The sequence below is a fragment of the Micromonospora sp. NBC_01699 genome, assembly GCF_036250065.1.
Taxonomy (GTDB): Bacteria; Actinomycetota; Actinomycetes; order Mycobacteriales; family Micromonosporaceae; genus Micromonospora_G.
The window spans coordinates 1266439-1324109 of record NZ_CP109199.1 but is presented as its reverse complement, the minus strand read 5'-3'; the positions used below and the strand labels follow the sequence as shown (position 1 = coordinate 1324109).

Annotated in this window: 47 protein-coding genes (2 of these 47 only partly in view); 23 read left to right on the top strand and 24 right to left on the bottom strand. The window is 71.8% G+C overall.

All coding sequences use genetic code 11. From position 1 onward, the window contains the following. A protein-coding gene (locus OG792_RS05980) for an ABC transporter ATP-binding protein (protein ID WP_329108116.1) crosses the window boundary here: on the bottom strand, positions 1-849 show its 5' portion. The gene continues 78 nt to the left of window position 1, outside the view; only the first 849 of its 927 coding nucleotides appear in the window; its start codon is at positions 847-849; the stop codon falls past the left edge of the window. Between the two features lie 55 nt (positions 850-904). Here OG792_RS05980 and OG792_RS05975 point away from each other — a divergent pair, with 55 nt between their 5' ends. Both OG792_RS05975 and OG792_RS05970 read left to right on the top strand, forming a co-directional pair. Beyond that, the gene (locus OG792_RS05975; RefSeq protein WP_329108114.1) at positions 905-1966 is read left to right on the top strand and encodes an ATP-binding cassette domain-containing protein; all 1062 of its coding nucleotides are present in this window, start codon (positions 905-907) and stop codon (positions 1964-1966) included. Further along, positions 1963-2967 (top strand): ABC transporter permease subunit, encoded by a 1005-nt coding sequence (locus tag OG792_RS05970; protein ID WP_329108112.1) that lies wholly within the window; start codon positions 1963-1965, stop codon positions 2965-2967. The genes OG792_RS05975 and OG792_RS05970 overlap by 4 nt, the downstream gene beginning before the upstream one ends. 84 nt (positions 2968-3051) lie before the next feature. Here the strand turns inward: OG792_RS05970 and OG792_RS34615 are convergent, their stop codons facing one another. Beyond that, positions 3052-3978 carry a golvesin C-terminal-like domain-containing protein gene (locus tag OG792_RS34615; RefSeq protein ID WP_442932443.1) on the bottom strand — a complete coding sequence of 309 codons (927 nt, stop codon included), beginning with the start codon at positions 3976-3978 and terminating at the stop codon, positions 3052-3054. A gap of 830 nt (positions 3979-4808) precedes the next feature. Beyond that, entirely contained in the window at positions 4809-5984 is a 1176-nt protein-coding gene (locus OG792_RS05960; protein WP_329108109.1) for an ROK family transcriptional regulator, read from the bottom strand. A 178-nt stretch (positions 5985-6162) separates the two neighbouring features. Between OG792_RS05960 and OG792_RS05955 the strand changes: the two genes are divergently transcribed. Both OG792_RS05955 and OG792_RS05950 read left to right on the top strand, forming a co-directional pair. After that, a complete protein-coding gene (locus tag OG792_RS05955) occupies positions 6163-7614 on the top strand; it encodes a glycoside hydrolase family 3 protein (protein WP_329108107.1) in 1452 nt (483 codons plus the stop codon). A 123-nt stretch (positions 7615-7737) separates the two neighbouring features. Further along, positions 7738-8466: a phosphatase PAP2 family protein gene (locus tag OG792_RS05950; RefSeq protein WP_329108106.1), complete on the top strand. Its 729-nt coding sequence runs from the start codon at positions 7738-7740 to the stop codon at positions 8464-8466. Between the two features lie 314 nt (positions 8467-8780). On the opposite strand, the gene OG792_RS05945 is transcribed toward OG792_RS05950, so the two are convergent. Further along, the gene (locus OG792_RS05945) at positions 8781-9782 is read right to left on the bottom strand and encodes an AraC family transcriptional regulator (RefSeq protein WP_329108104.1); all 1002 of its coding nucleotides are present in this window, start codon (positions 9780-9782) and stop codon (positions 8781-8783) included. An 81-nt stretch (positions 9783-9863) separates the two neighbouring features. On the opposite strand from OG792_RS05945, the gene OG792_RS05940 reads away from it, so the two are divergent. After that, the gene (locus OG792_RS05940; protein WP_329108102.1) at positions 9864-10721 is read left to right on the top strand and encodes an NmrA family NAD(P)-binding protein; all 858 of its coding nucleotides are present in this window, start codon (positions 9864-9866) and stop codon (positions 10719-10721) included. Continuing rightward, a complete protein-coding gene (locus OG792_RS05935) occupies positions 10718-11221 on the top strand; it encodes an anthrone oxygenase family protein (RefSeq protein ID WP_329108100.1) in 504 nt (167 codons plus the stop codon). Before OG792_RS05940 ends, OG792_RS05935 begins: the two co-directional genes overlap by 4 nt. A gap of 130 nt (positions 11222-11351) precedes the next feature. On the opposite strand, the gene OG792_RS05930 is transcribed toward OG792_RS05935, so the two are convergent. From OG792_RS05930 to OG792_RS05910, 5 genes are all read right to left on the bottom strand, one after another. Further along, positions 11352-12116, bottom strand: coding sequence for a class I SAM-dependent methyltransferase (locus tag OG792_RS05930; protein WP_329108098.1), 765 nt, complete (start codon positions 12114-12116; stop codon positions 11352-11354). Between the two features lie 328 nt (positions 12117-12444). After that, on the bottom strand, positions 12445-12633 hold the full coding sequence (locus tag OG792_RS05925) for a DUF397 domain-containing protein (protein ID WP_329108096.1): 189 nt from the start codon (positions 12631-12633) through the stop codon (positions 12445-12447). After that, entirely contained in the window at positions 12630-13412 is a 783-nt protein-coding gene (locus tag OG792_RS05920; RefSeq protein WP_329108095.1) for a helix-turn-helix domain-containing protein, read from the bottom strand. Before OG792_RS05920 ends, OG792_RS05925 begins: the two co-directional genes overlap by 4 nt. A gap of 206 nt (positions 13413-13618) precedes the next feature. Beyond that, positions 13619-14866: an alginate lyase family protein gene (locus OG792_RS05915; protein WP_329108093.1), complete on the bottom strand. Its 1248-nt coding sequence runs from the start codon at positions 14864-14866 to the stop codon at positions 13619-13621. A gap of 215 nt (positions 14867-15081) precedes the next feature. After that, positions 15082-15744: a GNAT family N-acetyltransferase gene (locus tag OG792_RS05910; RefSeq protein ID WP_329108091.1), complete on the bottom strand. Its 663-nt coding sequence runs from the start codon at positions 15742-15744 to the stop codon at positions 15082-15084. Positions 15745-15924: 180 nt separating this feature from the next. On the opposite strand from OG792_RS05910, the gene OG792_RS05905 reads away from it, so the two are divergent. After that, complete coding sequence (locus tag OG792_RS05905) at positions 15925-16680, top strand: aminoglycoside adenylyltransferase domain-containing protein (RefSeq protein ID WP_329108088.1); 756 nt, start codon at positions 15925-15927, stop codon at positions 16678-16680. Between the two features lie 113 nt (positions 16681-16793). Here the strand turns inward: OG792_RS05905 and OG792_RS05900 are convergent, their stop codons facing one another. Then, positions 16794-17558, bottom strand: a complete 765-nt coding sequence (locus OG792_RS05900; protein ID WP_329108086.1) for an SDR family NAD(P)-dependent oxidoreductase — start codon at positions 17556-17558, stop codon at positions 16794-16796. Between the two features lie 361 nt (positions 17559-17919). Between OG792_RS05900 and OG792_RS05895 the strand changes: the two genes are divergently transcribed. From OG792_RS05895 to OG792_RS05880, 4 genes are read left to right on the top strand one after another with little or no spacing between them, the layout of a single operon-like run. Next, entirely contained in the window at positions 17920-18405 is a 486-nt protein-coding gene (locus OG792_RS05895) for a formate dehydrogenase subunit gamma (protein ID WP_329108084.1), read from the top strand. 26 nt (positions 18406-18431) lie between these two features. Continuing rightward, positions 18432-20009: a formate dehydrogenase beta subunit gene (locus OG792_RS05890; RefSeq protein ID WP_329108082.1), complete on the top strand. Its 1578-nt coding sequence runs from the start codon at positions 18432-18434 to the stop codon at positions 20007-20009. After that, positions 20006-22822 carry a formate dehydrogenase subunit alpha gene (gene fdhF, locus OG792_RS05885; protein WP_329108080.1) on the top strand — a complete coding sequence of 939 codons (2817 nt, stop codon included), beginning with the start codon at positions 20006-20008 and terminating at the stop codon, positions 22820-22822. Before OG792_RS05890 ends, fdhF begins: the two co-directional genes overlap by 4 nt. Before the next feature lies 1 nt (position 22823). Then, entirely contained in the window at positions 22824-23045 is a 222-nt protein-coding gene (locus tag OG792_RS05880; protein WP_329108078.1) for a formate dehydrogenase subunit delta, read from the top strand. Between the two features lie 67 nt (positions 23046-23112). Here OG792_RS05880 and OG792_RS05875 read toward each other — a convergent pair whose 3' ends face one another. Further along, positions 23113-25323, bottom strand: coding sequence for an MMPL family transporter (locus OG792_RS05875; protein WP_329108076.1), 2211 nt, complete (start codon positions 25321-25323; stop codon positions 23113-23115). Positions 25324-25677: 354 nt separating this feature from the next. On the opposite strand from OG792_RS05875, the gene OG792_RS05870 reads away from it, so the two are divergent. The 6 genes from OG792_RS05870 to OG792_RS05845 all read left to right on the top strand — a co-directional run bounded on the left by OG792_RS05870 (position 25678) and on the right by OG792_RS05845 (position 31037). Beyond that, a complete protein-coding gene (locus OG792_RS05870) occupies positions 25678-26265 on the top strand; it encodes a TetR/AcrR family transcriptional regulator (protein WP_329108074.1) in 588 nt (195 codons plus the stop codon). A gap of 21 nt (positions 26266-26286) precedes the next feature. After that, positions 26287-26724, top strand: a complete 438-nt coding sequence (locus OG792_RS05865) for an SRPBCC family protein (protein ID WP_329108072.1) — start codon at positions 26287-26289, stop codon at positions 26722-26724. A gap of 38 nt (positions 26725-26762) precedes the next feature. After that, positions 26763-28091, top strand: a complete 1329-nt coding sequence (locus tag OG792_RS05860; RefSeq protein ID WP_329108071.1) for a sensor histidine kinase — start codon at positions 26763-26765, stop codon at positions 28089-28091. Continuing rightward, positions 28088-28840 (top strand): response regulator transcription factor, encoded by a 753-nt coding sequence (locus OG792_RS05855; protein WP_329108069.1) that lies wholly within the window; start codon positions 28088-28090, stop codon positions 28838-28840. Before OG792_RS05860 ends, OG792_RS05855 begins: the two co-directional genes overlap by 4 nt. Before the next feature lie 179 nt (positions 28841-29019). Then, a complete protein-coding gene (locus tag OG792_RS05850) occupies positions 29020-29904 on the top strand; it encodes an ABC transporter ATP-binding protein (protein WP_329108067.1) in 885 nt (294 codons plus the stop codon). Next, complete coding sequence (locus OG792_RS05845; protein ID WP_329108065.1) at positions 29901-31037, top strand: ABC transporter permease; 1137 nt, start codon at positions 29901-29903, stop codon at positions 31035-31037. Before OG792_RS05850 ends, OG792_RS05845 begins: the two co-directional genes overlap by 4 nt. A 78-nt stretch (positions 31038-31115) precedes the next feature. Here OG792_RS05845 and OG792_RS05840 read toward each other — a convergent pair whose 3' ends face one another. Both OG792_RS05840 and OG792_RS05835 read right to left on the bottom strand, forming a co-directional pair. Beyond that, positions 31116-31361: a hypothetical protein gene (locus OG792_RS05840; protein ID WP_329108063.1), complete on the bottom strand. Its 246-nt coding sequence runs from the start codon at positions 31359-31361 to the stop codon at positions 31116-31118. A 69-nt stretch (positions 31362-31430) separates the two neighbouring features. Then, positions 31431-34301, bottom strand: coding sequence for an AfsR/SARP family transcriptional regulator (locus tag OG792_RS05835; protein ID WP_329108061.1), 2871 nt, complete (start codon positions 34299-34301; stop codon positions 31431-31433). A 158-nt stretch (positions 34302-34459) separates the two neighbouring features. On the opposite strand from OG792_RS05835, the gene OG792_RS05830 reads away from it, so the two are divergent. Beyond that, on the top strand, positions 34460-35035 hold the full coding sequence (locus tag OG792_RS05830; protein ID WP_329108060.1) for a hypothetical protein: 576 nt from the start codon (positions 34460-34462) through the stop codon (positions 35033-35035). Positions 35036-35131: 96 nt separating this feature from the next. Beyond that, a complete protein-coding gene (locus OG792_RS05825; RefSeq protein ID WP_329108058.1) occupies positions 35132-35521 on the top strand; it encodes a hypothetical protein in 390 nt (129 codons plus the stop codon). Positions 35522-35823: 302 nt separating this feature from the next. Here the strand turns inward: OG792_RS05825 and OG792_RS05820 are convergent, their stop codons facing one another. Beyond that, a complete protein-coding gene (locus OG792_RS05820) occupies positions 35824-36324 on the bottom strand; it encodes a hypothetical protein (protein ID WP_329108056.1) in 501 nt (166 codons plus the stop codon). A gap of 98 nt (positions 36325-36422) precedes the next feature. Here OG792_RS05820 and OG792_RS05815 point away from each other — a divergent pair, with 98 nt between their 5' ends. Next, a complete protein-coding gene (locus OG792_RS05815) occupies positions 36423-37661 on the top strand; it encodes a hypothetical protein (RefSeq protein WP_329108054.1) in 1239 nt (412 codons plus the stop codon). Here the strand turns inward: OG792_RS05815 and OG792_RS05810 are convergent. Then, the gene (locus OG792_RS05810) at positions 37642-38880 is read right to left on the bottom strand and encodes an HEXXH motif domain-containing protein (RefSeq protein WP_329108052.1); all 1239 of its coding nucleotides are present in this window, start codon (positions 38878-38880) and stop codon (positions 37642-37644) included. The two genes, OG792_RS05815 and OG792_RS05810, sit on opposite strands and share 20 nt — an antisense overlap. Positions 38881-39196: 316 nt before the next feature. On the opposite strand from OG792_RS05810, the gene OG792_RS05805 reads away from it, so the two are divergent. Genes OG792_RS05805 through OG792_RS05795 form a run of 3 tightly spaced genes read left to right on the top strand, consistent with a single transcriptional unit; the run spans position 39197 to position 44734 of the window. After that, the gene (locus OG792_RS05805) at positions 39197-39463 is read left to right on the top strand and encodes a hypothetical protein (RefSeq protein WP_329108050.1); all 267 of its coding nucleotides are present in this window, start codon (positions 39197-39199) and stop codon (positions 39461-39463) included. Continuing rightward, on the top strand, positions 39460-43521 hold the full coding sequence (gene fxsT, locus OG792_RS05800) for an FxSxx-COOH system tetratricopeptide repeat protein (protein WP_329108048.1): 4062 nt from the start codon (positions 39460-39462) through the stop codon (positions 43519-43521). The genes OG792_RS05805 and fxsT overlap by 4 nt, the downstream gene beginning before the upstream one ends. A 49-nt stretch (positions 43522-43570) precedes the next feature. Continuing rightward, the gene (locus OG792_RS05795) at positions 43571-44734 is read left to right on the top strand and encodes a hypothetical protein (RefSeq protein WP_329108046.1); all 1164 of its coding nucleotides are present in this window, start codon (positions 43571-43573) and stop codon (positions 44732-44734) included. Here the strand turns inward: OG792_RS05795 and OG792_RS05790 are convergent. The 9 genes from OG792_RS05790 to OG792_RS05750 all read right to left on the bottom strand — a co-directional run. Next, positions 44715-47006 (bottom strand): hypothetical protein, encoded by a 2292-nt coding sequence (locus tag OG792_RS05790; protein ID WP_329108044.1) that lies wholly within the window; start codon positions 47004-47006, stop codon positions 44715-44717. The two genes, OG792_RS05795 and OG792_RS05790, sit on opposite strands and share 20 nt — an antisense overlap. Then, positions 47003-47950: a hypothetical protein gene (locus tag OG792_RS05785; protein WP_329108042.1), complete on the bottom strand. Its 948-nt coding sequence runs from the start codon at positions 47948-47950 to the stop codon at positions 47003-47005. The genes OG792_RS05790 and OG792_RS05785 overlap by 4 nt, the downstream gene beginning before the upstream one ends. Before the next feature lie 32 nt (positions 47951-47982). After that, positions 47983-48810 (bottom strand): hypothetical protein, encoded by an 828-nt coding sequence (locus OG792_RS05780; RefSeq protein ID WP_329108040.1) that lies wholly within the window; start codon positions 48808-48810, stop codon positions 47983-47985. 132 nt (positions 48811-48942) lie between these two features. Then, complete coding sequence (locus OG792_RS05775; protein WP_329108038.1) at positions 48943-49575, bottom strand: hypothetical protein; 633 nt, start codon at positions 49573-49575, stop codon at positions 48943-48945. Positions 49576-49677: 102 nt separating this feature from the next. Then, positions 49678-52914, bottom strand: a complete 3237-nt coding sequence (locus tag OG792_RS05770; protein ID WP_329108036.1) for a CHAT domain-containing protein — start codon at positions 52912-52914, stop codon at positions 49678-49680. A gap of 18 nt (positions 52915-52932) precedes the next feature. Then, positions 52933-53115, bottom strand: coding sequence for a hypothetical protein (locus OG792_RS05765; RefSeq protein WP_329108034.1), 183 nt, complete (start codon positions 53113-53115; stop codon positions 52933-52935). Positions 53116-53127: 12 nt separating this feature from the next. Then, positions 53128-54747, bottom strand: coding sequence for a TRAFAC clade GTPase domain-containing protein (locus tag OG792_RS05760; RefSeq protein ID WP_329108033.1), 1620 nt, complete (start codon positions 54745-54747; stop codon positions 53128-53130). A gap of 3 nt (positions 54748-54750) precedes the next feature. Beyond that, the gene (locus OG792_RS05755; RefSeq protein WP_329108031.1) at positions 54751-57168 is read right to left on the bottom strand and encodes a GTPase-associated protein 1-related protein; all 2418 of its coding nucleotides are present in this window, start codon (positions 57166-57168) and stop codon (positions 54751-54753) included. Beyond that, positions 57165-57671, bottom strand: the final stretch of a protein-coding gene (locus tag OG792_RS05750; protein ID WP_329108029.1) for a hypothetical protein. It continues 705 nt past the right edge of the window; the window shows 507 of its 1212 coding nt (coding positions 706-1212); its start codon lies off the right edge, out of view; it ends in the stop codon at positions 57165-57167. The genes OG792_RS05755 and OG792_RS05750 overlap by 4 nt, the downstream gene beginning before the upstream one ends.

Here is a 57671-nt window from a genome sequence, read left to right as displayed (position 1 = left end):
GGCGGTGATGGTGTCACCGACCAGGCCCTGTGCCACGATGCCGCCCTCGCGCAGCAGCAGCGCGTGGGTGAAGCCCGGCGGGATCTCCTCCACGTGATGGGTGATCAGCACCAGCGCCGGGGCGTCCGGGTCCCGGGCCAGCCGGGCCAACCGGCCGACCAGGTCCTCGCGCCCACCCAGATCCAACCCGGCCGCCGGCTCGTCGAGCAGCAGCAACTCGGGATCGGTCATCAGGGCACGGGCGATCTGCACCCGCTTGCGCTCCCCCTCGGACAGGGTGCCATAGCGCCGGTCGGCCAGCCCGGCGACACCGAACTGGTCCAGCAGCGCCCGCGCCCGCGCCTCGTCCACCGCGTCGTAGCTCTCCCGCCACCGGCCGACCACCGACCAGGCCGCGGTCAGCACCACGTCGCGTACGGACTCCTCGGCCGGGATCCGCTCGGCCAGGCCGGCGGTGGTGAGGCCGATCCGGGTCCGCAACTCGGCCAGGTCGGTCCGGCCGACCCGCTCGCCCAGCACGTGCACCGTGCCGCTGGTCGGGTGCGACCGGCCGCCGGCCAGGTTGAGCAGCGTGGTCTTGCCCGCGCCGTTCGGGCCGAGCACCACCCAGCGCTCGTCCAGTTCCACCCGCCAGCTCAGGTCCCGCAGCAGGTACGCACCGGTGCGGACCACGTTCACCCCGGCGAGATCGATCACCAGGTCGTCGTCGGCCGGACTCGGGGTCGGGCCGGCGGCAGCGGCACCGGCGACGTTGTGAACCAGGTCAGTAGGCACCGGTCCATCCAACCACGCACCCCGCACCGCCCCCCACGGACGGCACCCTCCCCGTAAGGTGGGGCGCCGTGTCATTGATCACGCTGAACGGACCGGAGGTCCACATGGGCGGACGCGGCGAGGGGGTCGCGTGAGCGCGGTCATCGAGATAGCGGGGCTGCGCAAGAGCTTCCGCAACCTGCGGGGCGATGCTCGGGTCGCGCTCGACGGCTTCGACATGCTGGTCGAGGCCGGACAGGTGCACGGCTTTCTGGGACCGAACGGATCGGGCAAGACGACCACCCTGCGTACGCTGCTCGGCCTGGTCCGGGCCGACGCCGGCCGGATGCTGGTGCTCGGCGAACCGGCGCCCGAGCGGCTGCCCGTGGTCGCGCCCCGGTTCGGCGCGATCGTGGAAAGCCCACAGTTCTTCGGCAACTTCACCGGCCGGCGCACGCTGCGGCTGCTCGCCACGGCCGGCGGGGTGGAGCCGATCCGGGTGGACGAGGTGCTCGAACGGGTCGGCCTGCGGGACCGTGCCGAGGACCGGGTCAAGGGTTACTCGCTCGGTATGAAGCAGCGGCTGGCGGTCGCCTCCGCCCTGCTCAAGGGTCCGGAGCTGCTGGTCCTGGACGAGCCGGCGAACGGGCTCGACCCGGCCGGGATCCGGGAGATGCGCGACCTGGTCCGGGATCTGGCCGCGGCCGGGGTCACCGTGCTGGTCTCCAGCCACATCCTGGCCGAGATTCAGCTCATCTGCGACCACGTGACGATCATTTCGCGCGGCCGGCGGGTCACCGCCGGGACCGTCGGCGAGGTGCTGGCCGGCTTCGACCGGGGCGAATATCTGGTACGGGTCGACGACCAGGCCCGCGCCACCGAGCTGGTCACGGCGACCGGGCACGACGTGGTCACGTACCCGGACCACCTGGTGGTGAGCGGGGTGACCGATCCGGCCGCGCTCACCCGCGTCCTGGGCGAGCAGGACCTCTGGGTACGCGAGCTGACCCCGCTCACCCCGGACCTGGAGAGCGTCTTCCTCGAACTCACCGGCACCCTGCCGCATCCCGGGGCGCCGAAGCAGGTGGACGACTCGGTGCTGCCGCAGCGCGCGGACTGGGACCACGACGGTCCGGCGGCGCAGATAGAACTCGGTTCCACCGTGGGCGGCGGGGACGCGGCGGCCACCACCGACGAGGGGACGAAGGCGTGAATCTGGTCCAGGCCGAGCTGGAGCGGCTGGGTGCCCGACGGTTCGTCCAGCTCATGCTGGTGTTGCTGGTGGCCGCGTTCGCGGTGACCGTCGCGACCACCGTCGCCGGCTCGCACCAACCCACGGCCAACGAGTTGGAGCAGGCGCGCGAGGACGTACGGGACCAGGCCGTCGCGAACGAACGCTGGCTGCGTGAATGTCGGGCCAGCCTGGAGGGGACGACGCCGGAGCAGACCGGTGGGAAGAGTGTGGCCGACTGCGAGGTCTTCGCGTCCGGGCCGCCCCGGATCGAGGACCACCTGTCCGGGGTCTTCGTCTTCGAACGGCAGATGCCGGGGCTGATCTACTTCCTGATCACGTTCCTCGCGCTGTTCGGATTCCTGGTCGGGGCGTCGTACATCGGTGCCGACCTGAACTCCGGCGGGATGACGAACCTGCTGCTCTGGCGACCGCAGCGGCTGACCGTACTCGGCACCAAGCTGGGCACCCTGCTCGGCGGCGTACTCGGGGTGTCGATGGTCGCGTCGGCGCTGTATCTGGGCGCGTTCTGGCTGGTCGGCGAGACGCGCGGTTATCCGGGCACGCTGGACGGGGACTTCTGGAACATGATCCTGACCACCACGATCCGGGGTTGGATCCTGACGTTGCTGGTGACCGCGGTGGGCTTCGCCATCGCCGTCCTGGGCCGGCACACCGCCGCCGCCCTGGGCGTGCTCGCCGGGTACACGGTGCTCTGGGAGGGCGGCGCCCGGATCGTCATGCAGATCATCGACGCGCCGCGGCCGGACGTCCTGATGCTCTCCAGTTATGTCGGCGCCTGGATTCTCGGCCAGATCCGCCTCACCGAACAGGACCGCGTCTGCGATCCCGGCCCCGCCGGCTTCTGCCAGGTCTCGGACTACATGTTGCACTGGCCGACGGCGCTGCTGGTGCTGCTGGTCGTGGTGGGTGGCCTCGTGCTCGGCTCGTTCGCCGCCTTCCGTCGGCGGGACCTGGCCTGAGGCCGTCCGCCACGTCTCGGCCGGCGGTTTGCGCTGGATGAGGGTCCCCCGGTCGACGGCCGGGGGACCCCCCTCGTTCCTGGGTCAGAGGCGGGTGACCCGGACGGCGTCGGCGATGACGTAGCCGGTGCCGGAGGCCCAGCGGCTCACCCCTACCTTGTTCGCGTCACCGGCGGCGAGGGTGAAGGCGCCCAGTGAGCGCCACTGCCCGCCGCCGCCGCGTTGGTTGACGACGACGGTCTGGTTGCCGCTCGGCGTGACCACCACGTACGGGGTGGACTCGTTGTAGCCGGGGTCGGCCGGGTACCAGACGTCGACCCGGTAGCTCGCCGTCGCCGGGATGTTGAACCGGTACCAGGCGACGTCGCTCGCGCCGACCGGGTTGGCGTACCGGTAGTCGACACCCTGGCGCTGCGCCGAGTACGTCGACACACCCCAGTTGGCGCTCGCGGTGAACCGGCCCGAGGTGGTGTTGTCGACGGTGGCCGTCCAGCCACCACCGCCGCCGCCACCGGAGCCGGTGACGTACTGCATGTAGGTGGTCCAGTTCCAGTACGGGCCGGGGTCGGTGTGGGTGGCACCGGGGACCTGGTTGTGCCCGATGATGCGCGAGCGGTCCTTCGGGATGCCGTACTTGTCGCACAGGTGCCGGGTCAGCGCGGCCGAGGCCCGGTACATCGCGTCGGTGAACCAGGACGCCTGGTTGACGTACCCCTCGTGCTCGATCCCGATCGACTGGGTGTTGTACGTCCAGTTGCCGGCGTGCCAGGCGACGTCCTTGTCCCGTACGGACTGGGTGACGGCGCCGTCGGAGGAGCGGAACGTGTAGTGCGCGCTGACCCCGGCGGCCGAGTTCTGGAACCAGTTGACGGTGCCGGCGTACGACCCCTGCGCCACGTGGATGATCACGTAGTTGATCGGGTACGACGACTCGCGGCTGGATGCCGTGTAGTTGCCGGAGTACGCCGGCGCCCAGGCGGCCGGGCCGTAGTCGGTGCTGAGCGTGCCCACCCCGCCGGTGCCGGACGCGGGTGCGGGTGCGGGCGAGCCGAGCGGGGCGACGGTGGCGTACTCACCCCGGTGCGGGGCGACCGCCCGCGGCGCGACGGCGAACGCGGCGGGAGTACGCGGGCCGGTGCCGGCCTGGTCGGCGGGGGTGCCGAAGCCGGTGCCGAGCAGGTCGTAGACGGCGTCGGCGTAGAGCCGTGCGACGGCCGGGTCGGTGGCGCCGCCGTACCGGACGAGCGGTAGGTACCAGTGGTTCACGTCGGTACGCTGGGCCGCTCCCAGCCCGGCCGCGTCGGCGTAGGACCGGAGCACGGCCGCCGCGCCGAGGATGTTGGCGGTGGTGTCGGTGCGCAGTACGGCCGGTTCGAGGCCGGTGAGTGTCGCCGCCAGGTCCAGGGTGTGCTGTTTCGGGTTGCTGGTCAGGTGCATGACGCCGTAGCCGCCGGACGCGCTCGGTGCGCCGCCGTGCCCGTCGAGCCGGGTTTCGGCGTAGCCGAGCGCGGCGAGCAGGTCGGCCGGCACCCGGTAGCGAGCCGCCGCCCGCTCGAACGCGCCGGCCAGCGGCGACCGGGCCGCCGGGGCGGCACCGACCACCGATGGACCGTCGGCGGTGGTGTCGGCCGGGGCGGCGGCCAGCGCCGGTTGACCGGCCGGGCCGACGGCCAGGATCAGGGCGGCACCGAGCAGGTAGCTCGCCCGCCGTAAGGGGAACCGTACAGTCACCGTCACTCCTCCCCAAGGTATCGATGACCCTTGATGAGGATCACCGGTTGACGGAACGCTATAGCTTGACGTTCGTCAATGTCGAGGGAGGTACGATAACCAGCGGGTAACTAGCCGACGGTCGAGCCGAACACCTCGTCCCGGACCGCGTCGAGGGCCGTCCGCAGGGCACCGCGCAACACCGGTTCGTCGGTCAGCTCGGTCACCACGACCCGGGGCGTGACCAGCGTGATCGCGGCGACCTCGTGCTGCACCCGCTCGGCCAGCGCGCTGCCGCCGGCCTGGCCGACCTCGCCGGCCAGCACCACCAGCGGCGGGTCGAGCACGACACAGGTGCTGGCCACCCCGAGCGCCAGCCGGCGGGCCAGTTCGTCGAGCAGTTGACCGCCCTCGGTTCCGGCGGCGATCGCGGCCCGTACGGCGTCCGCGGCCGTCGCCGCCCGGAAGCCGTGCTCGCGCGCCACGACCCGGACCGCGTCGGCGGCGGCGAGCTGTTGGAACGCGGGCTTGGCCCGGCGGGAGACGTCCCTCGGGATGGGTGCGCCGGGCACCGGCAGGTAGCCGATCTCGCCGGCCGCGCCACTGCTGCCGTGGTGCAGCCGGCCGCCCAGCACGATGGCCAGACCGACACCGACACCGACCCAGACCAGGACGAAGTCGTCCACGCCCCGGGCGGCACCGGACTGCGCCTCGGCGAGGGCGGCGAGGTTGACGTCGTTCTCGAACACGACGGGGGTGTGCAGGTCCTCCCGGAGCGCGGCAAGCAGGCCCCGGTGCCAGCGGGGCAGGTTGAACGCGAAGGTGATGTCCCCGGTGGCCGGGTCGACCAGACCGGGCGTGCCCAGCACCACCCGCCGTACGCTGCTCAGTGACGCCCCGGCGCTGCTCGCCGCCTGGACCACCGCGTTGTGTACGACGCCGACCGGGTCGTCGGTGTCGCGGGTGGACTGTTCCACCCGGCCGATCACCCTGCCGGTGATGTCGGCGCAGGCGGCGACCACCCGGTCCGGGCCGACGTCCACCCCGATGACGTGCGCGCTGCCCGGCTCGACCGCGTAGAGCTGGGCGTTCGGCCCGCGCCCACCGGCCTGCTCGCCGACCCGGATAACCAGCCCGCGCTCCTCCAGCCGCTCCACCAACTGGGAGGCGGTCACCTTGGACAGCCCGGTCAGCTCGCCGAGCTGTGCCCTGGTCAGCGGCCCCTGCGAGAGCAGCAGTTCGAGCGCGGCGCGATCGTTGAGCGCGCGCAGCAGGCGGGGCGTGCCGGGTAGCCGGGTGGAAGCCATGCAGGTCCCCTAATTATTAGTAAAGTTTGTTATTAGATGGGCTAGCCTTTACCGAGTAGCCGTAGCGTAACGGCCAGTCGGTGCTCCGGCGGTAAGCCGACAGGGCACCGGTTGGTCACGAGATGGCCCCTTCTGGTGCGACACTCGGACCAGTGGGCGGCCGCGAAGGGGAGACAACGTGGGGACTGATCCAGGACTCCGCCGGTTGGCACTGCGTACGCTGCTCGCCGCCTTTCCCGGCGACTCGCCGCCGGACTGGGCGCTCGGCCTGGTCGCCGACGGGCTCGCCGGCCACACCCTGTTCGGTCGCAACGTCACCGACCCGGCCCAGGTCGCGGCCAGCACCGCCGCCCTGCGCGCGGTCCGCCCGGACGTCCTGATCGCGATCGACGAGGAGGGCGGCGACGTCACCCGGCTGGCCCACGCCACCGGCAGCCCGTACCCGGGCAACGCCGCGCTCGGCGCGGTCAACGACGTCGGCCTCACCCGGCGGGTCTACCAGGCCATCGGAGCCGAGCTCGCCGCCCTCGGGATCAACGTCAACCTCGCCCCGACGGTGGACGTGAACAGCGCCGACGACAACCCGATCATCGGCACCCGGTCGTTCGGCGCCGACCCGGTCCGGGTCGCCGCGCACTCCGCCGCCGCCGTCGCCGGCCTCCAGTCGGCCGGGGTCGCCGCCTGCGCCAAGCACTTCCCCGGCCACGGCGCCACCATCGCCGACTCGCACTACGAGCTGCCGACCGTCGACGTACCGCTGGACCTGCTCCGGGTCCGCGACCTGCCACCGTTCGCCGCCGTGATCGCCGCCGACACCAAGGCGATCATGACCGCGCACATCCGGGTGCCGGTGCTGACCGGCGACGGGCCGGCCACCTTCAGCCGGGCCGTCCTGGTCGACCTGCTCCGCGGCGAATACGGCTTCACCGGTGCGGTGATCACCGACGCGCTGGAGATGAAGGGCGCGGCACTGGCCGCCGGTGGCATCGGCCCGGCCGCGGTGCGCGCCCTGGACGCCGGCGCCGACCTGCTCTGCATCGGCGCCGACGTGGACGCCGCCCTGGTCGAGGAGGTGGCCGCCGAGATCGTCGCCGCGCTGCGCGACGGCCGGCTGAGCACCGAGCGGGTCGAGCAGGCCGCCGGCCGCGCCGACGCGCTCGCCGTCTGGACCCGGGCCGCCGCGACCGCCGAGATCACCGTCGACAACCTGGGGTACGCCGCCGCGAAGCGCGCGGTACGGGTCGAGGGCGTGCTCACCGCCCTGGACGATCCGCTCGTGGTGCAGCTCGTCTCCTCCTCCACGATCGCCGAGGGACGGGTCCCGTGGGGCCTCGGACCGCACCTGGACGGCACCGAGCAGTTGCCGCTGGTGGCCGCCGAGACCGACCCGGAGACCCTGGCGAAGCTGGCCGACGGGCGGCCGATCGTGCTGGTCGGACGGCATGTGCACCGGCTGTCGGGCGCGGCCGAGCTAATCGAGGCGCTGGCGGTCGACCATCCGGTGACCGTGGTGGAGATGGGCTGGCCGTCGACCTGGCGACCGGCGGGCGTACGCGCCTTCGTCACCACGTACGGCGCCAGCCACGCCAACGGCTGGGCGGCCGCCGACACCCTCGGCCTGGCCGGCTGACGCCCTCCGCTCCCCCGCTCCCCCATACCGACGATCGTCCCGTCGGCGCGCTGACGATCGTCGGGTCGACGCACCGACGACCAGTACAGGACACGGCCACCCATTGTTCATAGGGTGTTCACCATGAGAGAGCGGGCGCGGTCGTACGGGTCGGTGGCGGTCCGGCGCTGGGGCGGCGCGTTGGCGCTGGTGGCGGGCGGGGTCGGACTGGTCGGCTGGCTCGCGCCGGGCGGGCTCGGTGACCCGGCGGTGCTCCGGGTCACCGAGGGCGTCTCGGCGGCCGGCTACCGAACCGTCGTCGAGGCGATGGCCGGCACCCCCGACTGGCTGCACCGGCTGGTCGAACTGACCACCGACGCGGCCCTGCTGATCCTGCTGGCCCTGGTCGCCGGGATCGGCTGGCTCGGCCGACAACGCGACCCGCTGCTGTTGGCCGGCGCGGTGCTGGTCCTCGTCGCCACCGGCGCCGCGTACGCGCTGAGCGAGGCGTCGAAGCTGGTGGTGGACCAGGAGCGGCCGTGCCGGGCACTGGCCGGGGTCGAGCCGATCAGCCACTGCCCCGAGGTCGGTGACTGGTCGTTCCCGAGCAACCATGCCACCATCGCCGCCGCACTCGGGGTGGGGCTGGCGATGGTCGTACCCCGGCTGGCCCGGTTCACCCTGCCCCTGGCCGGGGCGACCGCACTGCTGCGGGTGGTGGCCGGGGTGCACTATCCACACGACATCGTCGCCGGGCTGACCCTGGGCGGGGTGCTGGCAACCGCCACGGTGCTGGTCGCGCTCGACCCGACCGTACGACTGCTGCACCTGTTGCGACTGGCCCCACCAACAACACCGGGGCGCCATAGGTGAACCGGAATACACAATTGCCCGTCAAGTCCCCCGAACGGACATTTTGGACGGCTCTCCCGCAGGCTTGAAAGCCCCACCCCAGCTTCGTAGCGTTACCCCCAGGTCACCCCGCAGGTTGCCGCCCCACCCATCCCCCGGCACCACACCACAATCTCGACCTGGGGAAGGACGCGGACCGTGGGCCACCCGGCCCACGGTCCGCACCACACCCCCCCCGCTCCCCCTCCCCCTCCCCCCGCGCCCCCCTCCCCCCACCCCCGTCCGCGATCTAGGGCAAATGGTGGCGATCAGAGATCAACAAGCACGTATATGCCCTAGATCGACGGGGAGGCCGGGGAGGCCGAGGAGGCCGAGGAGGCCGAGGAGGCCGGGGAGGGGGCGGTGTGGGGGGAGACGCGGTGTTGGGTGGGGGTGAGGCCGTGTACTCGTTTGAAGGCTGAGCTGAGGGCGAAGGGGCTGCCGTAGCCGACGCGACGGGCCACGGCGGCGATCGTCGCGTCCGGCTCGCGCAACAGGTCGGCAGCGAGCGCCAGCCGCAGGTTGGTCAGGTACGCCATCGGCGGCTCGCCGACCAGGTCGGTGAAGCGGCGGGCCAGCGCCGCGCGGGACATCCCGGTCCGCGTCGCCAGGTCCGCCACCGTCCACGGCTGCTCCGGGCGGTCGTGCAGCAGCCGCAGCGCCTCGCCCACGACCGGGTCACCGTGCGCCCGATACCAGGCCGGCGCCGCCGCCTCCGGCCGGGAAAACCAGGCCCGGAGTACGGCGATCAGCAGCAGGTCCAGCAGCCGGTCGAGGACCACCTCCTGGCCCGGTTCGTCCCTGGTCATCTCCTGCGCGAGCAGTCCCACCAGCGGGCTGTCCCACGCCTCGTGCGGCAGCACCAGCAGCGGCGGCAGCACCCGCAGCAGTCGCCCGCTGACCTCACCCTCCAGCTGGTACGTCCCGCTGAGCAGCACCGCCGCACCGTCGAGGTGTTCACCCCAGGTGCGTACGCCGAGGTCCATCACCTCGCACAACTCGTCCCCGGCCGGCGTGGTGCTGCGCTCGCCCGGATGGATCACCGCCTGCGGCGGGGTCAACGGGTCGTCCGCCACCGTGTACGGCTCCGGCCCACGCACGATCGCCACGTCACCGGGGCGCAGCCGCCGGGGCTCGCCCCGGTCCGGCAGCACCCAGCCATCGCCGCGCACCATCGACACCAGGGTGAGCGGGGCGCGGTCCTCGATCCGTACCGACCAGGGTGGGTCGAACACGGAACGGATCAGAAATGCCCCGCGTGCCCTGGGCCCGTCCAGCAGCCCCGCCAGTACGTCCACGCGCTCCAGCGTAGACGCCGGCACATGCGGGCGAGCGTCTCGACGATTCCCGCCGGCAGCCGGCCGGACTTGACTGGTGGCATGACAGAGAACGTGCACAACAGGCCGATCCTGGTGCTCGGCGGCACCGGCAAGACCGGTCGGCGGGTGGTGACCCGCCTCACCGCCACGAACCGGGCGGTACGGGTCGGCTCGCGTACCGGTGACCCGCCGTTCGAGTGGACCGACGAGCGCACCTGGGCTGGCGTACTGGCCGGGGTGGAGTCGGTGTACCTGGTGTACTACCCCGATCTGGCCGCGCCGGACGCGGTCGACACGATCCGGGCCTTCACCGGCCGGGCGGTTGCCGCCGGGGTACGGCGACTGGTCCTGCTCTCCGGCCGGGGCGAGCCGGCGGCGCAGCTCAGCGAGCAGGTGGTGCGGGAGTCCGGGCTGTCCTGGACGATTCTGCGGGCAAGCTGGTTCAACCAGAACTTCAGCGAGGATTTCCTGACCGACTTCGTCCGTGACGGCGCGGTGCTGCTGCCGGCGGGCGAGGTGGCCGAGCCGTTCGTCGACGCCGAGGACATCGCCGAGATCGCCGCCGAGGCGCTGACCGGTGACCGGCACGCGGGTCGGCTCTACGAACTGACCGGTCCACGGCTGCTCACCTTCGCCGAGGCGACCGCCGAGATCGCCGACGCGGCCGGGCGGCAGATCCACTACCGGTCGGTCCCGCCCGAGGGGTACGCCGCCGAGATGGCCCGGTACGACGTACCGGCCGAGTTCGTGGAGGTGCTGGTAGACCTGTTCGGTCAGGTGCTCGACGGGCGCAACGCGTACCTGGCCGACGGGGTGCGCCGTGCCCTGGGCCGGGAGCCCCGCGACTTCGCCGAGTACGCGAAGGAGGCCGCCGCCACCGGGGCCTGGTCCGAGCGGGCGGCGGCGCAACCGTCATGACCGGCACCCTGGCGGCCTGGTCGGCGGCGGTGACGCTGGCGGTGACCGGGGCGATCACCGGCCTGTACTACGCGTACTCGGTGTCGGTGATGCCCGGCCTGAACGCGATCGGCGGGGGCTCCGCGATCCGGGCCATGAACAGCATCAACGTGAAGATCCAGAATCCGCTCTTCTTCGTCACGTTCTTCGGCCCGGTGGTCACGGCGACGCTGACCGGCGTGCTGCTGCTGGTGCTCGGGCATCGGCCGGCGGCGGTGCTGTTCCTGCTCGCCGCGGCCGTCTACCTGTTCGGCGCGTTCCTGCTGACCGTGGCGGTCAACGTGCCGCTGAACGATTTGCTCGCCGCGACGGCGGTGCCGGCCGATCCGGCGGAGGCGGCACGGGTCTGGGCGGACTACTCGTCCCGCTGGACCGGCTGGAACACGGTACGCGCCGCCGCCAGCCTGGTCAGCCTGCTCCTGATCGGCCTCGGCATCTACCAGTGGCACCGCCAGCGGTAGCCCAGGAAACGGGGGAAACGGGGGAAACGGGGGAAACGGGGGAAACGGGGGAAACGGGGGAAACGGGGGAAACGGGGGAAACGGGGGAACGGGGGAAACGGGGGAACGGGGGGTGTCCGGCGGGTCCGGGTCAGTGGGGCTTGCGGGCCTCGACCAGGATCCGCCGGGCGTACGCGACGAACGGGCCGTCCGCCTCGATCCGCCGGTGCAGCGCGGCGAGCTCGTCACGGTAGCGCTCGACGGTGAAGCCGGGCACGATCCAGATCACCTTGCGCAGGAAGTGGACCACCGCGCCGATGTCGTGGAAAACCGTACGCAGGGCTTCTTCGCGCAGGTCAAGCAGCTCCAGGCCGGCGGCCCCGGCCTCGGCGGCGATCCACGCCGTGCCCCGGCGGGGGTTGGCCGGCAGCGGGCCGGCGATGACCTCGGCGAGTTCGCCGACGGTGCCGGGGCCGATCTGCTGGGAGAGGAGGGTGCCGCCGGGGCGCAGCAGCCGGGCCACCTCCGGCCAGTGGGTGTCCACCGGGTGCCGACTGGCCACCAGGTCGAAGGCGCCGGTGCGGAACGGCAGCTCGGACCGGTCGGCGGCGGCAACCACGCGCCCCCCGAGCGGGGCCAGGTTGCGCCGGGCGACATCGACGTTCGGCGGCCAGGACTCGGTCGCCACCAGCAGCGGCGGCGGCTCGGGAATGGTGGCGAGCACCTCACCACCGCCAGTTTGCAGATCGACGGCGGCCGTTGCCCGGGACATCCGGTCGCCGAGCAACCGGGAGTAGCCCCAGGAGGGGCGTTCCTCGGTGGCCCGGCCAACGAACCAGGAGAAGTCCCAGCCGTCCACCGGCACTGCGACGCCCTCGGCGACAAGCTCGTCGAAGGTCGGTGGGGTCGCGCTCATCCGGGCAGTCTCGACCGCGCCGGCCCGCGCCGCAACGGAAAATCCCTTCCGGGTACGGCGGTCGCCACTTCACGCCACGGGCGGGGGACGTGCACCTCGCCGCACTCGCGCTCCAGCCGCTGTCTCGCGTACCTCCGGTGGGCGCGCCCGTGATCGCGAAGAGTTTGGCTCGCTATGACCGGCCAAACTCTCCCTGATCACGAAAGGCAACGCGATCACGAGAGGTAGACAGCACGGGCGCGACAGGATCTGCGATACAGAATCCGGAGTGGATAAAAAGAAGCCCCCGGCCGCGAGGTGGGGGCTTCTTTCGCTTCGGTCGGTCGCGTCAGACCTGCTTGGCCAGGGTGACGAAGCCGCGCCACGCCGCTGATCCGAAGGCGAGCACGGGGCCAGACTGGTCCTTGCTGTCCCGGACGAGGACGCGACCGGACAGGTTGTCGGCAACCTCCACGCAGTCCCCACCGGACTGGTTGCTGCGGCTGGACTTCCGCCAGTTCGGGGATTCGGTCGTCATCTCTCATCCACCAACTTCAGGATCAGGTCTCTCGACTGATCGCACGGGAGTGCGACCGCCGCTATAGCCTGCCACGTCCGATCGAGGCCGTCTACGCGAGTTGGCTCGTCGATGACTCGGCCTTCGTAGAAGTCCTCCAGGTAGCCAACCATCCCTCCGCCGAGCATCGTGCCCAGGGCGAACGACCCTGACCGGCCTACATACAGTCCGGCCGCATCGGGAACCACGTGGACGAAGAGGTTGGCGCGGTCGCTCGCGTCGGCCAGGTACTTCAACTGATCCTTGGCGATCTCGGGCCGCCCGCACCGCAGCGCGGATTCATCCAGTATGAAGACGCAGAACGGCGGCTGATCTCGGTCGAGGATGGCGCTCTGTCGCTCCATCCGGTAGGCAACCCTCGACGCAACCTCGTCAGCGGTCAGTGTTCCCGATGCGGCGAACACCGCATGTGCGTACGCCTCGGTTTGAAGCAGACCTGGAATCAGGGTGGCCTGGAAGTAACGGAGCATGGACGCGGAGTCTTCAACCTCCCGCCACGGCCGGAACCAGGTCGGTGTCGGGCGGCGGTTTTTTCGGGCCTCGATCGATGCCTTTTGGATCTCGTCGCCGGTGCCGAAGTACGCGTCCAGGGTCGCGGCCGTGTCGGGCTTCGGGACCAGCCGGTTCGTCTCGAAGGCCGCGATCAAGGAATCGCTGACCTGGATCGCTTCGGCCACCTGATCCTGGGTGACCGCGCGCTCTGCGCGTAGCCGCTTGAATCGCGCCGGAAGATCACTCACACCTATTCCCCTTGTGGAAGGCCGCAGCTCTCGGAAGAAGGCACACCCGGGACTATCCATCCTTGGCGCCCTGCGAATAGCTTCCGTCACTGCGCGTCATCGGTCCAGGGTGGAGGCGGGACCGATCGGCGTTTCGGCCGGTATGCGGTGCGCCGGCACACCCGTGGGCGCGGGTGTGCCGGCGACTTCTCCGTGGTGCCGTACGGTCAGTTGGGGTTGCCCGCGTGGGTCAGGGTTTCCCAGGCGACGAAGAGGTTGTTGGTGCCGGCCGGGCGCTGCTGTTCGGTGAGCCGCTGGGTGTTGGTCATCGCGATGCCCATCCGGTTGTTCAGCGCGTTGAAGCCGACCTCGGTGATCGGGCCGAGGCCCTTGGTCAGGCTGCCGCCGCAGAGCCAGCTCGGGATGGCCTCGCCGAGCTGGTACTTGGCGTGGAAGCCGAGCGCGTGCCGGAGCCGGTCCTGCAACTCCGGGTAGAGGTCCTGGCCCTGGTGCCGGGTGGTCTCGGCGACGTGGGCGATGGCGGACAGGCCGTACCCGGTGTGGGTGAAGTCCCGGCAGGTCTCCTGGGACAGACCGTCCACGAAAGTGTTCTGGCCCTGCCAGTAGCTGGCCACCTCGGACCGGGTGTCGATGGTGCTGCCGGCCGGGCCCTTCGGGAAGGCGCCGTCGCTGGTGATGTAGATGAAGGCGGGCACCCGGGCGCGGAACTTGGCCAGCGCCCGGTCGTAGACGCCCCGGTCCTCCAGGAAGACCGAGATGCCGATGGACGCCTCCATCATGCTCAGTTCCCAGTTGCCGTTGCTGTACGTGTTGCCGTTGATGATCTCCGGCAGGTAGACGTTGCGCAGCATGTTGCCGAACCGGGTGATGTTCGCCGACGACCAGCCGCTGTACGTGTAGCGGATGATCTCGGCTGCCCGGGGCCAGGAGGAGCCCGCCCAGGCGGTCTGCAACGGGGCATTGCTGTTGGTGTGGTCCTGGATCACCGCCGACCAGGCGTCCATGATCTGGATGGCCTTGGCGGCATACCGGCTGTCCTGGGTGATGTACCAGGCCAGCGACAGGGTGTACGCGGCCAGCGCGTCCTCGCGTTCGTCGGTGCAGCCGTTGTTCGGGTTCGAGTACGACCCGCACTCGACCACGGCTCGCGGCTTCGCGGTCCGGGTCAGGGACGCGTACCGGCTGGCCATCATCTGGTCGTAGGCGGCGCGCCAGGGTTGGGCGTTGGCGTTGACCCGGCCCCGGATGAAGTCGAGCTGTGGCCGGCTGACCAGTACGCCGGGGTGGGTGAAGGTGGCCGGTGCGGCGACGACCACGTCGGCGGCGGTGGAGGTGGCCGACCCGTCGGTGGTGGTGCCGGCCCGCGCACTGGCGGCCGGGGCGGCGGTCAGCAGCAGGGCGAGAGTCGCGGTGACCGCGAACGCCCGTCTACCGTGCCGGAGTGGTTGGGACATCAGGTCCTCCTGGTGGGAGTGGCCGACCGGCTCGGTCGGGGCAGGGCCGACCGGCTCGGGGTGACCGAGCGACCGGGTGGCCGACACCGAACTGTAAAGAGTGTTAACTACTTCGATATGACCATCCCGGTCGATACGTTGTCAACCCACCGCAGCCCGGCCCCACGCGACGGATCCCGCCGGAGGGCATCCATCGATATCGCTACCAGCGGCGATTACTCGGAGCGAAAGACCCCGTACGACGTCCAGCCCCGGTCCGGGAAACCCGCCGCGCCGGCCACCCGCGCCGAGGCGTGGTTGTCGGGCGCGTGCAGGTAGGTCGGCACCGCGCCCTCGTCGAGCACCCGCCGGGCGGCCTGCGCCACCAGCCGCCGGGCCAACCCCCGGCCCCGGGCTGCCGGCGTGGTGCCGACCGACAGCTCGTGGCCGTACCGGTCGTGGCGCTTGACGCCCACCCCGGCCAGGTACTCGCCGTCGCCGTCGCGGGCCACCAGCACGTCGGCGAACGGACGCAGCCAGGTGGGCAGCGTCGGATCGTCGGCGGCGCCCCACTCCCCCGCGTCCGGCAGCGATGCCGGTGCCAGCGAATAACGAAAAATCGCCGGATACGACTGCCAACCCGGAAAACCCACGGCGTACGGCAGCTCGGCGAGCAGCGTGTCGAACGGCTTGCCGGCCAGTTCGCGTACGGCCGCCACCCGGTCCGGCGGCACCGACAGCACCAGGGCACCGGGCTCGCCGACACCGACCACCGGATGCACCTGCCCGTCCCAGGCCGGCCGGATCCGCCGCTCCGAGCCCACCACCTGCAACGGCTGCCGGGTAGGCCACTGACCCAGCCAGCTCACCAGATGGTGGAACAGGCGTGTGTCGAGCATTCGACTCCTCGCACTGCGGCCGGCGCCGGGGACGTCTGGTCGGAGCCGGTGGCTCTTGATATTCCGCAGCGTACGCCGAAGCGGCCGGCGCCGGTCGCGCACTCGGACAGCCGGCCCGGACCGGCGGAGCATCGACGGCGGGACCAAAGCGGACCGGGGCGAGCACTACCATCAGTACTCATGGCCGTCACTGCCCGCGCGCATCACCGCGTGGTCGGGTACGCCCGCCAGGTCGCGACGGTCCTGCGTACCCTGTCCGGTACCGACCTGGTCGGGCTCTACCTGCACGGATCCGCCGTGCTGGGCGGTTTCTCCCCGGCGCACAGCGACGTGGACCTGCTCGCCGTGGTGGCCCGGCCCGCCGGGGAGGCGGGCCAGTACCGGACCGGCACCGCGGTCGGCCGGACCATCGACCGCTGCCCCGGACGGGGGCTGGAGCTGACCGTCGTCACCGCCGCCACCGCCCGTTCGCTCGGCGCCTGCCCGTTCGAGGTACGCGTCGCCGGCAGCCCCGACGGCAGCCCGCACGTCATCCCCGGCACCGGGCATCCCGGCGACCCGGACCTGGTGCTGCACGCCGAGGTCTGCCGCCGGTACGGGCTGGCGGTCGCCGGCCCACCACCGGACCGGATCTTCGCCCCGGTGCCGGCGGGTCGGCTGCGGGAGGCGATCTGCCGGCAACTGGAGTGGGCGCTGGTGCAGGGCGCGCAGGGGCCCGCCGTACTGAACGCCTGCCGGGCGCTGCGGTTCCTCGCCGAGGGCAGCCTCTGCGCCAAGGTGGAGGCGGGGCGGTGGTATCTGTCCAAGTCCCCGCATCACCCACTGGTCGCCGAGGCGCTGGTCCTGCACCAGAGCGGCGACCGGCGGGAGCTGTCCGGGGCCGGGGCGCGGTTCGTCGCCGAGGCACGCGACCTGCTGCTCGCCGCCGACGGCTGACCGACAAGGTGAACCGTGTGCCGGTCGTCGCGGTGGCGCCGGTCACCGACACCCGTCGGTCGGCGGTCACTCGCCAGCCTGCCACCACGGCGGGTAGCAACCGGCAGCGCCGCTCAGCGCAGGTGGGAGGCGCCGTTGAGGTCGAGCACCGCGCCGCTGGCCCAACTCGACTCCGGTCCGGCGAGCCAGGCGACCGCCGCCGCTATCTCGGCCGGCTCGGCGACCCGGCCGAACGGGCTCTGCGCCCGGATCGAATCGCCGGCGGGCCCGTCGAGCAAGCCGGCCACCATCTCGGTACGGATGAAGCCCGGCGCGACCGCCGCCACGCCGATGCCGTGCGGGGCGAGGTCGACGGCGAGGGACTGGGTCAGCGAGTGCACCCCGGCCTTGCTGGCACCGTACGCGGGTGCGTTCGGCTCGCCCCGGTAGGCGCCCCGCGAGCCGACGTTGACGATCCGACCGCCAGCCGGGCCCTCGGGACGTTCGAGCAGGTGGTGCACCACGCACCAGGTGACGTTGGCGGTGCCGTGCAGGTTGACGTCGAGGATCTCCCGCCAGTTCGCCTGCCAGTCCTCGTAGGAGGTCTCGGTGATCGGGCGTTCGACGTACCGTCCGGCGTTGTTGACCAGCAGGTCCACCCCGCCGAGCGCCTCGACCGCGGCGGCGACCACCGACTGCGCCCGGTCCGGGTCGGCGAGGTCACCGGCGACGACGGCGTGCCCGAGGCCGGGCAGCGCGGCGGCCACCGCGTCGGCCTCGGTGGTGTCCGCCCGGCAGTGCACGGCGACGGTGTAGCCGGCCTGCGCGAGCGCGGTGGCGACGGCGGCTCCGACGCCGCGCGATCCGCCGGTGACCAGTGCCCGTTGTCGGTTGCTCATCGGCGCACCCTAACCGGCACGATCCGCCCCGACGACGGCTGGTGGGTCGGGGGAACCGATCCGAGCGGTGTCGGCCCGGTGCAGATCTCGATCGATAGCCGGTACAGATCTCGATAAAGATCGACCTGCCGCCGGCGCTTCCTTCGCGGCATGATGGACACGGGACGCCGCTGCGCCGGCGCCTACCCCGACCCTCCGGGGGTTCGAGAGTTGTGCACCGGGGACGGGACGGTGTGTGGCAGGGACCCAGGTCAACCGGCCGGTAGCGGGATCGGGCGGCGAGCCGAACGAGCCAGTATTGCATACGATATTCAGGCTACAGTATTGTAAACACGGTGGCGGTCGGTGACGTGGAGGTGGGATGACAGTGGATGGTCCTGATGCCTCGGTGAAGGATCGGGTGCGCGCGCTGGTCGCGGCACACCGAGGGGATCGAGGGGCACTGCTGCCGATCCTGCACCGGATCCAGGCCGAGTTCGGCTGGATCGACCCGGACGTGGTGCCGGTGCTGGCAGTCGAGCTGAACCTCTCCCGTGCCGACGTACACGGCGTCGTCACCTTCTACACCGACTTTCGCTCCGAACCCGCCGGCCGTACCACGGTGAAGCTCTGCCGGGCCGAAGCCTGCCAGTCGGTCGGTGCCGAGAAGGTGGTCGCGCACGCCGAACAGGTGCTCGGCATCAAGGTCGGACAGACCACACCCGACGGCTCGGTCACCCTGGAACAGGTGTTCTGCCTGGGCAACTGCGCACTCGGCCCGGCCGCCCAGATCAACGGCCGCGTCGTCGGTCGACTCGACCCGCGACGACTCGACGCCCTCTTGGTAACGGAAACGGTGAACTCATGACGACCGTCCACGGAAACGGGGAGCGCATGACGACCGGCCAAGAAAAGACAACGCCGGTCACCGTCTATGTTCCCCGCGACTCGGCCGCCCTGTCCGTCGGCGCCGACCAGGTGGCCGCCGCCATCCAGCGCGAGGCAGCGCTCGCCGGCCGACCGGTCGAACTCGTACGCAACGGATCGCGCGGCATGCTCTGGCTCGAACCCCTGGTCGAGGTGGAAACCGACCGGGGCCGGATCGGCTACGGACCGGTCGACCCGGACGCGGTCGGCGAACTTGTCGCCGCCGGCCTGCTCGACGGCGCCGACCACGAACTCAACCAGGGGATCGTCGAGGAACTGCCCTGGCTGCGCGACCAGACCCGGCTCTGCTTCGCCCGCGTCGGGGTCACCGACCCGCTCTCGCCACGGGACTACGTCGCCCACGGCGGCCTGGCCGGGCTGCGCCGGGCGCTCGACCTCAGCCCGGCCGAGGTGGTCGCCGAGGTCACCGAGTCCGGGCTGCGCGGCCGGGGCGGCGCCGGCTTCCCCGCCGGCATCAAGTGGAAGACCGTGCTCGACACCCCCGGTGCGCTCAAGTTCATCTGCTGCAACGCCGACGAGGGCGACAGCGGCACCTTCGCCGACCGGATGCTGATGGAGTGTGACCCGTTCACCCTGATCGAGGGCATGACCATCGCCGCCCACGCGGTCGGCGCCAGCGAGGGCTACCTCTACGTCCGCTCCGAATACCCCGACGCGGTCCGTACGCTGCGCCAGGCCATCGACATCGCCCGTACGGAGGGCTGGCTGGGCGAGCGGGTGCTCGGCTCCGACCTCAGCTTCGACCTGTTCGTCCGGGTCGGCGCCGGGGCGTACATCTGCGGCGAGGAAACCGCGATGCTGGAGAGCCTGGAGGGCAAGCGCGGCATGGTCCGGGCCAAGCCGCCGATCCCGGCGATCACCGGGCTGTTCGGCAAACCGACGGTGGTGAACAACGTCCTCACGCTGGGGTCGGTGCCGGCGATCCTGGCCGACGGGGCGGCGGCGTACCGGGACCTCGGGGTGGAGCGCTCGCGCGGCACCCAGGTGTTCCAGCTCGCCGGCAACATCGCCCGGGGTGGGGTGTTCGAGACCGCCTTCGGCATCACCCTGAGCGATCTGATCCACACCTACGGCGGCGGCACCCGGTCCGGCCGCCCGCTGCGGGCGGTGCAGGTCGGCGGCCCGCTCGGGCAGTACATCCCCGCGTCCAACCTGGACCTGCCGATGGACTACGAGGCGTTCGCCGCCGCCGACGCCATGCTCGGCCACGGCGGCATAGTGGTCTTCGACGACACCGTGGACATGGCCTCGATGGCCCGGTTCGCGATGGAGTTCTGCGCCGAGGAGTCCTGCGGCAAGTGCACCCCCTGCCGGGTCGGTGCCGTACGCGGGGTGGAAGTGATCGACCGCATTGTCGCGGGTGAGGACCCGGACGGGAACCTGGCCCTGCTGGGTGATCTCTGTGAGCTGATGACCGAGGGATCACTGTGCGCCATGGGTGGGCTGACGCCGAACCCCGTACGCAGCGCGCTGCTGCATTTCCCCGACGACTTCACCGCCCGCTACCAGGAGGCCAAGCCATGAGCCTGTTGAAGGAACCCGACCTCGGGACCCCGGCGAAGGCCGGACCCGCCACGGTGTCGATCGAGGTCGACGGCCTACCGGTGACGGTGGCCGAGGGCACCTCCGTCATGCGCGCCGCCGCGCTGACCGGCATCGACATCCCGAAACTCTGCGCCACCGACAGCCTGGAGGCGTTCGGCTCCTGCCGGCTCTGCCTGGTCGAGATCGACGGCCGGCGCGGCAGCCCCGCCTCGTGCACCACCCCGGTCGCCGCCGGCATGAAGGTACGCACCCAGACGCCGAAGCTGGAGAAGCTGCGCCAGGGCGTGATGGAGCTGTACATCTCCGACCACCCGCTGGACTGCCTGACCTGCTCCGCCAACGGCGACTGCGAGTTGCAGGACATGTCCGGTGCGGTCGGGCTGCGCCAGGTCCGGTACGGCTACGAGGGCGCCAACCACCTGGACGCGCCGAAGGACACCAGCAACCCGTACTTCGACTTCGAGTCGTCCAAGTGCATCGCCTGTTCCCGCTGCGTACGGGCCTGTGGCGAGGTGCAGGGCACGTTCGCGCTGACCATCGAGGGGCGTGGTTTCGGGTCGAAGGTCAGCGCCGGTGCGGGCGAGCTGTTCATGGAGTCCGAGTGCGTGTCGTGCGGTGCCTGCGTACAGGCGTGCCCGACGGCGACACTCCAGGAGAAGTCGGTGGTGCAGCTCGGCATGCCGAGCCGGAGCGTCGTCACCACCTGCGCGTACTGCGGGGTCGGCTGTTCGTTCAAGGCCGAGCTGCGCGGCGACGAGCTGGTCCGGATGGTGCCGTACAAGGACGGTGGGGCCAACGAGGGCCACTCCTGCGTGAAGGGCCGGTTCGCCTTCGGTTACGCCACCCACCCCGACCGGCAGATGTCGCCGATGATCCGGGAGAAGATCACCGACGAGTGGCAGAAGGTCGACTGGGACACCGCGATCAACCACGTGGCCACCAGGATGCTCGACATCCAGGCCCGGCACGGGGTCGGCGCGATCGGCGGCATCACCTCCTCGCGTACCACCAACGAGGAGGTGTACGTGGTGCAGAAGATGATCCGGGCGGCGTTCGGCAACAACAACGTCGACACCTGCGCCCGGGTCTGCCACTCCCCCACCGGCTATGGGCTGAAGCAGACCTTCGGCACCTCGGCCGGCACCCAGGACTTCCGCTCGGTCGCGAAGGCCGACGTGATCCTGGTGATCGGCGCGAACCCGACCGACGGGCACCCGGTCTTCGCCTCCCGGATGAAGCGCCGGCTCCGCGAGGGCGCGAGGCTCGTGGTCATCGACCCGCGCCGGATCGACCTGGTCCGGTCGCCGCACATCGAGGCGACCCACCACCTCCAGCTCGCCCCCGGCAGCAACGTCGCCATCGTCAACGCGCTGGCCCACGTGGTGCTCACCGAGGGCCTCTACGACCGCGCGTTCGTCGACGAGCGGTGCGAGGACTTCGACGGCTGGGCCGAGTTCATCTCCCGTCTCGACAACAGCCCGGAGGCGGTCGAGGAGATCACCGGCGTTCCGGCCGAGGAGGTACGGGCGGCAGCGAGGCTGTACGCCACCGGCGGCAACGCCGCCATCTACTACGGTCTCGGTGTCACCGAGCACAGCCAGGGCTCGACCATGGTGATGGGGATGGCGAACCTGGCCATGGTCACCGGCAACATCGGCCGCGAGGGCGTCGGGGTCAACCCGCTGCGCGGGCAGAACAACGTGCAGGGTTCCTGCGACATGGGTTCGTTCCCGCACGAGTTGCCCGGTTACCGACACGTCTCCGACGACGCGGTACGCGCGGTGTTCGAGAACATGTGGGGTCGGCCGCTGATGTCGGAGCCGGGGCTGCGGATCCCGAACATGTTCGACGCTGCCGTCGACGGCAGCTTCCGGGCGCTCTTCGTGCAGGGCGAGGACATCGCCCAGTCCGACCCGAACACCAAGCACGTCTTCGCCGCGCTGGGCGCGCTGGAACTGGTGGTGGTGCAGGACCTGTTCCTGAACGAGACGGCCAAGTTCGCGCACGTGTTCCTGCCCGGCACGTCGTTCCTGGAGAAGGACGGCACGTTCACCAACGCCGAGCGCCGGATCAACCGGGTACGCCCGGTGATGGCGCCGAAGACCGGCAAGCACGAGTGGCAGATCGTCTGCGAGATCGCCGAGGCGATGGGCTACCCGATGAGCTACAGCCACCCGCGCGAGATCATGGACGAGATCGCCGCGCTCACCCCGACCTTCTCCGGCGTCTCGTTCGAGGTGCTGGACAAGCTCGGCAGTGTGCAGTGGCCGTGCAACGAGAACGCGCCCGAGGGCACGCCGACGATGCACGTCGACGGTTTCGTACGTGGCAAGGGCCGGTTCGTACCGACCCCGTTCGTGGCGACGAAGGAACGCAGCACCCGCAAGTACCCGCTGATCCTGACCACCGGCCGGATCCTGAGCCAGTACAACGTCGGCGCGCAGACCCGGCGTACGGCGAACGTGGCGTGGCACCGGGAGGACGTACTCGAACTGCACCCGCACGACGCCGAGGTACGCGGCATCAACGACGGTGACGAGGTGACCCTGGCCAGCCGGGTCGGTGCCACCTCGCTGCGGGCCGTGCTCTCCGACCGGATGCCGGTCGGCGTGGTCTACACCACCTTCCACCACCCGGTGACCGGCGCGAACGTGGTCACCACGGAGAACTCCGACTGGGCCACAAACTGCCCGGAGTACAAGGTCACCGCGGTCCAGGTGGGGTTGAAGCACTCCAGGCCGCCGGCTCGGGCGGCACAGGACGAGGTGCTCCTGCCGGCGTTGGCGGACTGACGTGTCGGGTCAGGGTGCCGCGCCGTCGGTCCGGCTGGTCAACGAGATCGCGCTGCACTTCCACCACCTGCCGGCGGAGGTGGCGGCGAAGGAGATCGCCGAGCACGTCCGGTTGTTCTGGGATCCGCGGATGCGGGCCGAGTTGGATCGCCGGGTCGAGTCCGAGCCGGACGAGCTCGACCCGCTGGCGCTCGCGGCGGCCCGGTTGTTGAGCGAGAGGTAGCCGGGGCGGTCACCCGTACGCGGGGAGGCGTATCGGGTGACCGCCCCGGCCTGCGGCGGTCCGGTTGTTACCGGGCGCCGGCGGGGACGAGTTCCGGCTCGGTGACCGGGTCGTCGCCGCCGTCCGGGCCGAGATCGCGGGCGAGTCGCTCGCCCTCGACGTCGACCACGGGCAGGATCCGGGCCAGCCAGCGGGGCAACCACCAGGCCGACCGGTCGAGCAGCGACATCACCGCCGGCACGATCGTCATCCGTACGACGAACGCGTCCACCAGCACCCCGAAGGCCAGGGCGAACCCGATCGACTGGATGAGCACCTGGTCGCCGAAGATGAACCCGCCGAAGACGCTGATCATGATGATCGCGGCGGCGGTCACCACCCTGGCCCCGTGGCGGAACCCGGTGACGATCGCCTCCTGCGCCGTACGGCCGTGCACGTAGTCCTCGCGCATCCTGGTCACCAGGAAGACCTGGTAGTCCATGGCGAGTCCGAACAGGATGCCGATCAGCAGCACCGGCACTATCGGTGCGATCGGCGAGGCTTCCTCGACGCCGAACACCGAGCCGAGCCAGCCCCACTGGAAGACGGCGACCATGGCACCGAAGGTGGCCCCGACGCTGAGCAGGAAGCCGAGCGTCGCCTTCAGCGGCACCAGGATCGAGCGGAACATCAGCAGCAGGATCAGGAACGCCAGCCCCACGACCAGCCCGAGGTAGGGCAGGAACGCGTCGTTGACCCGGCTGGAGGCGTCGATGTTGACCGCGGTCGAGCCGGTGACGGAGACTTCGGCGCCGGTGGCCGTACGCAGGTCGGACTGCCGGTCGCGGATGTCGGTGACCAGGTCGGTGGTGGCCGGGTCGTTGGGTCCGGTGGCCGGGGTGACGGTGAGCAGTGCGGTACTGCCGTCCGGGCTGATCACCGGCGGGCTGATCGAGACGACGTTGGGCAGGCTCCTGATCGTGCCGGTCGCCTCGGTGGCCGCCGCGCCGACGTCACCGCCGTCGCCGTCCACCACGACGGTGAGCGGGCCGTTGAAGCCGGGCCCGAACCCGAGACTGAGCATCTCGTACGCCTTGTGCTGGGTGGTCTCGGCGGCCGCCGTACCGTCGTCGGGGAAGCCCAGCCGCAGGTCGGCGGCGGGGATCGCGAGCACGCCCAGCCCGAGTACGGCCGCCACCAGCACCGGCACCCGGCGGCGGGTGACGAACCGGGCCCACCGCTCGCCCATCGGCGCTCTGCCCCGGTCGGACTCCGGGTCGCGGGCGCGTCGGCCACCGGTGATCCGCTTACCCGCGAAGCCGAGCAGCGCGGGCAGCAGGGTGAGCGCGACCAGTACGGCGATGGCGACGGTCGCGGCGGCGGCCAGGCCCATCGAGCGCAGCACCGGGATGCCGACCACGGAGAGCCCGGCCAGCGCGATGATCACGGTCAGGCCGGCGAAGGCGACCGCGGATCCGGCGGTGCCGACGGCCCGGCCGGCGGCTTCGAGCGGGTCCCTGCGGACGGCCAGTTCGTGCCGGAAGCGGGAGACGATGAACAGGGCGTAGTCGATGCCGACGGCGATGCCGAGCATCAGCGCGAGGATGGTGCTGTTGGCGTTGATGTCGACGAAGCCGGAGACGGCGGTGATGCCGGCGAGCCCGACCATGACTCCGACCAGCGCGGTGAGCAGCGGCAGGCCGGCGGCGACCAGCGAGCCGAAGGTGAGCGCGAGCACGACCGCGGCGATCACGATGCCGATGACCTCGGTGATTCCGGTTTCCGGCGAGGACTGGAGGGCGTCGCCGCCGATCTCCACGGTCAGCCCGGCCGCCCGGCCGACGTCGGCGGTCCGCACCAGCGCGTCGCGGTCCGCCGTTTCCAGGGCCGGTCCCTGTACGGAGTAGCGGGCCTGGGCGATGCCGTACCGCCCGTCGGGTGAGATGGCGTTGGCCTGGTACGGGTCGACCACGCCGACCACCTTCGGGGCGGCGGTCAGGGCGTTGACGACGTCGCCGACCGCTGCCCGGTTGGCCGGGTCGGTGAGTGTCTGCCCGTCCGGTGCCTCGAACACCACCCGTGCGGTGGCGCCGCTGGCGTTTGCCTGGGGGAAGCGTTCGGCGAGATGGTCGATGGCCCGCTGTGCCTCGGTGCCGGGGACGCTGAACGAGTTGGACATGGTGCCGGAGGTGGTGGCCGCTCCCACGCCAACCAGGGCGAGCAGCAGCACCCACAGTCCGGTCACCAGCCATCGGCGACGGTACGAGAACCGGCCTATCCGGTAGAGAAACGTTGCCACGAGATCCGCTCCAGGACAGATAGGGGGACGTCATCCTTGCGCCGTCGCGGCGTCAAGGCGTTGGGGCATGATCGACAAACACCAGGTGAAGACACCTGCACGGTGTTCCCGATAAGCTCTGAAGCTAGCCGATCGACAAGGCGAGCACTAGCCGATCGGCAAGTGACACACCTAACGATCGACTAGCTGGCGCCTTGCCGATCGGCAGGCTATCGTCCAGCCGATCGGCAAGGTAAGGACCTGCCGACCGGCTAGCCCTTTCCCTGCCGGTCGACAAGCTGAAAACCTGCTGGACGGCGGGATAGGCTTGACCTCAGTCCGCAGCCCGCCCAGCCGGTACGCGAAGGAGGAGATGTGACCGCGAGCCCGCTCAGCGAGACAGTCGCCACCGAGAGCACCCGCGTCCGGCTGCTCGACACCGCACTGGAGTTGTTCTGCCACCGGGGCTTCGCCGGGACCTCGCTCCAGATGATCGCCGACCAGCTCGGCATCACGAAGGCGGCCGTCTACCACCACTTCAAGACCAGGGACGAGATCCTCGCCGCGGTCATCCGGCCCGCCGTCGAGGACGTGGCGGCCGTACTCGCCGCCGCCTCGGCACAGCGCACCCCCACCGCGCGGGCGGAACGGATGCTGGTCGGCTGGGTGGACCTCGCGCTGCGGCACCGGTCCCTGATCGCCCTGCTCCAGGTCGACCCCGGGGTCAAGCCGCTGCTGAAGGACCAGGAAAACGCGTCGATCCTGCTCGAACAGCCCTGCGGCCTGCTCGCCGGTCACCTTCCCCGAGGCCAGGGCGGGATCAGCGCCCAGGTGGCCCTGTTCGGCATCGCCGCCGCGGCCTCGAAGCCGACCGCACGCGATCTGGACGACACGGAACTGCGGGAGGTCCTGCTCGACGTCGGCCGCCGGGTCCTCGGTCTGCGCCGTCCCCGGACGACCTGAACAGGGACCGAGGTAACGATCATGGATATCGACCGCAGCGCGCCGGTGATCGTCGAGTTGGCCACCATCGTCGACGCCCCGCTGGAGACGATCTGGGAGCTGCACACCGCCGTGGACGAGTGGACGGTCTGGCACCCTGAGATCACCCGCGCCCGGCTCACCGGCCCGCTGGCGGTGGGCGGCTCGTTCGAGTGGGAGACCGCCGGGCTCGCCATCACCTCCGTCGTCGGCGAACTCGAACCGCTGCGCCGGATCGCCTGGAGCGGACCGGCACACGGCATCGACGGAGTGCACGTCTGGACGTTCGAGCAGAACACCGACGGGGTCGCCGTACACACGGCCGAGTCGTGGGCCGGCGAACCCGTGCTGGCCGACCCGACCGGTCTCCAGGCCGCCCTGACCGCCTCGCTCACCGCCTGGCTGGCCGCGCTCAAGGCCACCGCCGAGTCGATCCGCTGAGGTAGGCGGGACCGATCCCGTTGTTAGGCTTCCGCACCATGACCACGCAGGAGGCGCAGCACTGGGTGCGTCCCGGACCGACCGCGTCACAGCGCCGGCACGACTGGCAACTCGGGGCGCTGCTGGTCGGCTGCGGACTGCTCAGCGTGCTGCTGCTCAACAGCGCCGGGATGTTCGCGTTCGGCCCACCACCGCCGTGGCCGGAACAGCTGGCCTGGATCGTCGGGATCACCGCACCGATGGCCTGGCGGCGACGCTGGCCCGAGGTGACCACCCTGCTGACCGCCGCACTGTTCATCGGCGCCCAGACCAGGGCGAACGTCGACAACGTGGTCTCGTCGGTCGCCCTGTTCATCGCCATCTACACGCTCGGTGCCTGGGGACGCGACCGTCGGCGGGCCGCCGTGGTCCGGATCCTGGTGATCGTCGCCATGTTCGCCTGGCTGATCATCAGCGTCGTGACGTCGATGGCGGACATCCCACCGGACGCGTTCGCGGGTGCCGCCGGCCCGCTACCGCCCCTGCTCGCGGTGCTGCTCAACTCGCTGGTGTTCAACCTGGTGTACTTCGTCTTCGCGTACCTGTTCGGGAACACCGCCTGGCTGTCGGGCCGGCGGCAGCACGAGGTGCAGGTGCAGACCGAGGCGCTGCGCCGGTCCCAGGCCGAGCTCGCCGAGCGCGCGGTGATCCAGGAACGGGTACGCATCGCCCGCGAGCTGCACGACGTCGTCGCCCACCACGTCGCCGTGATGGGCGTACAGGCCGCCGCCGCGCGGCGGGTGATGGACCAGAACCCGCCGAAGGCAAAGACCGCGCTCGCCGCCGTCGAGCAGACCGCCCGGACCGCCATCGACGAGCTGCGCCGGCTGCTCGGCGTGCTGCGACAGGCCGAGCAGCCGGCGCAGCACGTCGATGGCCCGCTCGACGGGCAGCCGACCGGACACCGGCTGGACCAGGTCGAGACGTTGCTCAGCGGGGCGCGGGAGGCCGGGTTGACGGTCGACTTCCGTACCTTCGGCGAACCGGTGCCGTTGACCGACTCGCTCTCCCTGGCGATCTACCGAATCATGCAGGAGGCCCTGACGAACACCATCAAGCACGCCCGCGCCAGCCTGGTCGACGTACGGATCCGCTACCTGCGACAGGAGATCGAGGTGGACGTGGCCGACGACGGTCGCACCCGGACGGAGAACGCCGCCCGTCGCCCGGAAGGCAGCGGACTCGGGCTGATCGGCATGCGGGAGCGGGTCGCGGCGCACGGCGGCGTGCTGGAGGTCGGTGCCCGCGACGGCGGCGGATTCCGGGTACGCGCCCGACTCCCCCTGCACGACGAGAGCCGACCGGCCGAAACCGTGGACGCCGGATGAACCCGGAGTCCGATCCCCCGCCCGCCCCGATCCGGGTGCTGCTCGTCGACGACCAGCGACTGCTTCGCGCCGGCTTCCGGGTCATCCTGGAGATCGAGGACGACATCGAGGTGGTGGACGAGGCCGCCGACGGCGCCGAAGCGGTCGAACTGGCCGCCCGGCACCGCCCCGACGTGGTGCTGATGGACGTCGAGATGCCGGTCCTCGACGGGCTGGAGGCCACCCGGCGGATCGTCGCCGCCTCGGCGACCGGCGGCGCGGCGGTGCTGATTCTGACCACCTTCGACCGGGACGACTACCTCTTCGCCGCGTTGCAGGCCGGCGCGAGCGGCTTCCTGCTCAAGAACGGCACCCCGGAGGACCTGGTCGAGGCGGTACGCGTGGTCGCCCGCGGTGACGCCCTGCTCGCCCCGCAGCTCACCAAACGGGTCATCGCCACCTTCACCGCGCCCGTACCCACCGCGGTGCCGACACCGGATCCGGCATCGGCACCGGGCACACCCGGGCAACGCTCCGGCCGGGGCGACGGGCCGCTGGCCGGGCTGACCGAACGGGAGCACGAGGTGCTGGTGCTGCTGGCCGGCGGCGCCTCGAACGCCGAGATCGCCGGCCAGTTGCTGCTCGGCGAGGCGACGGTCAAGACCCACGTGTCCCGGGTGCTGACCAAACTGCACCTGCGCGACCGTACGCAGGCGGTGGTCTTCGCGTACGAACACGGCGTGGTGACCCCACGTACGGCCGAGGGCTGACCGCCCGCTCCACCGCGAGTCGGACGGCGGACCCCGCCGGAGCACCGGGGTCCGTCGCGCGGCGGACCCCACCGGGTCCGTCGGGCGCCGGACGTCAACGCCGGTGAATCCCTCTACGCTCGAACGCGGATCGCCCGAGCCGACCGGCCGGGAATCACGTCCAAGCAGAGGGAGACCGCATGCTCCGCGTCGCGTCCGTGAGCCGGACGTTCGGTGACCGCCGGGTGCTGCACGACATCTCGTTCGAGATCGGCGCCGGCCGGATGACCGGCTTCGTCGGCGCCAACGGTGCCGGCAAGACCACCTCGATGCGCATCATCCTCGGGGTGCTCGCCGCCGACTCGGGCGACGTCAGCTGGGACGGGGACCCGCTCACCCACACGCTGCGGCGCAGCTTCGGTTACATGCCCGAGGAACGCGGCCTGTACCCGAAGATGAAGGTCCGCGAACAGCTCGTCTACCTGGGGCGGCTGCACGGGATGACCGCCCCGGCGGCCCGGCGCAGCAGCGACGACCTGCTCGAACAGATCGGGCTGGGCGAACGGGCCGACGACGCGCTGGACACGCTGTCGCTGGGCAACCAGCAGCGGGCGCAGATCGCCGCCGCGCTCGTACACGATCCGATCGCGCTGGTGCTCGACGAGCCGTTCTCCGGGCTCGACCCGATGGCCGTCGACGTCATCGTCCGGGTGCTGCGGGAACGCGCCGCGCGCGGCGTACCGGTGCTGTTCTCCAGCCACCAGCTCGATGTGGTGGAACGGCTCTGCGACGACCTGGTGATCATCGCCGACGGTACGATCCGCGCCGCCGGCAGTCGCGCCGACCTGCGCCGCAAGCACGCCTCGCCGCGCTACGAGCTGGTTGTCGACACCGACGCCGGCTGGGTACGCGACCTGCCCGGCGTCACCGTGGTCGACCTCGACGGGGCGCGGGCGGTCATCGACATCCACTCGCCCAGCGACGACCAGGAGGTGCTGCGGCGGGTCCTGGAACGGGAACCCGTACGCGCCTTCCGCCCGATCGTTCCGTCGCTCGCCGAAATCTTCCGGGAGATCGCACGATGACGCTCACCAGCCAGACCCAGCCGACCGGCACCGGCACCGCTGCCGCCGCCCCGACCCGGCACACGAACTCGTTCTGGCAGTCGGTCGGCCTGGTCGCCGGACGCGAGATCGGGACCAAGCTGCGGGACAAGGCGTTCCTGTTCAGCACCGTGTTCTTCCTGCTGCTCACGGTCGCCTCGACCGTGCTGCCGGCGATGCTGTCCGGCGGACCGTCCAGCGTCGCCGTGGTCGGATCCGAGGCCGCCGAGGTGCTCGACCGGGCCGGGCTGGAGGTGCGGACCGTCGCCGACGAGCAGGCGGCCCGCGACCTGGTCCTGTCCGAGGACGTCGACTCGGCCGTGGTCGTCGGCCCGAACGGGGTCCGGGTGCTGGCACTGGACGAGGCGCCGAGCGACGTGGTGGGCGCACTCAGCACCGCTCCCCCGGTCGAGCTGCTCGCCCCGAACGCGGTGGACCCGGTGGTCAGGCTGCTGGTGCCGCTGGTGTTCGGCATGGTCTTCTTCTTCACCTCGATCACCTTCGGCATCCAGATCGCGCAGAGCGTCACCGAGGAGAAGCAGACCCGGATCGTGGAGATCCTGGTCGCCACCGTGCCCGTACGCGCCCTGCTGGCCGGCAAGGTGATCGCCGCCAGCGCACTGGCGATCGGGCAGATCGTGCTGATCGCGATAGCCGCCGTGGTCGGCATGACGGTCACCGACAGCGGCGCGATCATGGATCAGCTCGCCCCGGCGATCGGCTGGTTCATCCCGTTCTTCCTGGTGGGATTCGTGCTGCTGGCGGCGATCTGGGCGGTGACCGGCGCGCTGGTCAGCCGGCAGGAGGACATCGGCTCGGTGTCGATGCCGGTGCAGCTGCTGGTGCTGGTGCCGTTCTTCGCGGTGATCTTCGGCAGCGACAACAACAGCCTGATGACCGTGCTGTCGTACGTGCCGTTCTCCGCCCCGACCGCCATGCCGGTACGGCTGTTCCTCGGCGAGGCCGCCGGCTGGGAGCCGGTACTGGCGCTGCTGCTCCTGCTCGGCGCCGCGGTGGCCGTACTGCTGTTCGCCGCCCGCCTGTACGAGGGGTCGCTGCTGCGTACGAACGGACGGACCACGCTGGCCGCCGCCTGGCGGAACCGGGGCAACTGACGCCACCGGCAGCAACGGGGGGTGGGCGGGGGGTCGATCGTCGGCCCCCCGCCCACGTTGTTGCCACGGCTACGGGCGTCAGCCCCGGCTGATGTGGTGGTGCCCGACCAGGAAGGCGGCCGCACCCGGGGTGTAGGCGGCGGCGAACTGCTCGGCGAAGGACGGTGGCGCGTCCTCGGTGCTCAGGCTCTGTTCGTCCGCGTACTTCGCGGCCGCCGCCACGATCGACGCCAGTAGCGCCCGCTGCCGGGGCGGCAGGTCGAGCCCGTCCAGCGCCGCCGCGAGGCCGTCGATGTCGGTCTGGTTGATCGGCGTTGCGGTCACTGTGGAGCCTCCAAGGGGCGTTACCCGGTGAGCACGACCTGATGCAGTACGGTGCCGCCTCGGACACGCTCAGTCAAGCGGAAAACCGGTGGCGGCCGCGCCGCCGGCCAGCTTGTCCAGCTTCGTACGGACCGGGTCGGCCTCGGGGTGCCCGAGCCCGTCGAGTACGTCCAGCGCGGCCCGCCAGGCGGCACCGGCCGAGTCGAGGTCACCGGCGGCGTGGTGGGCGTCGCCGAGGGCGGCCAGCCCGTGGGCCCGGTTGTAGCTGTAGTGGAAGTCCCGGTACAGCTCGATCGCCGACCGGTAGCAGGAGATCGCCTCGGCGTGCTCACCGAGCCGCATGTACGCGTGCCCGAGGCTGTCCCAGGTCTCGGCCTGACCGAGCCGGTCGTCCAGCTCACCCTGGATCCGCAGCGCCTGTCGGCAGTAGCCGAGCGCATCGGTGTGCCGGCCCAGCATGGTGTGGAACCAGCCGACCGCGTTCAGGGCCTTGGCCTGCCCGGCCCGGTGGTCGGCGGCCCGGAACGCGTCGAGGCCCCGCTCGGCGTGCGCCAGCGCCTCCTCGTGGCGGTCCTGCCGGTCGAGCATCCAGGAGTAGTGGTGGTGGGTGTTGCCCTCACCGATCCGGTCACCGGCGACCCGGTACAGCTCCAGCGCCGCGTCGAACCGGGTCCGGGCGGCCTCGTGGCGACCGAGCCAGACGTGGGCGCAGCCGAGGAAGCAGTGCGCGAACGCCTGCCGGCCCGGATCGTCGAGCCGGCGCGCGGCGGCCAACGCGGCCGAGAGCGCGTCGATCGAGTCCTGCCAGTGCCCCTGGTACGCGAGGAAGCGCCGCAGCATCCAGGCCAGCTGCCAGACCTCCACGTCGAACCCGGTGACCTGCCGGATCGCCGCGAGCAGTACCGGACGTTCGGCATCGAACCAGGCCAGCGCCGCCCCGTGGTCGGCCAGCCGGTCCACGGTGACCCCGGTCGGTGGCACGGACAGCACCGGGGGGTCGAGCCGGTGCGGGTTGAGCAGCAGGTCCGCCACGTCGGCACCGTGCAGGTAGTGGGCCAGCACCCGGCGCAGCACGGCTCGCCGTTCGTCGTCCGGCTCGACCAGGTGTGCCTGCTCGCTGGCGTACGCGCGAAGCAGGTCGTGGCAGACGTACCGGCCGGGGGTGTGCCGGGCGAGCAGGTGTGCGCGGGCCAGCTCGTCCAGCAGCGGACGGGCCCGTACGACCGGCAGCCCGGCCAGGCTCGCCGCGGCGGCCGTGCCGATGTCGGGTCCCGGATGCAGCCCCAGCAGCCGGAACATCCGTGCCGCGGCGGGGCTCAGTTGCAGGTACGACCAGGAGAAGACGGCCCGCGCGTCGGTGGCCGGGTCGGCCCCGGCGAACTCGTCCAGCCCGCCCCGGGCCCGGCCCAGCTCGTCGGCGAGTACGGCGAGCCCGAAATCCGGATGGGTGGCGGCTCGGGCGGCCAGTACGGCCAGGGCCAGCGGCAGCCGGGCGCAGCGGGCCACGATCTCGGCGACCGCTGCGGGTTCGGCCGCCACCCGCTCGGGGCCGAGCCGGCGGGCCAGCAGTTCGCGGGCGTCGGTGTCGTCGAGCAGGCCCAGCGTCAGCGGCCGGGCGCCCTCGGCGACCAGGCCGGTGAGTTCGTTGCGGCTGGTCACCACGACCAGGCAACCGGGTGCGCCGGGCAGCAGCGGGCGGATCTGCTCGGCGTCGCGGGCGTTGTCCAGCAGCAGCAGGACCCGGCGTCCGGTCAGCAGGCTGCGGTACCGGCCGACCTGTGCTTCGAGGCCGGTCGGGGTTCGGTCGGTCGGCATGCCGAGGGCGTCGAGGAAGCCGCGTACCGCCTCGGCGGGCGCGACCGGCGTACCGGTGGGGTCGAACCCGCGCAGGTTCAGGTAGAGCTGCCCGTCGGGGAACCGGTCCCGGACCAGGTGTGCCCAGTGCACCGCGAGCGTGGTCTTGCCGACGCCCGCGGTGCCCGACACCGCGACGATCGGCAGTGCGGTGGGCTGGTCACCGGCGGCGGCCAACACGGCATCCAGTTGACGCAGCTCGCGGTCGCGCCCGGCGAAGCCGTACCCGTCGGGGGGTAGCTGCGCCGGTGGGGTCACCGTCCGCGCGGCCGTGACCACCCGTTCCGGTACGGCGGCAGCCGGCGCCTCGCCGCGCAGGATGGCCCGGTGCAGCGCACGCAGTTCCGGGCCGGGGTCGGTGCCGAGTTCGTCGGCGAGCCGCTGCCGGGTGGCGGTGTAGCGGTCGACGGCTTCGGCGTTCCGCCCGGCCAGGTGCAGGGCCCGCATGAGCAGCACCTCGATCGGTTCCACCAGGGGGTACTCGGCGGCGAGCGCCGACCCGGTGGTGATCACGATGCCGGGGTGGCCGAGCCGGAGTTCGATCCGGCCCCACTGCACGAGGGCATCCAGCCGGCGCTGGTGCCAGGTGGCGCGTACCTGTTCGGCCCAGACGCCGGGGACACCGGCGAGCGGTGTCCCGCGCCAGAGGGCGAGCGCGTCGGCGAGCGCGGTGGCCCGCTCGGCGTCGGGTCGGAGCGGGTCGTGACCCTGCTGTACGAGACGACCGAAGCGGTGCAGGTCCACCCGGTCCGGTTCGACGGTCAACACGTACCCGGCGTGCCGCCGCTCGATCCGCGCCCCCGCCGCCGCTGTCGCCCCTGCCGTCCCCGGCTGCGCCGTGCCCGGCGGCGCCGGCTGGGCCGCGGTGAGCAGGCGGCGGATCCGGCTCAGGTGCGAGTAGAGCACGTTACGGGCGGCCACCGGCGGGGCGTCGCCCCAGACCCGGTCGACCAGCGTCCCGATGTCGACCGGCCGGGGCGACTCCACCGCCAGTACGGCCAGCACCGCCTGCTGCCTCGGGGTGCCCGGGTCGAGCAGTTCGCCGCCGGCCCGTACCTGCACCTCACCGAGCAGCCGGAACTCCATACCCGCTCCCGGTGATCAACGTTGCCAGTGGTCGTCCCCGCTGTCGATGCTGCGCGGTCCGCAAGATTGTCGCAAGGTTCGCGACCAGGGTCCGACACCACTGTGGATACACCGGCCCGGTTGAGCCGGTGCCGACCACCCCGACCGAGGAGAACCCCGTGCGAATCCGCACCCTGGCATCCGTGACCATCGCCATGGCGGCGTTGGGACTCGCGTTCGTCGCGACCCCTGCCCAGGCCGCCGCACAGCCACTGCACTGCGTGGTCGACCTGGCGGCGAAGAGCGCCGCGCCGGCGTGTTACACCAGCTTCACCCGGGCCATCGCCGAAGCCACCGACGGCCGGGTCACCAACGCCCCCGCCGACGCCGGCGCGGCCCTGCGGGACAGGGACCTGACCGCACGGCTGGGCGCCACCGGCGCCACCAAGGACCGCGCCTCAATCGCGGTCGACGTCCTGATCGGCATCGAGTACTGGGACAGCGGCTTCAGCGGCTCCACGTACACCTTCACCGCACCGTGGGGCTGCACCGGCACGACCGGCGACGTCGACTGGGAGTTCGCCGCCCTGCCGTCGAACTGGAACGACGAGATCGGCTCGTACCGGGGCTTCTCGAACTGCTGGACGAAGCACTACGAGCACAGCTACTTCGGCGGGATCTCGACCGCGTACGACGGCGGGCTGTCCGACATGGGGTGGATGGACGACGAGACCAGCTCGCTGCGCTGGTCCTGAACCAACCGACACCGGCGGTGGTGCGACCGCACCACCGCCGGAGGGCGGCCCGGCCTCGTCCGGGTCGCCCGCACGCGTCAGCCGGGCGCGGCCAGGGTGGCCGGTGACTCCGCCGAGGAAACCGGTGGCACCCCGGCCGATCCGGCCGGCGGCGAGCACCGTACGCAACCGGATCCGACCGTCGGGTCCGCTCTCGCGGTTCGACTCGCGCAGCCCGTGGCGCAGGCCGAGCACCAGCGCGGGCACCACCCGGGCCAGGTCGGCGGCCGGCGGCAGGACCAGCACCCGGCTTGCGCCGTCGCCCGCGCTGCCGCCGGAGCCGGCGACGCGTCGTACGCGGGCTCTGAGGCAGGCGAACTGGATGATGCGCAGCAGCCGGTCCGGTCCATTCGCCGGTTGTGCCGCCGTACGATCGCCGAGGTCCGGTACGTACGCGTCGGTTCCCCGGTCATCCTCGATCATCAGCGCCTCACCGACTCCGAATGATCGTTGCGTGCTGAGTGCGAGTAGTGCGGACCGATCGGCCGGTTGGAGGTCGTGCAGCAGGGTCCCGCGCGACCACCGGACATTTTCAAATCGCGACGAGCCGTCTACAGCCGCCATTGTCGACACGCTCCGAGACTCCGACCCGCTCCGCCGTGGTTGTCTCCAACTGGCCGTCACTCTAAGCGCCGGAATCCTTTGTCAAATCCACCTTCCCGCCAGTGCGCGCGTCTCGTCGGCCTCAATTCCAGCACTGCTCGGATCGGCAAACCCCATCCTCTGATGGGAAGCACGGGTACCGACGTTCATAGCATCTTCGGTGACCGTCGGTCAGGTCCGGAGTGGCTCCACCGAGCGCGGGCCATCGGCAGGGAGGCCGTCGTGAACGAAATACTCCGGGTACGGCATGACGTGCTGGCGCAGTTCGCCCGGATCATCCCGGTCCGGTACGGCCACCGCCGCTCGGCCTGTCGAAGATCCAGTCCGCGCGACGGACAGCCGAGCGCGATCTCGACAACCAGCAGCGGGACCTGTCCGCGTACCTGGGTGAGGCACTGGCCGCCCGGCACCGGGCCGAACTGGAGGTCCTCGGCGAGCGGGGCAGGGGCCTGCGCGACGCCCCGCGCGAGCGCGAGCAGCGACGCGACGCGGCACTGGTCGACCTGGAGACGATCCTGGAGCACTACACCCGTCTGCTGGAGGAGTGCGACGCGCTCCGCGACCGGGTGGAGGCGGTCGGCCAGCCGAGCATCGGGCGTATGGGTTGAGGACGCCGGCAGGGTCACCACCCGCGCCGGCAGGGTCACCACTCGCGTCCCGATCCGTTGACGAGAGTGTGCGGCGACGACAGCCGCCCCGACGAGTCGGAAAACTATCGTTGAGCCTCGATCCAGGGCGGGATATCGTGCAACCGTGCTCCGACGGCGACGCGCCACCCGCCCCGCCCCGGCGCGGACGCCGTGACGTGTGGGGTCTGGGCCGGCTCGCGCTGATCAGCGTCACGGCTGGTCTCGGGTGGTTGTTCGCCGCCCAGGCCGACCTCGAACCGTTGCGGGGCTCCGCCGGCTACCTGACCATCGCCACCGTCCTGCTGGTCGTCGGCCTCTACAGCAGCACCTACGGCATCTCCGTGGACGAACTCCGGGTCGGTGTCCGTACGGTCGTGCTGGCCGTGACGGTCGGCGTACTGGCGAAGGCGGCGCTGGTGGCCGGGGTGATGTACCTGGTCTACCGGGAGCCGAGGTTCGCCGTACTGGGGCTCGCGGTCGCCCAGATCGACCCGCTGGCGGTCGCGGCGATGAACGAGGGCTCGCGGATGTCGGCCCGGGCCCGGGGACTGCTCGCCGCCTGGGCGTCGTTCGACGACCCGATCACCGTGGTACTGACCATCTACGGCGCGGCCTGGCTGCTCGAACGGGGTCCGGACGGCCACGGCCCGCTCGCACCCGGCGGCGCCACCAGCGACTCGTTCGGGCTCGGCATCGTGCAGAACCTCGCCCTGGCCGCGCTCGGGCTGGGCCTCTGGGCGCTCGGCCGACTCGTCCGCGCCCGCGTCGCGACCCCGGCCGGTGGACCGGGCCGGTACCGCCGCATCCTCGACGTGTTCGAGGTGGTCACCCTGGTCGCGCTGCTCGGGGTTGCCGTCGCGTACTCGCTGGCGCTGGCGGTGGCGCTGCTCGGCCTCTACTTCCGGCCCCACCTCGGCCGGCTGCTGAACGGCCTGACCCAGACCGCCTTCGTGTCGGCCTGTTTCCTGCTCGGCCTCGCCCTGGCCGACGGCGTACAACTGGTCGCCGGCCTGCTCCTCGGCGTCGCCGCGTTCGGGGCCCAGATCGTGGTCGGGTTGCTGATCCCGGCCCGGATCGGCCGGCGCGACCGGGTCTACCTCGCGTTCGGCCAGCAGAACGGCATCACCGCGATCATCCTGGCGCTGCTGCTGGAGCCGAGTTTTCCCGGCACCGTCGGCATCGTGGCGCCCGCCATCTTCGTCGTGGCGGTGCTGCACGCGGCGAGCAACGGTCTGCTCGACAGCGGCCGGGGTCCGACCACCGGTGACGGACACCGGTCCATGCTCGGCCGTCGACCGCCGGTGCCGGGCCAGACCCGACCGGCGCAGTCGCCGACTACGTCCGAACCCGGATAGTCGTCCGACCGGTGCCCGTGCCGGCGTCGGCCCCGGCCCGACCGGCCCGCCCGGACGGATCGGCCTCGGCGGCAGCGGCGCCGTCCGCGCCGTGCCGGCTGGCGGCCAGCCGCGCCGCGATCGACACCGCGCGACGCGGCACCTCGTCGGCGTACCAGCCGTCAAGGCGCCGCCGTACGCCGGTGACGAGCCGACGACCGGTGTCGGTCAACCGCCCGGTGCCGAGCAGGAGTTCGGCCACCTCGCGGCAGCCGTCGCGCCACCGGGCGAATTCCACCGCCGCCCACAGCGCCGCCTCGGGGTCGTGCTCGTGGTGCCGCTGCTCGCGCCAGAAGCCGGTCACCCCGAGGTGCGCGTACATCCCCTGGAGCAGCCCGTCGAGCGGACGGTCGTCGCTGCGCCACGGCGCCGGGAAGCGCGTGTCCGGACCCGGGGTGATCAGCGGGAAGAGGTTCATCAGCCCGGACAGCTTGGTGTGTTGGGTCTCGTGCACCAGCGTCACGGCGGCGGACCGACCGTCGACGGGACGGGACATGGCGATGCAGCCCGGCGCGTGCCGGAAGGTGCCGCTGCGTTGGCCCCGCTCCGGTCCGGTCATCGGCGAGATCATGCGGATGCCGCCGGCCACCTCCTCGGCCAGGTGCCGGTGGTGGTCCACCAGGATCCGCCAGGCGACCACGAGGTGCTCGTACCATTCGTCGTCCACCCGGTCGTCGGCGGACTCCTCGGCACCGGCGCAGCCGCAGTCGCAGAACCGCCCGATGCCGTCCAGACAGACGGTGAGCGAGAGACCGGCGTGGCTGGTCGACAGGCGCCGGACGGCCTGCCACCGCACCTCATCCGGGGCACCGTCCAGTGTGGCCGGACCATCGGTGGAGGTCCGGATCGTCAGCGGGCCGGGTCGGTCCCGGCCGAGGTGCACCCGGTACAGCGACGGGAGCGTCACGCCGCCGGCCACCCGGGCGGCCTCGGGCAGTTCGAGCACGAGCGGGAACCGGGCACGCAGGGCGGCCGTGGCGGTGACCGCGGCGATCCGGCCCGGCCGCGCCTCGGCCGCGCGTCCCCCGGCCAGCAGGGCCACCGTGCCGGCCAACCACGCGCTGACCGACGGGTACGTCAGCACCTCGGCGGTCGGCACCGGAGCGGCGGCGCGCACCTCGTGCAGCAGCCGGACGGCCCGGCGTACGGCCACCAGGTCGGGGTGCCGGTGCTCTGTCATCAACTCGACTAAAGCTTGAATCAGCAGCAGATTTTTACTGTATTGAGCGACCGAGAGCACCCGCATGGCCTCGACCCCGCCGGCACCCGAGGCAATGGCCGCGAAGAGATGGGCTGGTAGCTGATGAAATGGCGGATCCACGCCGACTCCCACGGTCGTTGGGCACCGCCCAGCATATGCCATCGTAACGGCGTACCGCACCGCTCGATATTGGACCGGGACGATCAACGATCGACAACGGTTAAGATGGCGATCCCCCCCGGTGGCGGTGCTCGTAGGTCGGCCCGTCTCCCAGCCAGCCGAAAGCGTGGCGCGCATGGTCGAACAGGTGAATCGCGACGAACAAATCCACACCTCGGACCTGATAAACGCCGCCAACCTGGGCATCGAGGAACTGGAGGCGTTGCCGCCGTCGGTGCTGCACGCGTCACTTCGGCGGCTCATCGAAGAGGTGGGCAGCCGGTCGACGGGCTACGCCGGTTTCCAGAATTACCTGGACGCGCAGAGGTACGTCAATCCGGCCACCGATGCTAGCTTGACCGATATTGACGCGGATCCGCACGAGGACGGCATGCTCACGTGACGGCAGGGACGTACCAGGACGCGGGCGGGCAGGACGGCGCGTCGACAGCGTGGATCGTGTCCTTCGTGGCCACCGGCGCCAACGCCGGCCGGACCAGTGTGGTCGCCAACCTCGCCTGGATGCTGTCCAGCGCCGGGCGGCGGGTGCTGGTGATCGACCTCGACCCGCAGGAGCGGCGGGTGCAGGGCTACCTTCCGACCTACCCCACCCGGACCGGGCCGGTCGACCTCCTGCTCCCGGCGGACCTCGGCCACACCCTGGCGACCCTGCTGGCCCATCCGGTCGACGCCTCCTGGTCCGGGCGGGCCACGGCCGGGCTCGGCCCCGAGGGTCGACAGCAGCCGGCCGACCTGCACGCCCCACACGCGCATCCGGCACTGCGACTGGAGCGGTACGTACCCTTCGGCGTGCCGACCGGCGGTGTGCTGGACCTGGTCTGGCGCCCCGGTGGCAAACCGGGCCCCGACGACTTCACCGCGCCGGGGCACGCCGAGGTGCTGTCGATGAGCCAGCTCCGCCGCAACCTGCGCGCGTCCGGCTACGACTACGTCCTGGTGGACGAGCCGCCCGCGCCGGACGACACGGTGGGCGCTCGCATCGCCGCGGTGTCCGACGCGGTCACCGTCTGCCTGACCTACCAGCGCCAGCGGCTGGAGGACGCGACCGACATCGCCCGGCGGATCAGCGGGCAGGTCCCCGGCGGCCTACAGACGATCGTTGTCACGGCCCGTTTCGACGACCCGGACAGCCTCGCCGGCCTGCGCAACCGGCAGCACATCCAGCAGGCGTTCCGGACCGCGCTGTACGACGTGGAGCACAGGGTCACGGCCGCGCGTCCGGCCGGCGACGCCGCCAACGCCGGCCCGGCCGCAGACCTGCTCTTCTTCGAGCTGCCCCACGTCGACCAGGACCGCACACTGATCACCCTGGCCGAGGACGGCCCCGTCCGGCGGGCGATGCTCGCCGGCTACCAGCCCCTGCTCAACGCGCTCCTGCACCGCACGACCGGACCGGTGCCGCTGGTGTCGGACGTCGCGCGGCGCCGGTACCGACGCAGTCGGGGCCTACAGTCGGCGGTGGCCCCCGAACGGATCCACCTGGTCCACAGCCTCCGGGACCGGCCCTGGGCCGACTGGATCCGGGTCCAGCTCCGGGGTGTCGGCCTACCCGCCCCGCGCCTGGTGCTCGGCTCCGACCCGGACGGCGTACCGGCGGGGGGCACGGTGCTGGTGATCGGTTCGGACACCCGCTCCGCCGCGCTGACCCGGCTGCTGGCCCGGCTCGGCCCGGCGCCCGAGGCCGGCGGCGGGCCGGAGATCCTGGTGGCGCTGACCGCACCCGCCGCGTCCACCGGCGGGCAACCCGGCGGGATCCCGGCCGACGACGGGCCACCGGGTGTCCGGACCGCACAGCTGACCGGCCGCGGCACCGAGCCGGAGGAGGGCGCCAGGGAACGGCTGTTCGCCCTGCTCGGCCTGGCCCGGGACACCCGCCCCGGCGCGCTGTCCGGTTGGCCGCCCCGGTTCCCGGTACGGCCGTCGATCCCCAGTCCGCTGCGGCTGGGCCTGCCCCGTCCGGTACGCCCGTTCGTCGGCCGCCAGCGGGAGATCGAAGCCGTACGCGACCTGCTGCTCGGGTCCCGCAACGCCCGTCCGGTCTGCGTCGAGGGGCCACCCGCGGTGGGCAAGAGCGGCATCGCGCGGGCGTACGTGAACCTGTTCGGCGGCGACTACGACATCGTCGTGTGGCTGCCGGCCCACGACGAGCGGGAGATCCGGGCCCGGCTGACCCAGCTCGCGGTACGGCTGGGCGTGCCGCCCAAGCGGGACCCGGTCGCCGAGGTCCTGCACAGCCTGCGGACCTGGCCGTCCCCCTGGCTGCTGGTGTACGACGGGGCGACCGACGCCCTCGACGCCAGCCTGCTGCCCTCCGAGGGCCCCGGTCACGTACTGGTGACCTGGACGACGGCCGCGTTGCCGCTGGCGGCGGCCGGCACGGTCGAGGTGGCGGGGCTGGACCGGTCCGACGGGGTGGCCCTGTTGCGCTCGCCGGCGCGGGACATCTCCGACGAGCACGCCGGGCTGCTGCTCGGGCGGCTGGGCAGCATGCCGCTCACCCTGCGACTCGCCGCCGGGGTCCTCTGGCAGGCCGGTTTCGTACTCAGCGGCGAACAGGGGGTGGCACACTCGCGGGCCGCCGACGCGGCGGTGCCCGCGTTCCTGGAGGCGCTCGGTCCCGTACCCGATTCGGCGACGTCGGCGGACCGGTTGTCCGACGTGCTCGCCGCGGCGCTGCGGCTCCTGTCCGACGACGTGACCGGCCGGCGGGCGATCGTGCTCGCCCAGTTCTGCGCCTTCGTCTCGCCCGACGGGATCGCGCTGCGGGTGCTGCGTTCGCGCCCGGTGGTCGAGCAGCTCGCGGCGGCACTGGCCGAGGAGTCCGGTGCGACGTCGGAGGAGACGGCGGCGCTGCGGGACCAGGCCGCGGCGCTGCGGCAGGACGCCTGGGAACTGGAGCACGCGCTCGCCGCCGGGACCCGGTACGGCCTGTTCGACGTCGACTGGGGCAGCGGCGCCCGGTTGTACACGCACCCCGCGTTGCAGGCCGCGATGCGCGAGGCGATGGGCGACGACCTGGCTCGGCGGCGACAGGCCCGGTTGCAGCTTGGCCTGGCCGGATTCGCTCCCGGCGACGGCATGGTCGACCCCGACGACCGGGTACGGGCCGACCTCGCCGAGTTGCAGACCCACCTGGCCGGCTCCGGTGCCCTGACCGCCGACGGCCCGCCGGAGGTGCGCCTGTGGGTGGTCACCCAGCTCGGCTACCTCAGCCGCTCACCGGAGCTCGAACACCAGTCGGAGGGGCTGCGGATCGGGCGGTCGGTGCTGGCCCGCTGGCGTACGGCCATCGACGCGCCGGACCGGCTGACCCTGCGCCTGGCGACGCACCTCGCCGACCTGGAACGGGCCGCCGGTCGGCCGGACAGCGCCCTCGCGCTCGACACCCAGGCGATCGCCGAGGGTGCCCGGATCCTCGGCGCCGACCATCCCCGGGTGCTGGTGAACCGGCGCGGGCGGGCCGGTGACCAGCGCGGGCTGGGCCAGTTCCAGGCCGCGCGGGCCGACGACCGGGTCACCTGGACCACGTTCCGGGACACCCTGGGCAGCGACCACCCGCAGACGCTGCGCGCCGCGCACAACTTCGGGCTCTCGTCCTACCTCGCCGGCTTCGTCGAGGACGCGCTCGCCCGGGAATCCGACGTACTGGCGCGGCGGCGCCGGCTGTTCGGTGACGACGACCCGCTCACCTGGTGGTCCGCGGCCGAGGTGGGGACCTACCAGCGCGAGCTGGGTCGGCTGGTGGAGGCCACCGAACTGCTGGTCGAGGCGCATCAGCAGCTACGCCGCATCCACCGGTCGAACGACCACCCGGACGTGCTGCGGATCGCCGCCCGGCTGGGCGTCACCCGCCGCCGCGCGGGTGCCGGCGACCCGGCCAAGGACCTGAACGGCGCCACGCTCGTGGCGCTGCGTCGCGTACTGGGTGAGTTCCATCCGCGTACGCGGGCCTGCCAGCTCAACGTCGCGGCCGACTACTACCTCGCGGGCGAGCCCCGGCCCGCGGTCGAGATCGCCCGGGACGCGCTCGGCGACTACGAGGAGCAGTACACCGGCGACCACCCGTTCACCGCGATCTGCCGGACGAACCTGGCGGTGTACCTCGCCCGCCTCGGACAGCACGAACAGTCGATCGCCCTCGGCCAGCAGGCCCTGGACGGGCTGCGCGACCGCCGCCGGGGCGAACGGACCCACCCGTGGACGCTCGGCGCCGCCCTGAACCAGGCCGGCAACCTGGCCGAGGCGGGCAGGTTCGTGGAGGCCGGGCAGTTGTTGTCGGAGACGCTCCCCCAGTGCCGACTGTTCCTCGGTACCGACCACCGGTACGTCGCGGTCGCCGAGCGGGGCCTCGCCCGGCTGGCGTCGGCGACTGATCCGGTCGGCGGCACGGTCCCGACCCGCGCGGTCGCCTACGTCGACATCGAGGTTCCCGAGACATGACCGGCGATCGAAGCCACTTCACGGTGACCGTGGACGAAGGGGAGACGCGATGAGCGGCGCCGAGAGTGCCGGTACGCCGGTGCGGATCATCCGCCGGCACGGGCTGCGCTACGGCCCGGCCCGCGAGGCCGACGTACGACGCTGCGAGGAGCTGCTGCTCGGCGGGCACGGGCTGACCCACATCGGCTACTACACCGGCGGCGCGTACGACTTCACGCTGTCGCTGGTGAGCGGACCGGTGGCCGGGGTCGACCCCGATCCGGCCGAAGAGGACGGCTGGGCGACGTACGACCGCGACGCGGACGACAACGAGGTGGAGGACCACGAGGCGGCCGGTGGTCACGTGGTGCACGACATGGCCGAACTCGACCAGGAGCTCCGGCCGGCGGACAGCGGGGACCTGATCCGGTTCGTCCTCCAGGGCCGGGACGCCGCGCTGTTCTGCCTGCGGGTGGCGCGCGGGCAGTTCCTGTTCGGCGTCGCGCCGACCCCGCCGCCGGAGCCGGGCGACCACCCGCCGCAGCCGGCGTGGGTCTCCGTCCAGGCCGCGGACCGGGCGATGTCGGCGCTCGCGAACGACCTGCGGGCCAGCTTCCACCAGCGCCAGATCGACTACGGCGGCTGGCTGTGGCTGACCGAACAGGGCCTGGAGTCGGCGACGCCGGACGACGCGCCGGTCGCGCCGGTCGACAACCTGGCCGAGTTGGACGCCCGGATGCACGACAGCCCGGAGCTGCCGCCAACCGACGATCCCGACCTGTACGCGGACCCGACCGGCGACGACCCCCGGGCGTACGAGGTGTGCCGGCGCTACCTCAGCGCCGACGACCTCCACTACACGGCGCTCTGCCGGGGCGGGCGGGTCATGCTCGCCGTCGACGTACTGGGCGCCGACCGGCTGGGCCACTTCTTCCGCGGCGTCGACGTGCCCGAGCGGCGACTGATGTACCGGGAGTTCGGCACCCGGGTCGAGGAACGCGTCCGCAACCTCACCCGGGGCGCCTACCTGACCATCGGCGAACGGCTCGCGCGGGCGGTGCTCGACGTGGAACAGGGCGCCGTGTTCTGCTACCCGCTGACGAACGGCGACTACCTGCTCGCGGTCACGCTCGACCAGGACAAGGTGCAGCTGGCCGAGGTCAAGGTCGCGCACCTGGCGGCCGAGCTGACCGCGTTGGGCGACGGTGCGCCGGTCAGCGGTCCCCGCCGTTGAACCCGGCCAGTACGGTCCTGCCGACCCGGCCACCGAACCCGCCGAGGGTGTCCTGCACCTGCGGTGGCCGGGGCGCGGTGATTCCCGGTACGCCGGCCTGCCGCGCCTGGCCGATCAACTCGGCGACCGGATCCAGCCGGTACACCGACAGGTTCTCGTAGGCCGCGTCGAAGACCTGGCCGAGGGTGACGATGTTCTCGCGTTCGGCAAACGACAGCGTCCCGTCGTCCCCGAGCGCCCGGTACCAGCCCGCGACGGCGTCACCGAAGGCACGGACCAGGATGGTCAGCAACGCGGCGACACCGGCGCCGAGTTGGACGCCGTCGGTCGGCAGCCCGGCCCGCACCACCATCCGTACGTTGTCGGTGGCGGCGGAGAGGTCGAACGCGGCTCGCAGCACGGTTTCCATCGGGGCGGCGATGTCGACGGAGGTCAGCGCGTCGGTGAAGAGTTCGGCCACCGGAGCGGGCAGGGCGGCGGGCAACCCTGCCGGCCCCGGTTGCCCGTCGGCGGTCGAGGTCGGCAGCCCGGCCGGCTCGGTGCCGCGTACGGGGGCCGACCGGATCCGGGCCAGTTCGCCGAGCGCCCGTTCGACCTGGCCGGTCAACTGGGCGAGGGTGTGCTGGGTACGCGTCTGGTGCCGGCTGAAACGCTCAAGATACTGCTGTAGGGCACCCGGCAGCTGGTCGTCGACCGGCACGCTCAGGTTCGCCGCGATGCTCTTGAGTTCGACCAGGAACCGGTCGACGAACGAGCGCCGGTCGTACCGGAGGGGCTCGCGGTGGTACGCCTCGGTGAGTCGGCGTTGGTACCGCTCCGGTAGCTGTCGCCCGAGCACTACCAGCACCACCTCGCACTGGTGCAGCCGCTCGACCAGTTGGGCCCGCTCGACCAGCCGGTCCACGTCGGCGTCGGTGAACAGCGACTCGGTGAGCAGGATCGCGCAGCCGCTCTCCTGACCGCCCATGAACACCCAGAAGTCGACCCGGCTCTCCGGGGTGTCGCCGACCTGGAAGTCCGGGATGAACTCCCAGCCGTGGCCGCGCAGCACCTGGATGATGTCGCTCGACGCCCGCTCCCCGTCGGCGACGTCGTAGATGGTCCGGGCCACCTCGTGCACCATGGTCGGGGTCACCGGTTTGCCGGTGCCCGACGCGCGCCGCCAGAGGTGGAAGAGCAGGGTCACCACGCCGCGCGGGGAGCCGTCGACCGTGTCGACCACGAACCGTACGGTCTCCTCGTCGAACGGCGCCAAACCGCCACCCTGCCGGGCCCGTACGTATTCCAGCGCGTCCGCCGTGGTCAGCTTCCACATCCGTACCGGGGTCCCGAACCGGTCGACCACGTCCCGACGCAGCACGTCCAGCAGGTCCGGCAGACCGGCCAGGACCAGGAAGGTGCCGGACTTGGCGAACACCCGGAGCAGTTCCTTGAACGCCTCGATCGCGTCGGCCCGGCGGCCCGCAGCGGTGATCAACTGGTCGAGTTCGTCGATCACCACCACGAAGCGGTTGGTCCCGTGCCCGATGAGCAGCGCGAACACAGCCATCGCTTCGAGCGCCTTCGTCTCGCTGCCCATCAGCGAGGTGGTGATGCCGCGCTCCCGGAGCACCTCGGACGGCTCGCCCCCGGAGAACCACGCCCACACCGCCTCGTCGAAGCCGCCCCGCAGCAGCAGGGTCAGCGCCACGCTGAAGGCCGCGTCGTCGGTGATGGCCCGCAGTCGTTCCTGCAACTGCTGGAGGAACACGTTCTCCGGCAGCCGGAACTCGCGTACGACCCCGACGGGGTCGACCTGGCCGGCGGCCAGTCTGTCGGCGAGGCCGGCGGTCACCGCGGAGGACCGCAGCGCCTGTGCCACCACGTCCGCGTAGTACTGCCGCAGCCGCGTGTCGACTATGCCCCGGCGCTCCTGGAGCTTGTTCACGAACGTGCGGTACAGGTCGACGAAGGTCTCCGGCGGCGCGGTCAGGTGCAGCGTCTGGGCGGCACCCCCGGTCCGCTCCTCGGCATAGCGCAGCAGGTACGCCGCCAGGTGGGTTTTGCCGCTGCCGTAGTCGCCGACGATCGCCAGCACCTGTCCGGGCGGGGCGGGATCGCTCGGGTCGGCGCGTTCCCGGTGGTTGAGGTATTCGTCGAGCGCCGCGATGGCCTGCCGGATCGGCGGGGTGACGATGGTGAACTGGCTGGACCCGAAGGCCGCGAGTTGCGCGACCGCACTCGGCGGGTACGGGTTGCGGTCCGCCATCCGGGTGGCCGTGCCGCCGCTCATGGGGACACCATGTTGAGGCGCGGGGCGTGCCTGATGTAGTAACGGCCGATGTGGTCGATTGTCACTTCTCCGATCGACCCGGGCGGCTGGTGCCGGAACTCATCGTACAAGCCGTAGAATAGCGTCTGAAGCTCACCAATGGACATACTTCGGTCCTTGGTCAACGCGTCCAGCGTCTCCCTTCCGACCCTGGGCAGCGAATCCCGGTGTTGCGATTCGTCCAACCGACGCGTGGTGAACTCCAGGGCGTGATCCACCGTGATGGTGCCCAGCTGGAGATGGATCGGCGGAGCGAGATTCCGCCGGGTGAAGTCGCGGTGCCGCTGCTGGTCCCAGTCCACCGAGGTCTCCCCGAAGAAGATCACTTTTCCGGGGGCGCTGAGCGCGTATTCCATCAGTTCGGACGCCAGGTCGGTCGAGGGCAACAGCACCAGCGCGACCACCCGTTTGTCCATCAGCGCGGCGAGGTGCCGCATCGGATCGAGGCCCGAACTGAACACGTTCGGCGCCTCCGCACTGATGAGTCCCTGGTCGGCCCAGAGCGCGGTGGCCAGCGCGGCGATCACGGTCTGCCGACGCGAGGAGGCGGACTGCACCTGCTCACCGTCGTCACCCGACCAGGCGACGTACTGTAGATCGACGATCTTCGGTTGGAAGTTCGCCGCTCTCAGCTTCCTCGCCAGATCGTTGACGCACCTGTTGATCAGTGCCGACTTGCCGGTGCTCGAACTGCCGGTGACGACGATGAGCCGGCCGCGCTGTGACAACTGACGCGGATCACCGATCGACCCGGCGAATTCGGAGTACGCGATTCCGGTGTTGTCGACGTCGACGTACAGTTTCTCCTGCTCGGGATGTTCCACCGGGTTGAGTGGTGCGTCCGCGGCCGGGAGACCCGGAATGGCGAACGGGTTCGTCGGGCCGATCGGGTCGGGCTCCGGCACGTCGTCTCCCTGCACGGTGGTCTCGGTGGTGGTCACTCCCGCCACATCCCCGGATGCGGTCGGGCCGGGGTCTGCAACGCCTGGGCCACCCGTTCTATCTCGCTGCCGAGCCGGGACAGGTCCGTGACGAGCTGGTCCCGGCGCCGCTCGGTCTCGTCGTCCTCCCACCAGCCCTGCGTCATCGCCGGCCCGAACCTCGGCCCGTCCAGCGACGCGCGCAGCTGTCTCGGCCGACGCCAGAACCATCGGCCGCCCGCCTGGTCGAGAGCGTTCGCGAGCGCGTTGCGGCACTGGTGCACCTCGTCGTCCGGAGGCGGGGCGCCGGGGCGCTTGCCGGCCAGCAGGCGGACGAGCCGCTGGCTGGCACCGACGAAGGCGATCGACGCGAGACGCAGGTTCTCCGCCTCCAGTCGGCGGGCACCCGCACCGGCGAGCAGGGCTCCGAAGAACCAGCCGAGGAAACCGGTGACGAGTGCCGTTCCGATGATCGACCACCACGACGTACCGCCGCCGGACGCGGCCGCACCGGTGTCGTGCTGACGGGCGGCGATCAACGCCTCGCAGGCCCGGTCGAACTGATCGCGATGGGCGGTTCGCCATTCCTCCACCGATTGGTCCCGGCCGTCGGCGAGAATGCGGTCCGGGGTCGCTCCCCGCTGTGCCAGACCGAGTACCGCGACCGCGGCCACCAGGTCCGCCCGTCGCGCCGGTGAGGTGCAGTAGACGAGGCTGACGTCGGTGGTGTTCGGGGCGGCGAGCACCGGTGTGCCGGACAGCATCAGGGCGGTCCCCGTCCCGACAATCACCGCGGCGATCCGGCGGCCACCACGTCGTCGCCGCCGCAGTGACCACCGTCGCATAGACGCGAACTGTAGCCCTGTTCGCGTCTCCGAAGGCACCCCTGGTCATCTATCCGATCGGGACCGACCGGTCCGGTCGTATCCACGATCGCCGTGGTCGCTCGACCGATTGTCGGCGGGACCGCCGACCGGCTACCGCCCGGCCAGGTGGGCCCGGAACCGGACCAGCGACATCAGGTGCAGTACGAGCAGGAAGGGCACCGCGAACGTGGGAATGAGACTCAACGGCAACTCGGCCATGGGCGGGGTGATCAGTGTGCCGTCCGGCAGCGCTTCCCGCGCGCCGATGCCGTTCATGATGCCGAGCCCGATCGCTACGACGAAGTCCGCAATTCCGAAGAAGGTGAAACCGAGGAAAATCGGCCGGGCGGCCCGTCCCCGGCGCAGTACGTAGATCGCCACGAACGGCGCCGCCAACCCGACCACTATGTCCCCGAGACCGGCCGGCAGGGCGAAACTGGCCGGCAGCAGATCCTGTGCGTACAGCGCGAGGAACGCGAAACCGGCGACCCGCCAGCACTGGAGATTGATCAGTACGGCCAGGTCCAGCGTCTCGACCCAGGCCCGGAACCGGGGCATGAGCAGGGCCAGTCCCACCAGCACGACCGGCAACCCGGCGGCGAGGCCGATCCGCAGCGGTGGCTCGTCCGGATCGCGTACGACCAGACCGGCCCAGGCCGCGATCACGGCCAGGGTCAACCAGACCGTACCGACGACAATCAGCACGACCGTGCTGCGCGTCCGAGCCGGCGACGGCGCGACCATGGTGCCTCCACTGTGTTCGGAGCCGGGGTGGCCGCCATAACATAGACCAACCTCACTTAAATGACCATGGTCCACGGCGGTCGGACCCGACCGACGTACGGCTCACCGGCCCACGTGGGTGAAGCCGGCCCAGGCGATCGGCTTGGCGAAGCGGGCCCGGTCGGCGAGGTTCCGCAGCCCCGGTGTCATGCTCGCCGGTGCCGCCCGGTCCGGGTCCAGCATCCACAGCTGCGCCGCGCGCAGCGCCGCCGCCGGCGACAGTCCCCGCTCCCGCAGGTGGTGGTGCACCATGTACATGAGCAGCGCGGTCGCGTCGTCGGGCACCGGCCAGCAGGATCCGATCACCGACCGGGCCCCGGCGACCAGGAACGAGGTCGAGAGACTGAACGCCTCGTCGTAGTCCTCACCGGTCACGTTCGTCTCGCAGGCCGAGAGCAGGACCAGGTCCACCAGCGTCGAACCATCGGGTACGAGGTCCAGCAACTCGCCCGCGGTGAGCTTCTGTCCCCCGGCCAGGGTCAGCTCGGACAGCCAGGGCTGTGCCGGTGACGCGAGACCGTGGCATCCCAGGTGCAGTACGCCCCGGTGACCGGATCTGGTCCGTCCGGCGAGCCAGCCGCGTACCCGGTCCGCGGTCGCGTCGCCGGCGAGGTAGCGGCCACGGGGGTAGAACGCGTCCCGGATCGCCCGCGCCTCCTCGGCCGCCCCCCTCAGCGACTCGTCGGGGTTGCCGACGATCAGGGCGTCCTCGCCGATCGTCGCCGGTGCGGCGGCGACCTCGCACAGCAGCCGCGCCGACGGCACGTACGACAGCTGGAGGTCCTGGACCGCGTACCGGGTGCGGCCGCGCCGGGTACGACTGGCGGCGTGCCACGGCACCGCACCCAACACGCCCATCGGGACCAGCCCGATCCTCGGCTCCCGCCCCAGCCGCCAGCCGCGCAGATGGTCGAGCAACGGCTCGATCGCCGCCGGCCAGGCCCACTCGCCCAGCCGGTCGAGCGCGTCCCGCCACCGCGCCTCGACCTCGATCCGCCGCTCGGTGGCGGCCTGCCGGTCCCGCGTGGCGCGCAGGTAGTCGACGACGGCCGGTGCCGTACGGGGGGTCAGCGTCGGGGCGGGCAGCACGGCCGTCGGCCTGGTCGCGGAGACGACCACTATCGCGCCGGCCCGGCCCGGCGCGCCCGGCACCAGGTAGACCAGCGCGTCGAGCCCGATCGTGGTCAGTGCCGCCCGGATCTGGTCCAGCTCCGGTGGATCGAGCAGGCGGGTCGATCCGGTGCCGGTGGTGGTCACCCGGGTGGCGGCGGTCGCCGAGCGCAGCCCGGTCAGCACCAGCAGGGCGCGGTGCCGCAGGTCGTCCGGGACGTAGCCGGTCCGGGGTCCGGCCCCGTCGGCCGCGGACCATTCGTCGGCCAGGTCCGGACGGCCGGCGCCGCGCAGGAGTTCCGGCACCGAACGCGATGCCGTGGCGGCGTACAGCACCAGGCCCCGGCCGGCGTCGAGGGCCCGGACCCCGTCGTCGTACGCCCGGTCGTCGAAGCAGTTCGCGGCGACCCTGGCGGCCGTGGCGGCGGCCCGGGTGGCGGCGGCCACCGCGTGCCGCGTACCCGACTGGAGCATGGTCTGCCAGGCGTGGCCGCGCAGGCTCGCCAGATCCAGGTCACGGGCCCGTCGGCGATCGGCGCCGGCACCGCCATCACGCAGGCGCAGCGCCTCGGCCAGGTACCGGGCCACCTGTTCCCACCTGGGGCGGTCCGGCCCGCCGACCATCCGTACGGTCTGTTCGCCCCGATCCACCGCGGCCCGTACGTCGGACGGCGCGCGGGTGAGTCGGGCCACCCGGAGCCGGATCATCGTGATCGTCTCAAGGGTCCAGGCACTCAACCTGGTACCCAGGCCCGCCTCGGCGAGCATCGGCTCCAGTTCGTCGGCGAGCCCGCGCAGCCTGAGCGCGTCGGCCCCCGCCTCGTTGGCTCGGGCCAACGTGGTGACCAGGCGTCCCAGCCGCACGACGGCCACCGGCAGCCCGGCCGAGGCGGGCGGTCGCAGCAGTTCCTCGGGCACCGGTCGCGCCGCCGCACCCGGCTGCGCGGCGTACGTCATGAGCGGCAGCAGCCAGGCGACCGACCGCATCAACTCGTCGTCGGGAAAATCGCGGGCCAGCCGGCTCGCCGATGCCGTCAGCTCGGCGCGCAACCGTGGATCACCGGTCCGGTCGACCTCCTTCGCGAGCCGGGCCATCCGGGCCAGCCGTCCGGTGGGCCCGCCGACGTCACCCGCCCCCTCGAACAGGTCGAGCAGTGCGACCAGGGCGCTCTCCTGCGCCGCGCGGTCCCCGATGTCGAGGGCCCGGTCGGCCCCGAGGGCGGGTAGCGCCTTCCTGACCAGCGCGAGCAGTTCCCGGCCCAGCTCGTCGGTGTCGCCGTCCAGCCCACCGACGGCGGTCGCGATCTCCTTGACGTCGGCGTAGGCGCTCTCCCCCGGCGGGAGGTTGCCCAGGGCGGCCAGGACCGCCTTCGAGCCGGCCAGCTGGGCCCGGACCCGGTTGCGGACCTCGTCCGGCAGGCCGGGGGCCCGGATGCCGGTCTCGTACATGACGCGCAGGACCGGCGGGGGAATCGGAAACCGGCCGGACTCCCAGAGCAGGGACGCGGCGAGCGCCAGGGCCAGCGACAACCGGTCCCGGCTGTCCGATCCCGACACCGACCGCCACGCGGCGTACGCCTGGTCGACCAGTGCCGGTTCGGTGCTCAGCCGTTGTGCCCCGTCCGGTCCGGCCAGCACCGCCAGGAGCCGGAGGAAGTGCAACTCCAACGGCATCTCCGGGGGCGCCGGCACCGCCAGTCCGGCCGTGGCGAACGTGATCGACGCCGCTCTGAGCTCGGCGAACGGCCCGGTGTCCCAGTGCAGCTGGCACAGCTTCGCCAGCAGCAGCCAGAACTGCCACCGCTCGGACGGATCGACCAGTTCGGCCGCCCGGACGGCCGCCTCGGTGACTCGGGGCGCGTCCGCCGGCAGACCGGCGAGCACGATCGCCTGCGCCAGCCGCATGGCGGCGCCGGCCAGCCAGGGTTCCTCCGGCGGGAGCCGCCGTACCGGACCGGCCAGCAGTCCGATGGCGGCCCGCTGGTCGTCCACCTCGTCGGACTGGGTCAGCGCGAGGCCGACGTACAGGGCGACGAGGTCCCGGTCGGGTCCGGGTGCCATCGCCGCGTACTCGGCCCGCAGCTCGACCAGCCCGGTGAGCAGTTCCTCCGCCTCGTCCGCGTGCTCGGGCAGGTCGGGCAGCTCCCAGTAACGGGTCCACCGGGCGGCGAGATCAGCCGGATCGGACACGTCGGCAACCTCCCGTGGTCACGGTGTGACGCCCGCCGTCGGCGTGGGAGAGGGTACGGGCGCGGCCTCGTCGGCGCTGGCGAGTGCCAGGACGACAACCGCCGTCGCCAGCACACCGAGCAGCGCGACGATCAGCACCACCCGGCCGGCCCAGTACCCGCCGGGGACCGGATGTCTGGTTGGGGTCTCCTGGTCGGTCATGTCGAACACTCCTCAGCCGGTCAGGGCGAACTTTTCCTGCTTCAGCAGCCAGGCGAACGGGGCCAGCGCGTTGTGCCGGTCGCTCTCCTTGGCCGAGATGGCGAAGTACTCGACCGCGCCGAAGTCCCGCTCGGCGGCGAGCAGCAGGTTCTCCAGGCGACGGTCGGTGAGCCAGCGCCGTACGGCGTCCGAGGCGGACCGACCCACGGTGAGCCCGCCGCCGATCGGCATCTGGGTGACCAGGTCGACCTTGGTCACCACGAACGCGACCCGCTGCCGGTTGGTCCGGACGCCGTACTGCCGCAGCCGGTTGACGGTGCCGTTGTACGAGTCCTCGGGCGCGTCCCGGGCCACGTTGGCCTGTTGCGCCAGGTGCGGGTACGCCGACGTCATCTCGTCCCGAACATCCGGGATGCTGAACGGGTCGAGTACGAACAGCAGCGTCCTGGCCGTGTCCAGGTACGAGTAGTCAGCGTTGCCGCTGGCCCGCGACAGCGCCTCGCCGGCGGCGTCGAAGACGTGCATCAGCACCTGCCGGTTGCGCCGCCGCAGCGACACCGCGACCCCGACCGGTTTCTCGGTGCCGGTCTTGGTCGGCAGCACGTCGGTGCCGACGACCTGACGGTAGGTCCGCAGATGGGTGTCGCCGTCGTCGCTGGCCATCTTGATCACCAGGTTCCGTTTCCCGCTCAGGTCTACCAACCCGACCACCCCGCTGGAGATGAGCTGGGTCTTGCCGGCCGAGGGGGCGCCGAAGACCGGAATCCGCACGTCGGTGACGGCCGCCGCGCCCCTGGGCAACGGCTGGTCGCACTTCTGGCAGACCGCGACGAGGGTGCGGCCGGCCCGTCCCCGGCTGGTCGGCAACCGGGTGCCGCAGACGCAGCGTCGCCACAGCAGGCCCAGCCGGCCCGGCCGGAGGTCCCGGTGCAGGTTCTTGCCGTCGGGGTGGTCGCCGGGGCAGCGGTACGCCGGCAGCGGGGAGATGTGGTAGCACTTGGCGCAGATCGGCTGGGACCTGCGCAGCCGCTGCCGTACGGATCCGGCCGCCCGGAGCACGCCGACGGCGGCGAAGCCGTACCCGAGCAGCACGACCGTGACCAGAGCGTTGATCACGACGGCCAGGACCAGTCCGAGCAGCAGACCGACCGACAACCCGATCATGGCGAACAGCAGGAACAGCGGCCAGAGCATCAGGAATGACTTCAGCCGGTCCCGGGACAGGTACCCGGCGGCCCGCTGCCCGACCCACCGCAGGTCCTGGAACACCCACCGCGCCGCCGCCCACTGGTCGTGGCGGACCTGGCCGAGAAAGTAGCTCGGCCAGGCGACGTCGACCCTGAACTCGGGGTCGCGCTCGATCCGTTTCGCGTACCTGGCCGCCTCGTCGGCCGGCGTGACGATCCGGGCCTTCGGTGCCCGCCCGGCCAGCGTGCTCACCACCCGGAGCACCGCGAACGCCACTCCGGCCAGCACGGTCAACGGTACGGCGATCACCGCGAGCGAGGTGAACAAGTAGAAGAGCACGGGCAGGCAGAGGAAGACGTACCCGCCGATCAGCACGAGCGGCCACAGCAGGTTGTACTGACCGCCGTGATCGCCCTCGTCGTGGTAGTTATAGGTGTAGGACATGGCTCACCTGCTCCGATGCCAGAGCCGGCCCAGCCAGCCCCGTTCCTTGGCGGTCGTGACGTGTTCCTCCCACCGGGCGGTCAACTCCCGGCGTTCCAGGTCCCGGACCAGTTCGGTGGCGGCGGCGACCTGTCGCTCGTTGGCCCGCGCCAGCCAGCGCTGCCCGGCCCGGCCGAGTTCCGACCGTTTCGCCCGGCCGAGTTTCGGCAGCGTCCGGGCGTCCGTGCCGATCAGGAACGCGGTGACCGCGTGCCACACCTGACCCGGTCTGCGGGTCGACTCGCAGAGCTGGTCGAGGTACGCCGGAACGAGTCCGGGCAGCTCGGCCAGGAGATCCACCACCACGTCCGGCCGCCGGTTGTCCAGCAACGCGGTGCGCAGGTCGTCCGCGTACGTCCGCACCACGTTCGGCGGCAGGACGGCCAGCGTGGCCGACAGGATCCTGTTCCGGCGGGTGGCGCGGGCGAGTTCACGGGTCAGGTCGGGCAGCGACTCGACCGCGTCGAGCAGTTGCGCCAGCGGTTGGTCCGGTACGAACAGACCCCGTTTCCGCAGCTGCCGGCACATTTTCAGCTCCCGCTGCGGCAACAGGTCGGCGTCGAGCAGCGCGGCCCGCAGTGAGCGGAAGACGTCCGGCGGCAGCGGTGTCCGGGGCGGAACCTCCTGGAGCAGCAGTTCCCACTCGTCGGGGTTCGCCGGGCTGCGGGCGAAGAGCACACCGACCAGCCCGGCGCTCGACCTGGCGTCGACCAGCGCGCCCCGAAGGAACTGGTGGACCAGCTCACGCCGGCGCGGTGCCGGCAGGTGCAGCACCGCCGCCGACAGCACCGCCCGGTCCAGGTCGGTCTCGACCGTCTGCAACCGGGGTTCGAGGATCGGCCACCAGGCGTCGGCGATCGTCTGCGCGGCCTGCGGGCTGCCGGCGGCCCGGTGCCGCAGTTCGTCGCGGCAGAGGTCGGCGAGGATGCCGTCGTCGGGCCAGAGCGCGGGGTCGTACCCGTGCTCGGGGTGGTCGGCCCAGTCCAGGACGAACGCCCTGGCCGCCGCCGGCACGTCCCGGATCGGCGCGGCCAACTCGAACCGCCGGGCGACCCGCAGGGCCGCCTCGAAGCCCGAGGGCGCGGCCGACGCCAGCGTCTCGGCCAGCCGTCGCTGGCCCTCCCGCCGGTGCCGGGCGGTCCACAGCGGTTCCGGCAGCCGCGGCACCCGATCCGAGCCGGATGCACCGCCGGTGACCGCCACGTGCAGTTCGGCGGCGAGCAGCGCCTGCCGGATCGCGGCGACCCGGTCCGCGCCCCACACCGGCGAGCCGGGATCGGTACGGTGACCAGCCAGCGCGACCTCGTCCAGCACACCGAGCGCGGCGGCCGGCAGGCCGGTCACGTCCCGGGTGAGCAGGTCGGCGACGCCCCCGCCGTAGCTGCGCAGTTGTTCCGCCGGCCCGTCCCGCAGCCAGCGGACCAGCGGCAGCACATGCTCCGGCTCCGGCTGTCGGCCCAGTACGGCGGCCGCGACCACCGGCACCGTCTGCTCGTCGGGCAGTCCCAGCGTCACCCCGACCTCCACGGCGTCCACCACGTCGTACGGGTCGCCGGTGCAGAACAGGCCGGCCCAGAGCGACGCCGAGGCGGTGGGCGCCACCGGGGTCCACTCGTTGCGGGTCAGGTCGATCACGACGTACCCCTGGTCGTTCGCCACCGTCGGGTGCTGGCGGTTCCAGTCCGGGTGGACGGCGAGCACCTGCGCGACGGCGTACGACGGGCGGGTGGTGAAGACCTTGAAGCTGACGCCGAGCGCCTGCCGTTGCGGCAGCAGCAGCGTGCCGGCGGTGATCCAGCCCAGCACCGGCAGCGGGTCGTCGCAGACGAACAGCACCCGTGGGGCGTTCGGCTCGGGCAGCCGCTGCAACGCCGAGAGCAGGGCGGTGAGCAGGTCACGCCCGCCCGGCGTGGTGCGTACGAGTTCCTGGACCCGGGACGCGTCGAGCGGCCCCGGTTCCCAGTCGTCGTCGCCGAGCGGGTCGCAGTGGGTGGTGGGGGCCGGTTCGGTGGTCCAGAACGGTGCCCCGAAGAGCTGCGCCGGGCGGACCGCACCGTACGCGTCCGGGTCGGTGGTGACGACGGCGTGGGTGAGCTGGTTGCCCTCACGGGCGCCGTTCGCCTCCCGGCCGAGGTACACCCCGGCGCCGGTCGCGTAGTAGCGGTCCACGACGTGGGCCAGGGAACGCGGGTACGACCCGACCGGCCGCCCCTGCCCCATCCAGCTCGTCGGCGACTCGTAGAGCAGGGTGGACTGGACCAGCTTCATCGCCTCCGGATCGGCGTCCGGCGACCGGGCCTGGAACTGGAGGCCGGGTGACCCCTGGAGGCCCTGGCCCGGACGGCAGTCGGTGTAGATCAGGGTTTCGAATCCGTCGCTCATTTCCGCTCCCGGGACGGGACGACCCCGAAGCGGCTCAGCAGCCACAGCAGCGGCTCGTCCACCCGGAACGGCCGTACGCCGCCGGACTCGACCGCCGCCCCCCGGTAGTCCGGCTGCGCGCCCAGTGCCGACACGGCGAAGTAGCGGAAGTCGCGGTAGTGCGCGGTCAGGTGGGTGTCGACGGCGTCCGCGCCGAAGTCGTCGAGCAGCGCGCGTACGTCCTCGTGGGTGTCCCGGCCGGCGGTCTCGTCGTAGTAGCCGGTGCTGCTGTCCGGCGGGTTGAGCAGCCGATGGTCGCTGCCGAGCGCTTCGAAGAACGCGTCTATCTTGGCGAAGACGACGGCGACCGGCAGGTCGATCCGCCTGTTCCCGATCCGGCGGCTCTCCCGCAGCGTGTCGGTGACGTTGCCGAGCACCTCCATGATCGGCTGGCCGTTGATCGCCTCCTTCGGTACGTGCAGGCGGTCACGGGCCTGCGGCAGCATGAACGGGTCGAGCAGCAC

Bases quoted from the DNA above. Each gene is read 5' to 3' on its own strand.
- OG792_RS05960 (WP_329108109.1), bottom strand. From the start codon at position 5,984: ATGGCTTCCACCCGGCTACCCGGCACGCCCCGCCTGCTGCGCGCGCTC.
- OG792_RS05950 (WP_329108106.1), top strand. From the start codon at position 7,738: ATGAGAGAGCGGGCGCGGTCGTACGGGTCGGTGGCGGTCCGGCGCTGG.
- OG792_RS05940 (WP_329108102.1), top strand. From the start codon at position 9,864: ATGACAGAGAACGTGCACAACAGGCCGATCCTGGTGCTCGGCGGCACC.
- OG792_RS05935 (WP_329108100.1), top strand. From the start codon at position 10,718: ATGACCGGCACCCTGGCGGCCTGGTCGGCGGCGGTGACGCTGGCGGTG.
- OG792_RS05930 (WP_329108098.1), bottom strand. From the start codon at position 12,116: ATGAGCGCGACCCCACCGACCTTCGACGAGCTTGTCGCCGAGGGCGTC.
- OG792_RS05925 (WP_329108096.1), bottom strand. From the start codon at position 12,633: ATGACGACCGAATCCCCGAACTGGCGGAAGTCCAGCCGCAGCAACCAG.
- OG792_RS05915 (WP_329108093.1), bottom strand. From the start codon at position 14,866: ATGTCCCAACCACTCCGGCACGGTAGACGGGCGTTCGCGGTCACCGCG.
- OG792_RS05910 (WP_329108091.1), bottom strand. From the start codon at position 15,744: ATGCTCGACACACGCCTGTTCCACCATCTGGTGAGCTGGCTGGGTCAG.
- OG792_RS05905 (WP_329108088.1), top strand. From the start codon at position 15,925: ATGGCCGTCACTGCCCGCGCGCATCACCGCGTGGTCGGGTACGCCCGC.
- OG792_RS05900 (WP_329108086.1), bottom strand. From the start codon at position 17,558: ATGAGCAACCGACAACGGGCACTGGTCACCGGCGGATCGCGCGGCGTC.
- OG792_RS05895 (WP_329108084.1), top strand. From the start codon at position 17,920: ATGACAGTGGATGGTCCTGATGCCTCGGTGAAGGATCGGGTGCGCGCG.
- OG792_RS05890 (WP_329108082.1), top strand. From the start codon at position 18,432: ATGACGACCGGCCAAGAAAAGACAACGCCGGTCACCGTCTATGTTCCC.
- fdhF (WP_329108080.1), top strand. From the start codon at position 20,006: ATGAGCCTGTTGAAGGAACCCGACCTCGGGACCCCGGCGAAGGCCGGA.
- OG792_RS05865 (WP_329108072.1), top strand. From the start codon at position 26,287: ATGGATATCGACCGCAGCGCGCCGGTGATCGTCGAGTTGGCCACCATC.
- OG792_RS05860 (WP_329108071.1), top strand. From the start codon at position 26,763: ATGACCACGCAGGAGGCGCAGCACTGGGTGCGTCCCGGACCGACCGCG.
- OG792_RS05855 (WP_329108069.1), top strand. From the start codon at position 28,088: ATGAACCCGGAGTCCGATCCCCCGCCCGCCCCGATCCGGGTGCTGCTC.
- OG792_RS05850 (WP_329108067.1), top strand. From the start codon at position 29,020: ATGCTCCGCGTCGCGTCCGTGAGCCGGACGTTCGGTGACCGCCGGGTG.
- OG792_RS05845 (WP_329108065.1), top strand. From the start codon at position 29,901: ATGACGCTCACCAGCCAGACCCAGCCGACCGGCACCGGCACCGCTGCC.
- OG792_RS05835 (WP_329108061.1), bottom strand. From the start codon at position 34,301: ATGGAGTTCCGGCTGCTCGGTGAGGTGCAGGTACGGGCCGGCGGCGAA.
- OG792_RS05810 (WP_329108052.1), bottom strand. From the start codon at position 38,880: ATGACAGAGCACCGGCACCCCGACCTGGTGGCCGTACGCCGGGCCGTC.
- OG792_RS05805 (WP_329108050.1), top strand. From the start codon at position 39,197: ATGGTCGAACAGGTGAATCGCGACGAACAAATCCACACCTCGGACCTG.
- OG792_RS05795 (WP_329108046.1), top strand. From the start codon at position 43,571: ATGAGCGGCGCCGAGAGTGCCGGTACGCCGGTGCGGATCATCCGCCGG.
- OG792_RS05790 (WP_329108044.1), bottom strand. From the start codon at position 47,006: ATGAGCGGCGGCACGGCCACCCGGATGGCGGACCGCAACCCGTACCCG.
- OG792_RS05780 (WP_329108040.1), bottom strand. From the start codon at position 48,810: ATGCGACGGTGGTCACTGCGGCGGCGACGACGTGGTGGCCGCCGGATC.
- OG792_RS05775 (WP_329108038.1), bottom strand. From the start codon at position 49,575: ATGGTCGCGCCGTCGCCGGCTCGGACGCGCAGCACGGTCGTGCTGATT.
- OG792_RS05765 (WP_329108034.1), bottom strand. From the start codon at position 53,115: ATGACCGACCAGGAGACCCCAACCAGACATCCGGTCCCCGGCGGGTAC.
- OG792_RS05760 (WP_329108033.1), bottom strand. From the start codon at position 54,747: ATGTCCTACACCTATAACTACCACGACGAGGGCGATCACGGCGGTCAG.
- OG792_RS05755 (WP_329108031.1), bottom strand. From the start codon at position 57,168: ATGAGCGACGGATTCGAAACCCTGATCTACACCGACTGCCGTCCGGGC.